This window comes from Persicobacter psychrovividus, from assembly GCF_036492425.1.
In the GTDB taxonomy this organism is placed as follows: domain Bacteria; phylum Bacteroidota; class Bacteroidia; order Cytophagales; family Cyclobacteriaceae; genus Persicobacter; species Persicobacter psychrovividus.
Genome location: NZ_AP025292.1, coordinates 3,169,732 through 3,216,249 on the forward strand (window position 1 = coordinate 3,169,732; position 46,518 = coordinate 3,216,249).

A 46,518-nucleotide genomic window follows, 5' to 3' on the forward strand; every position below is an offset into this window, starting at 1 on the left:
CTATGGATTTATTCTCGGAGCAAGAATTAAGAACATGAACAAAGAAGTCAAAGACCAAATATTAAACTTGACTTTGGGTAATGGAGAGTCTGCTGAAATAGCTCAACCTGATGGATTAAGGCTGATTATTACATATTCTGACAAAAGAGCCAAAAAGGATGGTAAAAACAGACAAAAAGGGCTTGATAAACTCAAGAAGAATATTGCATCAGGTAAGCTTACAAAGTCCAATATCAATAACAGAGGCTATAACAAATATTTAAAACTTGATGGCGAGGTAAAGGTGCAGTTAGATGAAGAGAAGTTCAAGGAAGATGGTAAATGGGATGGCCTAAAAGGCTATTTAACGAACGTAGAGGGTAATTCTGATGAAATCATTGCCAATTATGGAGAACTATGGAAAATTGAAAAAGCTTTTCGTATCTCGAAGACAGACTTAAAAATTAGACCTATATTCCATCGGATTCAAAAAAGAATTGAGAGTCATATCTGCATTTCCTTTGTTGCATATAAGGTACATAAAGAGTTGGAGAGACAGCTCAATATTAAAGAGGCAGGGCTAAGTCCTGAACAGGCAATCAAAATTGCTCGAAGCATTTATGAAATTCAAGTTCCACTGTCAGATGGCAGCAAAATAAACAAAGTACTTTTGTTGCAACCAGAGCAGGTAAAATTAGCGGAATTATTCAATTTTTGACTTGGGTGTCCCGATGGCGAAAACAGGAAAAAAGTGACGGATGAGCCGTGATCGATGGTCTGAAGTATAAAACCTGCCCATCGTCCATCACTGCTCATCAATCACTCATAATAAATATAGAGGCACTAACAGCCTCTTTTATGATGCCTTAATACGCTTGTTTTTCTTTGGCATCTTTTCCAACAGCTTTACCAAAACTCTTCCCGAGTGCCTTCACACTTTGAGGGTTCTCTATAGAAGTTCGGCAATTATAGATACGGTCCCTCGAAGCGACATCATAAATATCTCCCTGCAAACGCACCACACGTTTAACAGAAACCGTAAACGGACGGGATTTATCGAAAGATTCTGAAATGCTCTTTTCACGGACCTGTGTGCTACCGTCTACTCCGTAATACTGATGTCCGTAAAAGCCCATGGAGTGATCTTCGAGCAAGCTCGGGGTATTGCTTTGAGCCACCTGTGACTGCACTGTATCCACAGAAAAATCTACCAATTGCACCACCAATAAAGAGGTAACCCCATTGTCCTGTAATATTTTCAGGTTATCTGCCACCGTTCCCGTCGTGTCCTTAATCAGCTCCCGCGCCGAAATTGCCTTAAACTTTGAGGGCAAACCCTTTGCTACCGAGTTTTCAAAAAGATATTCTATAGCAGGATCGCGATCACCCATATATACAATGGCCATCTTTTGCTTTCCCTCCAGTCCTTCATCAGTAAGTTTATCAGATTGCGTAACAAGTGTTTTCGTACACGCACTGAACAGTATTGCCATGAGCAATAGAGCGTAATTCATTTTCATAATAAGGTATTTTTAGGTTGATTATTCTTATTGCTGATTTTGACCATTAACCGATCAAAGGAGCCCTTCTTTTTTAAGGTTTTTCCCAATCGCTTTGCCAAAACTGCTGCCCGTGGCCAGTGTTGGGTGCTTTTGAGATGTTTTCGAAAGGCAATTGTACATCAAGCGGCGCGTAGCCAAATCGTATAATTCCGCACGAAGTACCACTGCATCTTCCATTGTCTTGGTCGTGGATTCATCCAAATGCTGCCGACCACGGATACTGCCACCATCTTCATCATTGCTCAGGATCATATCCTGCGGTTTTTTAACCAGCTTCACCAACAGTACGGTCGTCATTCCTTTAGACTGCAACGACTTCACGTGCTCATCAACAGTAGCGTGGGGATCCACCAAAACTTTACGCATCGAAATGGCATTAAGATGCCCAGGCAAAGCGCGGGCAATCCGTTCCTCAAATGAAACCACCCAGTCCAGCGATTGCTCCCCATCATAAACCACAACCATTTGTGGTGATTTCAGGGAGGACTTAACAGGTGTTTTTGTTTCAATAATCACTGTTGGGGCACAAGCTGAAAAGCAAAGAAGTAAACAGCTGAAAAGAACAGTGGAAAGATGCTTTTTCATAGGGAAGTGTAGGCTGATTAGGGTTAATGTTTTTTTGATCCTTCAACGGTTGATCCGACACACTCGTATTCAGAAAAGACACCGCAGAAATTTAGCTTAAATATAGTACATGCGCTGATCAACGTAATACAATTTAAACATTTATTGATTTATACGAATTTTTCTTCCCTTCGCCCATGAAATTTGCCACTAAAACGATTCACGGCGGTCAAAAACCTGACCCAAGCACTGGCGCAATCATGCCCCCGATCTATCAGACCTCCACTTATGTGCAATCAGCACCAGGGGAACATCAGGGCTATGAATACTCCAGAAGTCAGAACCCCACAAGAGATGCCCTTCAGAAAAACCTGGCGGCCCTGGAAAATGGCCAGCATGGATTGTGCTTCGCCTCAGGCCTTGCCGCCATAGATGCCGTCATTAAACTCCTGCAACCTGGCGATGAGGTCATCTCTTCCGACGACCTTTATGGCGGCAGTTATCGCCTCTTCAAAAAAATCTTTGAACCGCTCGGGATCAAGTTTCATTTTGTAGCCATGCAGAACATCAGCAAGGTGGAAGAAATGATCAACCCGAATACCAAAATGATCTGGGTGGAAACCCCCACCAACCCGATGATGAACATTATTGACCTGAAGGTTATGGGGCAATTGGCGCGAAAAAATGGCCTTCTGATGGCCGTAGACAATACCTTTGCCACTCCTTTCCTCCAGCAACCATTGAAGTACCATGCCGATATTGTCGTGCACTCTGCCACCAAATATCTCGGTGGCCATTCCGATGTAATTATGGGGGCAGTGGTTGTTAATGATGATGATCTTGCGGAAAGGCTCGCATTTATTCAAAATGCCTGCGGTGCGGTGCCGGGCCCTCAGGATTGTTTTTTGGTCCTCAGGGGCATTAAAACCCTGGCACTCCGGATGGAACGGCACTGCGACAATGGCAAACAGGTTGCGCAGTTTTTGAAACAGCACCCCAGGGTGGATAAGGTTTACTGGCCAGGGTTTCAGGAACACCCCAACCATGCCGTGGCCAATGCCCAGATGCGGGATTATGGCGGGATGATCTCCTTCAGCCTGAAAGACAACACCCAAGAGGCCGCCACCAAAGTGTTACAGCAATTCCGGTTCTTTGCCCTTGCGGAGTCGCTGGGAGGGGTGGAATCGCTCGCTGGGCACCCCGCCTCCATGACCCACGCCTCCATCCCTGAGGAGCAACGGGAGAAGGTAGGGATTGTCAATAGCCTGATCCGGCTAAGCGTTGGAATTGAGGACATTGAAGATTTACTGGATGACCTGGACAGTGCATTGAAATAACGATCACTCAAACAACCCCTATTATAATCGGCTGTTGCATAACACTATTGACCCGACCCGTAAATACCTTCTGATTTTTTATTGCCCACAGATTATCGTTCAGTATTCAGGTATTAGAGCACTATTTTGATGGAAGACGACCAGGTAATCATTGACTATTCTTCATTTTTCCCATGGAGTGCATGCCTGGTCTGTTACTAAAAATTCTTTCAATCCTCATTTGGGAATTTCCTGATAAGAATAAAGAAAGAAAAGCTGGTCATCAATGAAGAAGTGCCTATTAAGCAACAGCCTTTTGTATTCCTGTCCATTTGTAAAGGCCTAATATTATCGGTAAATTGCCACTGAACGACCATTTTAAGTCCTTTTTCAATCACAATGCAGGAGATCAAAGACACCCTTAAAAAACACGGGCTACGCTACACTGACTGTCGCCGGGATATGCTCAAACTGTTCAAAAGCAGCTCGGAGGCTTTGTCGCACCCGGAAATTGAGGCGATGCTCTCTGACAACTATGATCGGGTAACCCTGTATCGTACCCTCAGCACTTTCGAGGAGTCGGGGCTTATTCATCGGGTTATTGATGATGGCGGCGCGGCGCGTTATGCCACTTGTTCTGATGGCTGCGGAAAGCAACAGCACCACCACAATCATGTGCACTTTAAATGTACCTCCTGCGGAAAGGTACGATGTTTGGAAGAAACAGAAGTACCGGACATTAAGCTTGCCCCCAACTATTCCATTGAGGAAATCAGTCTGTTGGTGATGGGTAAATGCCCACAATGCCAGTAATTTGCCGGTATTATTTTCTATAGCAAAGCATTCAACAGCGATAATTCAATGACGAACCGTGTGGGAGATCCGCTAACGCAAGCGCATACCGTATTAAAAAATTATTTTGGTTACGAAAGCTTCCGCCCTTTACAGCAGGAGGTCATCACAAATGTGCTCAAGCAACAGGACAGCATGGTACTGATGCCCACTGGTGGCGGAAAATCGATGTGCTTTCAGGTTCCTGCGATTGTAATGGAAGGCACCTGTATTGTCATCTCTCCATTGATCGCCCTGATGGAAGATCAGGTGGAAGGGCTTAAACGTAACGGGGTGGCAGCAGCCTGTTTGCATCGTGGGGTTGGTTTTCAGGAGCAAAAAATCATTGAAGATCAGGCGCGTTCGGGGCAATTGCACTTGCTTTACGTTTCCCCTGAGAAGTTACTTTCCCAGCAGTTTTTTGATTTCCTGAAGCATGTAAAAATCAATCTGTTTGCAATCGATGAAGCACACTGTATTTCTTTTTGGGGGCATGATTTCCGACCAGAATACAGCAAGTTGTATGTACTCAAACACGTCTTCCCTGAGGTGCCTATTATTGCCCTTACCGCTACGGCCGACAAGCTCACCCGTCGGGATATTCTTCACCAGTTACGCATAAAGGAGGCCAAAACCTTCATTTCTTCCTTCGATCGCCCCAATATTTTTCTTCAGGTGGTGCCTGCTGAAAACAGAAAAAAGCAGCTGCTTTCCTTTCTTTCAAAGCGCCCGAATCAGGCGGGGATTATCTACTGCCTCAGTCGAAAATCAACAGAAGACCTGGCTTACAAGCTACGTAAAGAGGGAATTATTGCGCGCCCGTACCATGCTGAAATTCCGCATGCCGAGCGACAAAAAACACAGGCCGATTTCCTCCGCGATAAAATTCAGGTGGTGGTGGCTACCATTGCGTTTGGGATGGGCATCGATAAATCCAATGTACGGTGGGTGGTACATTACAACCTCCCGAAGAATATTGAAAGCTATTATCAAGAGATTGGTCGTGGCGGAAGAGATGGCCTGAATGCACACGCATTGCTCTTTTATACTTATGCCGATGTAATCCGGCAGCAGCAAATGTTACTTAACCTGCCTGAAGACCGACGACAGTTGCAGGAAGCGAAGCTCGACCGTTTGAAACATTTTACTGAAGCGCATATTTGCCGCAGGAAAGTACTGCTGAATTATTTTGGTGAAGAGCTGCAGCAGAATTGTGGGCAGTGCGACGTTTGTAAAACGCCTCCAAAAACGGTGGATGGTACTGTTACGGCACAGAAGATCCTCTCGGCAGTGTATCGTTGTCAGCAAATGGCATCGGCACAGGATATCGTCGATATTCTGCGGGGGAACAATAATACTACCATTCAGCAGCAAGGGTGGCATCAGCTTAAAACTTTTGGAATAGGGCAGGAAATCCCTTTTGCGCACTGGCACAGCTATGTTCACCAGTTAATGAATATGGGTTACCTTGATATTGCCTATGAGGCTAATTTTCAGCTTCGGCTGACCCCAAAAAGTGAGCAGGTGCTTTTTCAGCAGGAAAAAGTAGCCCTCCAGCACCGTGTGGCTCAAAAAGTTCAGGAAAGCAGCCCGAAACCCGCCACCAATGCAGTGGTCAATCAGCAGTTGTTCGATGCCCTTCGCCTGCTGCGTAAGCAGATTGCCACACAAAACGATTTGCCTCCATATTTGGTATTTTCTGACAAGACTTTACTGGATATGGCAAAAGAGATGCCTCAGGATGAAGATCAGCTTTTGCAGATCAGTGGAGTGGGAGAGCGTAAACTCGCACAATATGGGCAGGCATTTCTGAAGCAGATTCACTCGTTCGGGCAGGGTGGCAAATCCAAGACGACCAACACTAAAATCCTCACCTGGGAGTCTTTCCAGAAAGGCTTGCAGCCTGAAGAGATTGCGCTGGCGCGTGGGCTGAATGTGGTAACGATCTACTCTCACCTCGCAGACCTTTACGCGATTGGTTATGACATTCCCCTGGAAAAATATGTAGGTGACCAGGAGCTGGAGATGGCCAAAAAAGCATTTCAGGAGCGGTCTTTTGGGGCTTCTATCCGTGAAATTTTTGACCACCTTAATGGGGCACTCGATTTCCACAAAATTCGACTGGCCAAAGCCATTCTGCAAAAACAGCCCGTGGTTTCCTGATCATTTTCAGAAAGGGGATACTGCCGCACTACTTGTGCCTTGGTCTCCTTTTTGCAGATCAACAACAAAGCCATTAGCTTTGTGCCTTTAAATCAGATAACAAGACTAAGAAAATATATCAAGCATGAAAAAGCTTTCTATGGAAGAGTTGGGGCGCCCAACTGTTGAGGAATTCAAATCGGCAGAAAAAAGCCCGATCGTAATTGTTCTGGATAATGTCCGAAGCCTGAACAACGTAGGCTCTGCCTTTCGTACTTCTGATGCTTTCGCCATTGAAAAGCTCTACCTCTGTGGTATTACGGGGCAACCTCCACACCGCGACATCAATAAAACAGCACTCGGAGCGACGGAGTCTGTCGCCTGGGCACACGTGCCAGAAACCCTGCCGCTGGTTAAACAATTACAGGCTGATGGCTACACAGTATTGGCGGTTGAGCAAGTTGATGAAAGCATCAAATTGCAGAACTTCGAAGCCGAAGAAGGAAAGAAATATGCTTTGGTTTACGGTAACGAGGTCTTTGGTGTGGACGAGGAAGTGGTGGAAGCTGTGGACGGCGTTTTGGAAATCCCTCAGTTTGGCACCAAACACTCACTGAATATTTCGGTAAGTATGGGCATCACGATTTGGGATGTATTCAAAAAAGTGATGTTGAAATAAATTTGCACAGACGTTATGCTTAATGTCTTCCAAGCTATCGGGGGCCGTTGCATAACCGTAAATTAATTTTGCCCCACAAAATTTTATTTGGTCACTGTAGGGGGCTGACCTGTGTGTCTGCCCGAATCATCATAAATTTTGGTGGGTTGGATACACACATAGGTGCATCCGCAATGTCATTAAGTTAAGGATTTTGGGCTGACTCAGGTGTAAATTTGAAATGCATGTAAAGGCATAATTCATTATGTCTCACGTAACCATTTGAATTAATCCAAGAGAAATCAGCGTTGTGTTAGACGTTAAAAATAACGTCTCTACGGGGTAAGGTGCTTAACTTAATGACATTAGGTGCATCCGTACAGCTCCAAATTATCGCGAGACTCTGTCTCGTGATAGTAGGTCATAAAAACGATCATGAGACAGAGTCTCGCGCTCGCTCTTATGGTTCATTCTTGAATTATACAAACATAAAATAAAACGGCGACCTTCTTGCTTGAAGGCCGCCGTTTTTGGTTGATGTAAGGTTTGATTTCTTAGAAGTTGATCTGTGCCTGAAGGCGAATCAACTGTCCTTTTTGGTGGTTGTTTCTGTTCTCTGAATCCAAATAAGTACGATCAGCGAAAGCATACAAGGCTACCAATTCGAAAGCTGGATTTGGCTGCCACTCGAAGCCAAATTCCAATTCTTGCATATCGTAAGCACGCGCATCGGTTTCGAATTTCTTACCCCCTTTGTATTGTGTGTAGCGGGCGAATGGCAAAATCAATTGTTTACCTGCCTCTACACGGTAAGACATCTGTGCGTAACCACCGTGCAATGTTTTTTCTTTGATCGTGTTGGTTGCAGGATCATACTCAGGACCTACCCCCACGTTATATTCTGTTTGAAAACCGAAAGGCATCGCATACCAGATAAATGATGCTGCCACACGGCTATCGTCCCACTCAACACCATTGGCTGAGATCATTTCTTTGTTACCGTTCTCACCAGTCACCTCGGCCATGACACCCTCAGTAACTTTTGTAGTCACATATTTACCGCTATATCCTTGCAAACCTACCTCGAAAAGCTGTCCGTTTTTCAATTCAAATGGATAAGTCGCACGGGCAACGATGTGTTTGTTTGAGTTCTGATCCGCATTGTTGGCCGTCTGTCCCTGGAAAGCACCCAAAGCCAACATACCATAGTTACCAGAACCTTTCAATTGCTGATTTTTCAATTTGCTGAAACGCTTCTGAACGACTGCCGGTGTATAGTAGAATACTGCCATCAAATCACGCTCGTTTTTCAATGCCGAGTTGATCGCATCATTACGATCCAATGAAAGACGGTTCTGAGAAGACTGCATATTTTCGAAACCATAAGGCACTTTTGACTGCCCCAAACGCAATCTGAAACGACGGTCTTTAGTGAACATCAAATCGAAGTAAGCATCTTTCAAATTGGCAGTGTTGCTGTCTCCACCCGCAAAATCCGGCTGAATATAGAAGTAAACACGCTCATGGATATAACCCGAAAACTTGATACGGATACGACGGAATGACATTCCTTTCATCCCTCCATAAGTACCATCACACTGCTCACACTCCATATCAGGGTTGGTCTTGTAAAGATCATTGTAACGCATCTGCGCATAACCTGATACCTTAATTTTATTCGTCCAGCTTGCTGCCTGGCTGGTATTGATCAATGATTGTAAGCCTGTTGCTGACTCCGCCTCCTCTTCTTCGTGATCCCATGGAGCATCGAAGTAAAACGTTTTGTCTTTATGTCCCAAAACTATCTGAGTTCCTTTCTCCTCTGACTTCTTTTCTTTGTCAAGTCCTTCTGCCAAACCTAAGGATGCGAAGTATGAGAATATAAAGCAAAATGCGAATAACCTTTTCATCGTAATTATTGAGTCGTTTCTATTTCTTTGTGATGCAAAGTAAACGACCAAAAAAGAATTTAAGGTGTCTTTAATTTTACCCTAAAATCAATTAAACGACCAGCTTCTTAATCTTTAGGTAACAATACTCCAAAAAGAGACAATATATAGATAAACAAAAAATCAAAACCCACTAACAAACAATCAGTTGCCGAGGTAAAACTATGTTAACATATCTTGTTTTACCTCAATGTTTCTAAGAAAAATAATCGCAAAAAAAACCGTTTTAAAGCATGGCTACATTAAAAATTAACTGACATGAATATTTATTCATTATAAAACACAAAAAAACCTCCACCATAACGGCAGAGGTTTCATGCTTACTTCTTAAAATAAGATATTATCAGGCTTATTTCGCAGCCAAAACTTCTTTTACTTTTGCTTCCAACTCTTCACCGCGCAATCCACGAGCAACGATTTTTCCCTCACGGTCCACTAAAACCGTTTCAGGGATAAAGTTCACATTGTACAGCTGAGCAGCTTCGTTTCGCCATCCTTTCAAATCAGAAACTTGATGCCAAGTCAAGCCATCTTTAGCAATTGCTTTCTCCCAGCTTTCTTGCTTACTATCTAAAGAAACCCCAACAACTTCAAAGCCTTTTTGGTGTAACTCCTTGTACATCTTAATAACATGTGGGTTCTCCTGACGACATGGACCACACCATGAAGCCCAAAAATCTATCAAAAATACTTTACTCTTAAGAGATGCCGTAGAAAAATCTTTTCCTTCAGGTGTTTTCATCGTAAAGTCAACTACGGCTTGCCCCTCCGCTGTTTTAACCATACTATTGTAACGTTTCTCTAAGCGTGCATAGGAATCTGACGCTTTCGCTATTCCTGTCAATTGATCCAAACCTGCTCTCAACTCATCAGTACTTATAGTGTATGACAGACCTGCCAATACTTCAACAGAGACCAAAGCAGAAGGGTGCTGTTTGAGGAATTCAATATCATAAGTCTTGCCTTCATTGTTAACCGCCTCAAAATTCTTGTCGTTTTCATCCAATTTAGCCTGCTGTTCAGCAGTCGGCTTACCATTTTTTATTTCGGATTGAATCAAACGATACTCATCCCTCAACTCCATAGACCGACTGATAAACTCTTTGGTGCCCTTTTCATAAACCACACTCATAGATTGTTCAGAACCCTCAGAACCTTCAACGATGGTCTTTGCAAAATCAGCCATATTAAAGGTGCCTGTCAATTTATCTCCCTTTCTATAGTAAACTACCACATAAGGTTTATCTGATCCAAAATTCCCATCAGTTGGTGCCTGCACATAGTACATGCCATCTTTAGGAGTCGCATTCAAGCTGAAAGTTCCATCTTTCGCAACTGCAGTTGCTGCGATACGCTCATAGGATGAATCTTCTTTTCTGTTCAAAAGGTAAACTGAATCCACTGATGTCGCTTCTTCTCCAGTCAATTTTCCTTGAAGCAATGCTTGTTCGTTTGCGCCACTATCACATGCAGCAGCTATAATACTTAGCCCAATTACGAAAGCCCATTTTTTAATTCCCATCATTCGTTAGTTAGTGATTAATATTTTTGAGTTGGAAGGATATAAATACCATGTAGTCTTGAATGTTAATATACAATTAAATTATTGTGTGATAAGTTCTATTTAAATAAAACATCAAATTCGAAACGAAAATTTGGAGTACTGCAGAAGTGATTAAAGATTATGTGTAAGTTCATTGCCTAAACGCACAAAAAAAACCTCCACCATAACGGCAGAGGTTTCATGCTTACTTCTTAAAATAAGATATTATCAGGCTTATTTCGCAGCCATCAATTCTTTCACTTTCGCTTCGAGTTCTTCACCACGAAGGTTACGTGCGACAATTTTACCACTCGCATCCACCAATACAGTTGCAGGGATAGAGTTGATGCCGTATTTCTGTGCTACCTCATTTTTCCAGCCTTTAAGGTCAGAAACATGGTGCCAAGTCAGTTTATCCTTAGTAATGGCTTTCTCCCAGTTTTCTTTTTTGTTATCCAAAGAAACACCGACAATCTCAAAGCCTTGCTTATGGTATTCATTGTACATCTTCACAACATTTGGATTCTCCTTGCGGCAAGGTCCACACCATGACGCCCAGAAGTCGATCATAAATACCTTACCCTGAAGTGCCTCCGTAGAGAATTCTTTGCCTTCAGGAGTCTGCATTGTAAAATTCAGTACAGGCTGTCCTTCTGCAGTTGCGTTAAGGGTATTGTAGCGTTCAGTCATTCGCTGATAAACTTCTGTTTCAGTCGCCGCACCCTGTAAAAGGTCCAAACCACTTTTCAATTGTTCTGTTTTCAGTCCAGGGGCTTGTTGCGCCAAAAGATCAGCAGACACAATAGAAGTGTTGTGCTCTTTAATGAAGCTCATGGTATAATCCGAATACTGCTTATTTAAAGCTTCATAATCGGTTTCAATTTTCTTCAGCTGTGCCTCTTGTTCTGCTGTCAGTTTACCATCTTTGGCCTCAGAGCTAATACGGCGGTATTCCTCACCCATTGCACGCATTTTCGTCTGAAATTCCTCTTCACCATTTTGGAATGCGCTGTAAACCGCCTGCTCAGAACCTTCATTACCGGTAATTTTTGCATCAGCAAAAGCATCCAGGTTAATGTCGGCAGTTACCACGTCACCTTTTTTATAGAACATCATCACTGTTGGCTTGCGTGTTCCAAAAGTACCGTCTGTTGGGGCCTGAATGTAATAGGAGCCGTTGGCAAGGTTGGCTTCCTTAATGGCAAAAGCACCATCTTTCACTGCACTTGCCGCTTCGCGGATATAAGAAGATTCCCCACGCTTAAGAAGATAAACAGAATCAACATTTTCTACCTTTTCCCCAGTCAATTTACCCTGAAGTACTGTTGTGGCGTTATCAGCATTGTTACAGGCGAATGCCATCATGCCAAGCCCTAAGAAAGGGGCCCATTTTTTAATTCCCATTTTGTTCGTTAGTTATCTGTAAATATTAATTGCTGCCCAATAAAATTGATGACGAAGTTGTGTGCTTCAGCCCATAGATTGTCCTCCTTAATATGGGACATTCTGCCTAAAATAATAGCACCGCTCATCAATTCTAAAACTATTCTAATCCCGAAAAACGGGTAGAGGTATAAATTTAACAATAATTGATGTTAATCCCTTGTTGATTATAAAATTACCCTGATCAATACGCCCATACTTGGTGCAATTTTGCCCGTGAGGTTCGGGTGTTGCGGTTAAAATTCTCTACACATACCCAGTAATTGACCATGATGGCAAGCACAGGCAGCGCAGCGATCCAGCCTTTATGCAGAAAAAGTAAAAAAGCAGTGCAGCACAAGCCGAAAACCATCCAGAACCACATAAAACCAACAGTGGTAGGAAACAACCTGTATTTCACAAAGACAATACAGCCCATAGAGGTGGGGACGATCTCCCCAATTACCAGCGGACGGAAATTATCCATCAACGGGCCGCTTTCGGAAATGCGAAAACCATGATCAGAAAGTACTCCGTTAAATTCCTGTTTTTCCTGCTGTCGGTCTTGCCTCACTTTAGTGTAAAGCATAGCCGCAGCTATAGAAGCCGAAAAAGGCAGCACGATGGTTTCTTTATAGACAGGAAAGACAGGCATAAATTGAGGAGGTGGTTTTATATGACAGCAATACAGGAAATTTCGACATCGACACTTTTGGGCAGCTCAGCGACCTCCACGGTTTCACGGGCAGGGGCCATCAGGTCGAAATAGGTGCCATAAACATCGTTCACTTTAGCAAAGTCTGCCATATTCTTTACAAAGATGCTGCACTTGACCACATGCTCAAAGTTCATCCCAGCAGCAGCCAAAATCGCTTTCAGGTTTTTCATTACCTGATGCGTTTGCGCTTCAATAGAAGTGCTGATAACCTCCCCGTTTTCGGGGTTTATAGGAATTTGCCCCGAAACATACAGGGTGTTACCCGCCAAAATGGCCTGATTATAAGGCCCAATAGGAGCGGGGGCAGCTTTAGTTTCAATTACTTTTTTCATGACTAAAAAAAATCTATGCTTAATCCTGTTTAAATATTACCTTTAGGCTGTTCAAAGAAAAGGTATTCTGTCGAGTAATCACTGATTTCAAAATACACTTTCTCCTCTCCCTTATCAACCTTACCGTTCATATTCAGATCCAGGTAACCGTAACCAAAGCGGTACGGCCGATGGGTGTCGCTACTTTTGGTACCTGTTGCTGTTGACAGTTTATCGATTTTAATAAACCTGCGCACCAGTTTCCCTCCAGAGTAAACCTCCAAGACCCCATTGGTGCCTGTCCAATTCTGAATAGACCGCCCGATGCGATTCTGTGTTTCTTGCGTACAAGAGGCCATCATGGCCATTAAGCCGAGGGCTATAAAGAGTTGATAACACTTATTTCTCATAATCTATCTAAAATTAACTTTAAAAATAATGGACTTTCGTTAAGATAACACAACGAAATATACCAAAAATTCATTTACAAAATTTTATCATTAAATCATTACTTTAAATTTCACCTTTATGGAAAACTTAGCCTCTTATCAAGATCATATCATTGACTTTATCCTCACTTATGGCCCCAAACTGATCGGAGCCCTATTTATTTTAATCATCGGCCTGTGGCTGACCAGCTATCTTACCCACTTCTTCCAAAAGATGATGGACAAGAAAAAGTTTGATGAAAACCTTCAGCCTTTTCTTTCTTCCTTGTTCAATGCCATCTTAAAAGTACTCGTTGTGCTCTCTGCACTGGGAACACTGGGAATAGAAATGACCTCCTTTGTCGCCATTTTAGGGGCCGCAGGTTTAGCCATTGGCATGGCCCTCAGTGGCACCTTGCAAAATTTTGCTGGCGGTGTGATGCTGCTCATCTTCAAGCCTTTTAAAATTGGAGATTTCATTGAAGCACAAGGACATTCAGGAACTGTGAAAGCCATTCAGATCTTTGTAACCATCCTCAAAACCCCCGACAACAAAACCATTTTTGTACCCAATGGTCCGCTTTCAAACAATTCGCTGATCAATTACAGCACAGAATCAACACGACGACTCGACTGGACTTTCGGGATTGGCTACGGCGACGACCTGGCAAAAGCGATGGACTTACTCAAAGAAGTGCTCGCCGAAGAATCTCGCCTGTTACCTGCTCCTGAGCATTTTATTGCGCTAAGTGAAATGGGGGACAGCTCCGTGAATATTGTGGTACGCGCCTGGGTAAAAAGTGAAAATTACTGGCCAGTGCACTTCGATATCAACAAAAAAGTTTACGATACTTTCAACGCCAAAGGTATCTCTATCCCTTTCCCACAAATGGATGTGCACTTACACCAAAGTAAGGCATAATCAATTGCCCAAAAATATTTAGAAAAGGGCGGTTACTCCATGGGCATTGCTGTATCAGGCAATCAGCCTTTATGCCATTGCTTTTTTCTCGGAAAATAAGCCGTGAATAAATGGTATTTGTGGTCCTGGTATTAAGAATCGCACCATGTAACAGCCCTTTTTTTTGACCCTGACATTAAGAAATTCAAAAAATAGCAGGAGGATCATTCCGATATGGGACAAGAATAAAGAAAATAATGATCAGGTTTTCAACAATATAGCACAAACATCGGTATATTAAATATGAGATGACCGCTTACTCCTTGATGACTACCGCATGAAAAATATTTTACTTTTTATCTTCTTCTTTTCACTTAAATTTCTGGGACATGCACAGGGTATTATTCTTGAGATGGATGAATACAGTTTCACCGCATCTGAAGACACCCCCTTCGAAATTCCAGTAACTTTATACAACGATTTTGATTACCCCACCAAAGTATTGGTCGAGTGGCAATCAGAGATGATTGAAATGCAAGACCGTTCCGTGATCTTACACGGTGACCATGCCATTGAAACAGGAAAAATTTCCCTCGAACTTAAAGCACATGAGAAAGTCAGCGACCTGCTCATGCGCATTACCTGCAAAGGGGGGACAGAAAACAGGATTTTCACCCTGACCATTACCGATCTTTCCACCATGGAAGCCATCGAAGAAGAGATTTCCGTGGATGTCAAATCAAGTGCCCCAAACCTCATTTTTAAAGATGAGTCCCTGACTGTCGGCGGTATTTATCCCAACCCAATTGTAAATTACGCCTGGCTCACCTACGAAGTCATTACAAACACCGATGCCAAAATTGTCATCCATAATATCCTCGGCAACTTTGTCGATGAGATCAAACTCAGTCCACTGGACCGAAAAGTGAAAATTGACGCTACTAATTATAAGGAAGGCGTCTATTTTTATAGCCTGATCATCGAAGGGCAAAGTAAATCCACTCGAAAAATTGTAGTACAACGTTAAATTTCTTTCTTATTATAAAGGGTCTTTATACTTTTGAGTAAGGATAGTGTAGCATTTTTTAATTTTATTGCATTACCTTTTGTCTTATTTATTGATACTGAGTATATTTGCACCCTTATGCATAAAAACAAACTCAAATTGCTGATCGGAGTAATGATGATTCCTCTGCTGAGCAGTTGTGCAACAGAATATCGTAAGGCTCAAAAGAGTACTGATAACGAATACAAATATCAGGTAGCCATGGATTTGTACCAAAATGAAAAATGGTATAAGGCCAATAACCTTTTTGAGCAAATTATGCCTGCAATGCGCGGTACTGAAGAGGCCGAAGACATGCAGTTTAAATACGCTTATGGTTGTTACAACCAAAAGCAATATACCATGAGCTCACATTACTTTAAAAACTTTTATCAAACCTATTCAAGGAGTGATAAAGCAGAAGAAGCAATGTATATGTCGGCTTATTCTTTGAAAGAAGAATCGCCTCGGGAAGAACTTGACCAGTCAAGTACCCGCGAAGCGATATCAGCCCTGCAAGGCTTTTTGAACCGATACCCTGACAGTAAATACGCTCCTGAGGCCACAAAAATTATTGATGACCTTCAGGATAAACTGGCTTCAAAGTCTTATTTGATCGCCAAACAATATTATCAGCTTAGAAGATGGAAAGCCGCTATGGTTGCTTTCGAGAATTTCCGCAAGGATTACCCTGACTCTAAGTACAATGAAGAAATTGCTTACCTTCGCCTGGAGTCAAGTCATACTTTGGCCGATGTAAGTACTTATAATAAGAAGGAAGAACGTTATCAAACCACCGTCAAACTTTATGAAGGTTTTATTGATAAATATCCTGAAAGCACGTATTTGAAATCCGCTGAAAAGCTGTACTCAGATGCTTTAGTTCAATTGGAAAAAATAGCCAAGAATAAAAACTCATAATGAAAAAAGTTATCAAGTCTAGCATTGTAACCCGCGATCTAAATAAAATGATCGAGCCAACCGGCAACTTGTACAAATCAATTGCAGTGATTGGTAAACGTGCCCGTCAGTTGGCAGCTCGTCAGAAAGAAGAGTTGACTACAAAGTTGGCTGAGTTTGCTTCTACTGTTGACAATTTGGAAGAGGTAATGGAGAACCGTGAGCAGATCGAGATCTCTAAGTTCTACGAACGCCAACCAAAACCTACAGTAGTTGCTACAGAGGAATTCTTGGAAGGGAAATTGAATTTCCGTTACAGAGAAGACGACTAATTCTTCTGTCCATAACGACATACAAAAAGGCTGTTTCTTTAGCGAGAAACAGCCTTTTTTCATTTCCCGACTTCCCTAAGCCCTTAGGTTTAAACGGCTTACTTTTAACCCCGCCCAAAATGACGGTAAATTCTATTTGTTTTAGGTGAAAATTTCGGCTAAATTTGAACGCAAGGTGCCAGAATGCTGATATTTTCGCTGGCTTCAACTGCTTTTTTGAAGTAAAAAAATGTATTTTACCGAATATTACTTTTACTGAAAATGAAACTCTTGTAAGGCGCAGGCCTACTTTATATTTAATTATGGCAGAACAGATTACTGATCTTCAAGGAAAAAAAATATTGTTGGCTGTTACGGGCAGTATTGCTGCCTATAAAGCGGCGCATTTGGTTCGCTTATTTGTAAAACAAGGCGCGGAAGTGCAAGTTTTAATGACCGAAGCCGCCAAAGCATTTATCACCCCGCTCACGTTGGCAACTTTATCCAACAAGCCTGTCATGAGTGAATACGCCAACCTGAAAAATGGGGTGTGGAACAGCCACGTAGAGCTTGGCCTTTGGGCTGATGTTATGCTTGTCGCGCCTGCAACCGCCAAAACCATGTCGCAAATGGCCAATGGCTATGCCGACAACCTTATTGGAGCAACTTACCTTTCGGCAAGGTGCCCTGTATTGGTCGCTCCAGCGATGGACCTTGACATGTATCAGCACCCGAGTACCCTGAATAATATTAAAACACTCAAAAGCTATGGCAACCTGTTCATTGAAGCCGAACATGGCGAACTGGCCAGCGGGCTTTATGGGCAAGGGCGAATGGCAGAGCCTGAACATATCGTTGATGAAATCTGTCGTTTTTTTGCTCAGGACAAACCCCTCAAAGGGAAGCACTGCCTTGTAACGGCGGGCCCAACTTATGAGGCGATTGATCCCGTAAGGTTCATCGGTAACCATTCCTCAGGGAAAATGGGCTATGCGATTACCGAGGAATTACTCGCTCAGGGGGCACAGGTAACTTTGGTTACGGGGCCCACAGCACTTTCGCTCACACACCCGAACCTTAAAGTGGTCCCTGTAACATCGGCACAGCAAATGTTTGAGGCTGCGGATCAATGCTTTCCTTCAACTGACATTACCGTCCTTTCTGCGGCAGTAGCCGATTATCGACCAGCCATGGTAGCACCCGAGAAAATCAAAAAGCAAGGGGAAACCATGACCATCGAATGTGAAAAAACAACCGATATTGCGGCGAAGCTTGGGCAGCAGAAAACCAGTAAGCAATTTATTGTGGGCTTTGCGCTCGAAACAGAAAATGAAAACGCCAATGCGCAATCCAAGCTCGAACGTAAAAACTTCGACATGATTGTACTCAACTCCCTTAAAGATAAAGGCGCTGGCTTTGGTGGGGACACCAACAAGGTCACCTTCATCCATAAAAGTGGCCAGACTGCCGCACACGCCCTGAAGCCAAAAACGGAAGTGGCCCAAGATATTGTCAAACAAATCATCTCCTATAATGCCTAAAGCTTTATTAATTATTGGTTGCCTCTTGGGCTTTGCCCCAAGCCTTTTTGCCCAAGAATTAAATTGTCAAGTGGTGGTGAATGCGGAAAACATTCAAACGCAGGACAAAAGAATTTTTCAAGATATGGAACGGGCATTTACGCAGTTCATGAATAATACCCAATGGACGGAAGACCAGTTCAAGACGGAAGAAAAAATCCGATGTCGTGTAATGATCAACCTGAAATCCATGCCCTCCATTGGGCAGTTCAAAGGGACCGCCTCTATTCAGGCGGTGCGCCCTGTGTACGGGTCAAATTATGAAACCGTGGACTTCCTGTTTTATGCAGATCCCAACTGGTCTTTTGAGTACAACGAGTCGCAACCGATGGATTACTCCCCGACCAACTTTACCTCCAACATCGTTTCTCTGCTTTCCTTTTATGCCAACATCATTATCGGGACAGATTACGACACCTTCGAGGAGAAGGGCGGGCAGCAGTTTTTCGATGCTGCCAACCAGATTGTCAGCAATGCCCAGTCCAATAACTCTGTCGGTTGGAATCAGTTTGATGGGAACATCAACCGCTATAACCTGATCGACGATTACCTGAATGGTCAACTCGTGGCCTTGCGGGAAGGGAATTATATTTATCACCGACAGGCACTCGATCAGTTTGAAAAAGATCCTGTAGCCGCTCAAAAACTGATCGTTGGGGTACTTCAGGAACTGGAAAAAATTCATAACCTCCGTCCAAACTCTCTTGCGCTACGCACCTGGCTCGACACCAAAAATTCCGAGCTGGTCAATATCTTTTCTGAAGGAGACATGACCGCCCGCAAAGAGGCACACGACATTCTGATGAAAATAGACCCTTCAAGGGCTGAGGACTACAAGAAAATATTATCAAATTAATCTTGCTCTGCAAGAGAAGACATAGACCCTTACTTCGATGCTTTCGCATTTATTAATCAAAAATTATGCACTGATTCAGCACCTGGCCATTGAGCCCTCAAAGGCGCTGAATATCGTTACTGGTGAAACAGGAGCAGGAAAGTCCATTATGCTTGGTGCGCTCGGTTTGCTGATCGGCAAAAGAGCAGACACCAAAGTTTTGTATGATCCTGCGCAAAAATGTATCGTCGAAGGTACTTTTGATATTACCGCCTATAACCTCAAACCTTTCTTTGAGCAATATGAGCTCGATTATGCTGACCAGACCTTCTTACGCAGAGAAATTAGCCCTGCGGGGAAATCCCGGGCATTTATCAATGACACCCCTGTAACGCTCGAAATTATTCGGCAGCTTGGTGCTGTTTTGATCGATATTCACTCTCAGCACGACACCCTGCAGCTTGGTGCCAATACTTACCAACTCGAATTGCTCGATGCCTATGCCGAGAACCTTGAACTTCGCCTGACCTACCGTAAGCACTACAAGGCTTACCGGAAGGCTAAAAAGTCCTTTGAAGAATTGCGGAGCAATGCGGCCAAAATCCGTCAGGAAGCCGATTACCACCACTTTTTGTTCAATGAACTTGAAGAAATGGAACTGCAAGACGGGGAACAGGATCAGCTTGAAGGTCAGGTAGAATTGGTTGACAATGCTGAGGAGATCAAAACAAAGCTCAACGGTGTTTTGCAAATTCTGAGCAGAGGGGAAGCCAGTGTCGAAGACCAGCTCTCCACGGCCAACAACTGGCTCACGCAACTCACGGGCATCTCTACCAATTATCAAAGCTTGCGCGACCGTTTGGACAGTTGTTTTATTGAATTGCGCGACATTCAGTCGGAGCTAGAATCTGAAGAAGAGGGGGTCGATTTTGACCCACAGGAAGCTGAAATGGCGCGGGAACGCTTGAGTTCTATTTTCAGGCTGCAAAAGAAACATGGGGTGGACTCCCTGGATTCCCTGATTGAAATTCGGGAAGACCTCAGAAAGAAAGTCAGTACGGTAGAAAACCTTGACGAGGAGTTGATGATGGCCGAACAAGCCATGCAACAAGCGGAAAAACTGATGCTGATGCATGCCGACGCGTTGAGCCAAAGCCGACTTGCCGTGATCGACAGCTTTACGGAAGAAATTACAGGCTTGGTTCGTGTGCTTGGGATGGAAAACGCCAGCATGAAAATCGATCAGCAAACCGTTCAGGCCACACCTTCAGGAACCGATGAGGTCAATTTACTGTTCTCTGCCAACAAAGGAATGCCTCACCAGAACCTGCGTTCAACCGCTTCTGGCGGGGAATTCTCCCGTTTGATGTTCGCCGTAAAATATGTGATGGCAGACAAAATGGCCTTGCCGACCATCATTTTTGATGAGATCGACACAGGTATTTCTGGAGAAGTAGCCCTGAAGATGGTCAAAATGATGGAGCAGATGTCTGCGGGTCACCAACTGATGGTCATTACCCACCTGCCACAAATTGCCTCCAAAGGCGCCAAGCATTATTTTGTGTACAAAGACCATTCAGCAGAAAAAACCATCAGTAAAATGAAGGTACTCGATAAGCAGGAACGCGTCTCTGAAATTGCGAAGATGATCGGTGGCGACAAGCCTTCGGCAAGTGCAATGAAAAGCGCTCGGGAGCTCCTGAAGAAAGACTAAAAATGTTCAAAAATAAATGCAGAAGCGACCTTATGGGTCGCTTTTCGTATTTATAAACAATCCTTTTAGCTTTCCTCTTAAATACACAACATTATTCCTTTTTAATTGTATTTTTACAAAAAATTCCCCCTCACAGTTAACGTTTTGATCACCTATATGAAAAAGTATTGTCTTTTACTGTTTTTCATGTTTTTTGCTTTCGCTTCATATGCTCAGCAGGAGCAGGAAAGCATCAAATCTCCTGCTGAATTCCTGGGCTACCCCCTCGGTACCCACTTCACTTCCTATCAGCGAATCAGTGAGTATTTCAGCTATATTGCGAAATATTCAGACAATGTTCACCTTGAATATTATGGTGAATCTGAGGAACAACGTCCGCTTTTCGTCGCTTTTGTAGGCTCAAAACATAAAATTGACAGCCTTGAATATTATCGTGTAAATAACCGACGCAATGCCTTGCTGGAAAAAGGCATGACCTTACCCAACGACTCCACCGTTACGGTATGGCTCAGTTACAATGTACATGGCAATGAGGCCTCCTCTTCCGAAGTGGCCATGAAAATGGTGCACGGCTTAGTGGAAAGCATTGAACAACAAAAAGCCGAATGGTCAAAAAATACAATTGTCGTCATTGACCCTTGCCTCAACCCCGACGGTCGCGAGCATTATGTAAGTTGGTATAAATCGACTGTTGGCAGGTTTCCGAACCCAAGCCGAGATGCTGAAGAGCACCATGAGCCTTGGCCTACTGGCCGATACAATCATTATATGCACGACCTGAATCGTGACTGGGTATGGCAGACACAAAAAGAATCCAAAGAAAGGGTTAAATTGTTCCTGAGCTGGATGCCACAGCTGCACCTTGATTTCCATGAACAATACCCCGACTCACCTTATTATTTTGCACCTGCGGCGGAGCCTTTCCATGCAGGAGTTACCGACTGGCAGCGGAAATTTCAGCATACCTTCGGCGAAGCCAATGCCAAGCATTTTGATCAGCAGGGCTGGCTATATTTCACCAAAGAGTTTTTCGATTTACTCTACCCTGGCTATGGCGACACTTACCCGACCTTTAACGGGAGTATCGGCATGACGATGGAGCAAGCTGGGCATGGCATTGCTGGGCTATTGGTCGAGAGAAAAGGAGATAGTCCGCTGTCGCTGAAAGACCGTATCGCCCACCATTACCAAAGTGGGTGGACGGCCATTGAGGTCGCCTCGGCACACTCCAAAGAAATTGTCAGTGAGTTTCACCGATATTTTACCAATGGCAAGCAATCTCCGAAAGGAAAGTACAAAAGTTATGTCCTGAAAATGGGCAACAACCCGCACCGCCTCGAGAAGGTACGGGAGCTACTCGACCATCAGGATATTCAATATGGCCGTGCGCTGGTGAATAAATCGTACCGTGGTTTCAATTACCTAACAGGTAAAGATGAGAACTTTAAGCTTGATCCTACCGATATCATCATCTCGGCCTATCAGCCTAAATCCGCTTTAACCAACGCTCTTTTTGAGCCTAAAACTTACCTGTCGGATTCACTGACTTATGATATCACCGCATGGAGCATTCCTTATGCCTACAATATCCCCGCTTATGCTTCTACGGAAAAGATTTTTACATCGAATTATTTTCAGATCACCGACCGAACCGTTTATGCCAAAGATACAATCCGTAAGGCGGTCAGCTATGCTGTGCGCTGGAATTGCACCGAAGATGTAAGCCTTCTAAGTGCCCTTCTGCAGGAAGATATTCACGTGAAATTTGCCCGACGAGGCTTCAAGCAAGGCGCACTCAGCTACGATGCAGGTACGCTTTTAATCCCACGACAAGCCAACAGCCATATTCAAAATGAGTTTGACGATTTCGTTTTGTCGATTTGCGAACAGTACAATGTAAAGGCTGACCCCGTATATTCTGGCTTTGCCCAGCAGGGTGCCGATCTGGGCTCTGGCAACTTTGGTTACCTTTTCCCCAAGAAAATTGCGATCCTTCGTGGCCGCCACATCAGCCCTACAAGCTACGGCTCCCTGTGGAATTTTATGGATAAAGATGCTCAGTATCCATTCTCGGCAATTTCCACTAACCGCTTCAGCAGCGTCAGTCTTAATAAATACAATGTCCTGATTTTACCTGATGGCAGCTACCAATGGATGACCGAAGCACAAAAGGAAAAATTACACCGATGGGTGAAAAATGGCGGTAAAGTCATTGCCATTGAAGGGGCACTGAACTTGTTCAGGGATCAGGAAGGCTATCAGCTGAAAACCTATAACTCTGAAGAAAACAAAGAAAAATATGCGCCCCGAGAACCACTGCAAATGAGTTATGCAGACCGTTCCCGAAATCAGATTTCTGATGCTATTCAGGGTGCCATTTTCAGGGTAAAAATGGACAATACCCACCCGTTGGCTTATGGTTACACGAACACTTATTTCACCATAAAAAATAGTACCAAGAGAAATGCCATCCTGAACAAAGGCTGGAATGTCGGTACGATTGACGGCATGGAGAATAAAGTTGGTGGTTTTGTAGGCTACCGAGTACAACCCACCTTGTCGCAAAGCCTCATTGTTGGTGAAGAAGAAATTGGCAAAGGCTCAATCATCTATTTTGCTGATGATCCCCTGTTCAGGTCATTTTGGTACAGTGGTAAACTGATGGTCGCCAACGCAATATTTATGGTCGGGCAATAAGCCTTCCTACTTCCTCAAGGGTGCGCCACCTTTGAGGATTTTTTTTAACCAAACCGTTCGCCAAAGCGTTCTTTCGATATGAAATACCTGGCTCTTTTTTTCTGCTTTTTCATGCTTTCCTGTGAACACAAAACTCGGGAAGTAAACATTGATCGACTTGCGTTTGACACCAACGATGCCACAGTGCTGTTTTTCAAAAATGTACGACGAGCCTATTACACCATGGAAGATCGGCAAGATGCCAAGGCACATATTTTTCGATTGCAGGACTGGGAAGACCTCGATCAGCCCACACACCTGCAAACGGCCATTATTCATCAATGGACACTCGGCAAAGCTTACGTTTTCCTGGAATCCAAACATGGCATTGATGTCAGCAAGCCGTTTCAGGTCAATTGGCAGAAAGCCCAAACCAACGAACAGGGCATTTTGGAATATACGGTAGGGAATGCACAGGAACAGGCTATATTCCTGACAAAGCTATACCAGTTGCTTCAGCAGGAGGCCAGCCTGACGGTCGATATCGATCAAAAAAAGGAGCCATTGTTTGGCAGTAAGGATGGGCAAGACCTGTTCCGAAAAACCATGATCGATTATTACAGGCTGATACAAATGCTTTGAGCTGAAAGCAGGGGAGAACGGCTCGATTTCCTTCTAAATCGCTGTGTTTGGAGGCTCACTCAGGGCACCTTTCTGCCCATAAAAATATATTTTTTACTCAGTCCGTGATTTTTGAGCAGATCTTCTGTATTTTTAGCTAATTATCTGTTATTGAAAACCTCATGATTGAAACCGTTAGACTGATTTTGGGTGATCAGCTCAATGAGCACCATTCGTGGTTTGCGCAAACCGACGAAACAGTCTGTTATGTCATGATGGAAATTTTACAGGAAACCAACTACGAGCCACAACATCAGCAAAAAACGTTGGCGACCTTTGCATCGATGCGAAACTTTGCCCGCAAGATGCGCCGTCAGGGGCATAACTTCTTTTACCTGACCCTTACCGCCCCCGAAAACCGACAGTCTTTACCGGAGAATATCGCCTGGCTGATTTATCAGAACAAGGCAAAAAACTTTGAATACCTTCAGCCCGACGACAAGCGGAATGCTCGCCAGCTGAAAGATTTCGCCTATATTCTGGGGGTCAATATTCAACAGCATCAAAGTCACCATTTTTTGTTGGAAGAAGGCGACCTCAGCCAGTCTATTGAAACCACCACTGAAGATATTTACAGCTATATGGCTGTTAAATACCGTAAACTGATCGGCAATATTGAAAAAAATACTGCCGAAAATGTTCGCCTGAAACTCCCCAAGGTTGAAACTCCTGCCATAAAAAATGACCTCCGTCCCATCCTCAAAGATATTGAGCAGTTTGATATTCCCGCTTTCGGGCATGTGAATGCTAAATCTTGTCGGTGGGTATGCTCTTCGGCACAAGCGTGGCAATATGTGAACTATTATTTTCATCATTTATTGCCACAAAAAAAATCTGCCGAAGGGGCTGATGCTATTCCTTCTCAGTTGGCATGGGCGCTGAATATGAAAATGATTGAGCCGCTGGAACTATTGGAAGCCCTTTCAGATTTTACCGAAAAATACCCCTTTGCCATTACTCAGCAGGCCGTTAATGCACTGCTGAAAGCACTGCTCGGAGATCGGGAGTATAAACGTTTTCGCTTCAATCGCCAGCTTGCCACCGAAGAGGCGATCAACCCACTCGGCCATCATAAACCCTTGCCCTCCTTTTTCAAAGAAGGCAACAGCACCTCCATGCGCTGCATACAGCAAACCATCGAGGAAGTTGAAAACAAAGGGAAGACCAGCGCCAAACGCTTGCTGATGGTGCTGAAAAATTATGCACTTTTGGCGAAGGTCGAGCCTGATTTATTTGAGCAGTGGGTGCAGCATAAGCTGGTTAATGCGACGGCATGGAGCGAACAAGGCGAATTACTCGATTTTATTTATCAGCCTCAGCAACGTATTTTCAAAGGGCAGGAAATCGCATCGAATATTCACGACTGCAGCAAATGTACTTTCGATCCCACCATCAATCACGGGGAAAAAGCTTGCCCTTTCAATGGTTTATATTGGCGGTTCATTCATAAAAACAAACCTTTACTCTCCCGTAAAATTTACGGCAAAGCACTGGAAGGCTGGGAAACCATGGACTTAACAGAAAAGCACCATACCCTTGAATTTGCTCGCAACCTCTTGCAGCAATACCATGTTGCTACCGACGAAAAAAGCTCCCTGAGGAGCTTCTAAATTTAGTCATAAGTAGAGAATGATATTGGTGAAGGAATCGAACCTTCCGCACACTGAAACTATTCCGAGGCATTTCAATAGCTTTCTGTGGCTTCCCCAACACTTCCCATCGAGAAGTATCGACCAATACAACGCATTAAATTAAACACATGTCAATAATAATTGATTTTGATTAAAAAATCAACAACAAAACCCCGAATTAAATATAAATTTGATTCTTTATTACTGCCATTGTTGAAGATAAAACCCCATAGCTTGGCTCTCAAACGCCACAGAAGCCCGTTAACACCCCATTTCTACCCTGATCACTAACAAATTTTTCTGCGTCTACTGAAAATCCTGTTCAGGATATGGCTTCAAATGAAAAATTTAGCTGTAATTTTATGGCTTTAGGAATACAGAGAACACTGGAAATTACCGTGCAGACCGAGGTAAAATAACAGCCACGAGAGCCATTGTTACGAAATATCGATTTTATAACAACTGATGTTCCAAATATAAAACGAACGGTATTTTTTCAACAAAAGATCATAATTTTACACAAGTGCAATGAGCAACAATACAAATATTATCGTTACCGAAAATCATATTCAGCAAGCCTTTGACCAAATTCACGAAAGTGGAAATATGGAAAAAATCATGACGGCCTTCAGTCTTGAACAAAGAAGCCTGTTAACTTACCTTTTTCTGATGCAGGAAAAGCTGGAGTTTGAAGATGATTTCGAGCTACTATTATTACTCGGAACGAGCATTTGGTTATCCTATAAAAACGCAGTGGGAAGCATTGAGCCTGTCAGCGAAGCGCTGATCATGAACAACGCCAACGCCTATATGGCCAAACTGAAGCATGAAGGACAACACATTGCCACAGAACACTCACAGACAGAGCTTTTGGCTTTTGTCGAGCAAATGATTAAAAATCATCAGGAGGATAAACCGAATTTTGATTTGAAATCGCAGAGTATCATCATGACAACTTCACACATTTTGATTGATGCACTCGAAGAAGCATTAAAAAAATAGCAAACAAGGCGACGCCCAATACAACAACAAACAAATGGAATTAAAAGACGACGTTTATAGCATTCAGGGAATTCCTGTTCAGGAGATTGCTTCCCAATTCGGTACCCCTGTCTATGTTTATGATGCGGACAAGATTGTCTCGCAGATCAATCATCTGAAAGAGGCATTTACTGGCCTTCCGCTGAAGATAAAATATGCTGTAAAATCATTAACCAATATGTCTATTTTGAAGCTGATGCGACAAAATGGAACGGAGGTTGATGCGGTCTCTATTCAGGAAGTACAGCTTGCAATGCTTGCCGGCTACAGTGCTGAGGAAATTTTATTTACGCCCAACTCGGTATCTTTCGCTGAAATTCAGGAAGCCGTAGAGTTTGGCTGTGTGATCAATATCGATAATATTTCGATTCTTGAGCAATTCGGACATACCTATGGCAACAGCAAATCCTGCTGTATCCGACTGAATCCGCACATTATGGCTGGCGGAAACCATAAAATTTCTACTGGACATATCGATTCCAAATTTGGGATTTCGGTTTATCAGCTTCGCCATATTCTTCGTGTTGTCAAAACTTACAACATGGACATCTCTGGGCTTCACGTACACACAGGCTCGGATATCCTTGATCCAGAAGTGTTTTTGCAGGGAGCGGATATCATTTTTGAGTCGGCGATGGAGTTTCAGGATTTACGCTTCATTGATTTCGGAAGCGGGTTCAAGGTAAAATACAAAGAAAACGACAATACCACCGACCTGATCGAATTGGGGCAAAGACTTGGTGGCGCATTTAAAAAGTTCTGTGCAGAATATGGCCGTGAACTGGAAATCTGGTTTGAGCCAGGCAAATACCTGGTCAGTGAAGCGGGCTACTTTTTGGTATCCGCCAACGTCATCAAAACCACTCCTGCCACTGTTTTTGTTGGGGTAAACTCAGGAATGAACCACCTGATTCGCCCGATGATGTACGATGCCTATCATGAGATTTTCAATGTCAGCAACCCTCGGGGAACACAAAGGCTCTACTCTGTAGTAGGGTATATTTGTGAAACCGATACCTTCGGCTGGGATCGCCCAATGAGCGAAGTCCGAGAAGGGGATGTGCTGGCCATCAAAAATGCGGGCGCTTATGGCATCTCCATGGCCTCCAACTACAATTCGCGTTTCAGACCTGCCGAAGTACTTGTACATAACGGACAGGCAAAATTGATCAGAAAACGTGAAACAATGGAAGATTTACTTCGAAATCAGGTAGAAGTTGAGTTATAGGATTTTATTTTAGGTAATTAATATACTAATTTTAAGGTGACCCCACGGTCACCTTATTTATTTTAAAAATTACCAGAATGCCCGTATTTGACTTCCTCAATTTTCTCCAGACCCACGCCTTAGCATTTATCGGCATTTTGTCTGCTTTACTGATTGTCCTTATTATCCGATTACAGCAAATGGCGCAACAAATTCGCCAGACAGAAGAAGGCACCAAAGCCAAAGTAAAGGAAAAAGAGGATCGGCTGCTCAGTGAGTTTCTGCGGGAAACAGATGAAAAGCGCAAAGAAAATAACAGTCGCTGGCAGAAGAAATTCAATCAGCAAAAAATGGCGCTGGAAGAAAAAACAGCCTTATTAGAAAAACAAACAGCGCAGCTCATCAAACTGAAAAACCATATCAGTTATCTTGAAGAGCGTATTCAGGCCAACGACTAAAAAAGGCGGCTCGGCTCAACATTTTCCCCACACGCCAAGTTCTCCACTCATGCTCGAACAATGGTTTATTTGCCCCTACTGCCTGGCCGAAATATCGGTATTGGTGGATCCTTCCGTAGAAGCACAGCGCTACATTGAAGACTGCGAGGTGTGTTGTCGCCCCATTGAAATCAGTGTCAGTATTCACGAAGGTGAGGTGGAACATTTCAATGCGGAGCCTTCACAATCGGACTGGGACTGATGCGCAGGTAGATCGGCAGATGATCGCTGAAACCGCCCTCGTATGCAAAACCCCTGAACGTTCGGAAAGGGGTACCGTCATCATTCAGTAACCAGGAAGGCCGAAAAGCTTTGCCTGCTGACAGCTGCCAACCGCTATGCTGCCAACATTCACGATTGATCCAAAACTGATCAAAACAACTCCAGGCCTCCACGGCGGAACGGAAATAATGGGTAGGCTCCTCGGCCTCATCCATTAGGCAATGGAGTGCACCTTCTGTTTGCTGAACCAACAATTGCAAAGAGGCATCGGACGGTTCATCATTAAAATCGCCCATTGATAAGAATAGGTGCCCTGGCGACTGCTGACGGATGTTTTTGTAAATTTCCGACACCCTTTCTGCGTAAACCTTCCGCTTCCCAACGGTTGCCATCTCTCCCGACCATCTGGACGACCAATGATTCACCAATACATGAAGCGTATCCCCTGAAGGCAAGATCCCCTGCACCTCCAAAATCTCGCGTCCCTGCCTGCCATCATCAAACACCACCGCATGGGCACATTGATCCAATAATTTAAAAAAGCCTCGCTGATACAAAATACCAGTATCGATTCCTCGGCGATCAACAGATTCAAAGTGTGCAATCCCATAATTTCCCTGCCAAAGCAATGGCGATTTCGCCAGATCCTCCAGCATCTGCCGATGTTCAAACTCACAAAAACCCATCAGTAGGGGAAGCTCCCAGCCGCCAATATTGGCCAGTACTTTCTGAATGCGTCGCAACTTTTGCTGATAGCGGTAAGCATTCCAGCGGCGACCACTTTCTGGCAAAAAGTCTTCATCCTTTTTGTCTGCATCATCGTGCCAGTCAAAAAAATTTTCCAGATTATAAAACACGATGGTACCCGCTGAATTTTTGGTCGCAACAGGTTGTGCCTCCAAAGTGCCATAGCATAGGCACACCATACTGAAGGGCATAAAAAACCGCCTCAGTGTACGGTCAAAAAACTGCAAAATCGATATCATCTTTGGTTTTATTTTAGCTTGCCTTGACTTACGAACAGTTTATCGCTTGGAAATCAATGGAAAAATGCCATAACGTATGGTTTTTTAATTGATTACTACAGATATTGAGGCGTTAATGCCGAAGTGCCCTTTTTAACCTACAAAAGAGAGCTTGGCATTTGTTACCGTGTTCAAATCTTCTTGTCGTCTTGAAAAAATTCATTATTACTTTACTGCTCCTCCTTTTCGTGGGAGGGGGTTATTTGGTCTATCAAAATTATCAGCACCAACATCTCACCACCTGGGATTTTGTGCCTGCCTCCGCAATTGCAGTCTTTGAGTCTCAGCATATTGTTGAAGACTGGAACCTGTTTTCCCAGCAACCCCTGTGGAAGAGTCTGGAGAGTAATCCGCAGATCAACCAGTTCAATGAAACACTCACGGAACTCGATAGCCTAAGTGGAAAAAATGGAGCACTTCAAAAGATCACTCACGGCCAGAATTTTTTGGTTTCTTTCCATATTACGAGTAAAAATCACCTCAATTGGGTGATGTACTTTAAGCCAAAAGAAAAGCAAACGGGGCAGCTACTTCGATTGCTCAAGCAGTATGAAACCAACCAGGATTATCGCTATACGGTTCGAGCGTACCACCAAATAAAAATTGAGCAGCTGACCAATAAAAAAACAAGAAAGTCGATGACCTTTTTTCATCAGGACAATGTACTGATCGCCAGTCGGTCTTCTGTACTGGTAGAAGATGTTGTTCGTCACCTTACCGATGGTCAGGATAATGGATTCAAGAAATCCCAATGGGGGCTGTTTGATATTCCCAAGTTCAACAAAGATCAGGGGAACCTGTACCTGAATTTCAATACCTGTGGCCAGACCGCCAAAAACTTTGCCCATAATCAATTCTCTGCTCAAAGCGGTCAGTTACTCAATAAACTGTTCAATGGCCTGTTTTTGGATTTGTATTTTCCTGCTGATGAAATTATTGGCAACGGAACGGTGTTCATGGATTCCACAAATCACCAATTGTACCTGAACACCTTCAGGGATCAGCCTGCCTTAACCTCCAACAATATTTATGGATATATTCCCAAGCAAACGGCGGTAGCTTATCAAATTCAGGTGGGGAATATGGCACTATGGCAATCAAAAATGGCTGAATACTGGAAACAAAACAGGATTGATCCTGCCCTGAGAAACCAGATGACTTTTCGGCTGAACATGACCGTAGCCGATTGGCTCTCCTGGTCTACGGGAAATATTACCCTGCTGACATTGGATTCCAACAAGCCTGAAGCACCCAATAAGCTCGTATTATTACCTGCCAAAGACATCAAAATTGCCCAGGAAAAAATAGAATGGCTTGAAAAGCAACACGCTTCTTCTTCCGGTCAAATTACGCCTACAAGCATTATTGAAGGGCAGCCGATCTACGCTTTGAGCTGGAATAACTTCCCCGAAAGGCTATTTGGCGCCCCTTTCGAGGGATTCGATAAGGTATTCTACACTTTCTACGACAAGCTGTTGGTGATCGGAAATTCGACGATGGCTTTGCATCAGTTTATAAATGCCCAGCAGCTCGAAAATACCTGGGGGAAATCGGTTCGACACGAGCCCTTCCTCGGGCAAACCAACGAACACAGCCAGGTGAGTTTAATGATCGACTTTAAAAAAGCCTGGGGGCTGATCAAAGCGAATGCATCTGACCCGATGAAAACATTTATCGATCAGCATTATATAGACTTTATGCCGATGGATCTCAGCGCCATTCAGTTTCAGCGCCAGGAGAATAACAGCTTTACCGCCAACTGGCTCCTGAAACAAAAAATGGGGGCAACCGGCACCACAAAACCTCAGCAACTCCGTTTGCATTCCAGTTTCAAGGTATCGCACAAGCCTACCGCAAAGCCTTTGGTCGTGAAACACTGGCAGAAAAAAACGCCAGAAGTATTGCTTCTCCAGGATAGTTCGCGGGTAGAACTGATCAATCAGCAAGGGGCTTCGGTTTGGAATACCCAACTCAAAGACACCATTTGCGATGAGCAATATCAGATAGATTTTTACAACAATCAGTACTTGCAATACCTGATTCCTGCAAAAAATAAATTGTACCTCATCGACCGTAATGGCCACGAGGTGAAGGATTATCCTAAAGCTTATCCCGCAAACAGCAAAGTGGCGCATTTTTCTGTTTTTGATTATGATCAGAATAAAAAATACCGTTTCTGCTTTACCTCCACAACTGGCGATTTATACCTTACGGATAAGGACCTTCAGCCATTGAAAGGCTGGGCGCCGAAAAAACTGGGAGCAACAGAATTGGGCAAGCCGCAGTTCTTCAGGGTCGGGTCCCGCGACTGCATTCTGGTGACCAGTAAAACGGGTAAGGTGTTTCTGATGAACCGCCGCGGAGCGTTTTACAAAGGTTTTCCTCTTGATTTGGGAAGGGAGTTCGATGGGAAAATTTTCATTGACGAAGGCACCAGCCTGAGCAACACAAAAGTATCTGTGATCTCTAATGAGGGGCTACTGATTACCTTTGACCTGGAGGGAAAAATACTGAAGAAAAACCAGCTCTACAAACCGCTGAAAGAATCTCGATTTACACTGATTCCTGATCTTCAGCGCAGCGACTTCCTGATCCTCAGACACGACCTTCACCAGGTAAGTTTCCTGAATGACAATGGAAGGTTACTGTTTGAAAAGGATTATCTGAACCCCGAAGCGATGGATATTCAGTATTATAATTTTTCGAAAAACAGCCAGTTCATTGTCTATACCGATAAGACCCAGGACTTCACCTACCTGTATAATCAGAAGGGGGAATTGCTTAACGGACAGCCCATCGATAGCTCTGAGCCTATTGCGCTGATGTATTCTGCCGCTCAGCAAAAGTTCACTTTATACAATGTGTACCGAAATGAATTAAGACAGTGGGAGTTTTATAAAACCGATAATTTATAGCCAAACTTTGGCGCCTTCGGTACAGTTCTTACATATCGATATTTGTTGCCGATCCTTCAGGACTTGTTGCTTGAAGGCATCGGCTTTTTTGTTTTTCCAATTTGCCACTAAACCTTCTTCTGCTACTTTTCCGAAGGCATAATCAGCGTCTTTATCAAAACAGCAAGCCAATAATCTGCCATCCCAGGTAATTACAGGTGCATGCCACAGGCGCCAACAATGGTTCCGCATTTGGTGCTTAAGCTCGTATTTGCCCGAAGCTCCTTTTTTATACCGACTGTATTTTTCCTGCTTTGGAATCAGGGACTGATCATTTTGATAATCATAAATCTGTGCAGATTTAAAAACGATCCGATCCACTCCCAAAGATTTTGCCAATGCCTTGGCCTCTTCAATCTGATGCTCGTTGGGGCGTACCACCAAAAACTGTAGCATCACATAGGGATGGGCTTTTTTCAATTGCTTGCGCCAGTGCAAAACGCGCTTGGTGCCTGTAATCACTTTATCCAGACGGCCGCCTATCCTGTATTGCTCATAAGTATCCTGCGAGGTACCATCGATACTGATAATCAACCGATCCAGGCCCGCCTCCACAATTCCTCGGGCGTTGGTATCATCCAAATAGTGTGCATTTGTTGATGTGGCAGTGTAAATTCCTTTATCGCTGGCCTGCCGAATCATGGGCAGCAGCTGCGGATTTAAAAATGGCTCACCCTGAAAATAGAAAATCAAATAAAGTAATTGAGCATGGGTTTCTTCAAGCCATTGCTGATATTTTTCAAGACCCAACATCCCCGTGGGGCGACTGAAGCTCCGCAATCCACTCGGACATTCTGGACATCGAAGGTTACACGAGGTGGTCGGCTCTATAGCCAGGCTCAGCGGCTTCCCCCAGTGGATCACCCGCCCTGTAAAGCCCGATAAATGGTAGGATACTTTAACCAAAGCTGCATTGAACAGTTTTCTGATGGTTAACTTTTTCATCCACAGAAATTCATCTCTAAAATACAGTTTTGTCATGATCTTTTTTGAAGCAAAGTTGAGGTAATCATCATACATTATCGCTTGATTTTCCCTTCTAAATCAAATCATTGACAAAGTTGAAAGATTCAGCACTATAAACAATAAAAAAGAAAGGCAAATATGAATATTATTACATAAATTGCGTATTATAAAGGAAATCAAGCCAGTATATTACATCAATACACAACTACTGTGTGTATGATTTCTCAAGATATAAAATACCTTTAATAGTAAATTAACTATAATATGTTGTTATTTCTATAAGTGTATTGACGACCCTAAATCAACCCCGTATGCTCCAACAGGCCTTAGGAAAATTTACCCTATTTATGCTGCTGACCTTTAGCAGTATCTCTTTTAGTACCGCTCAGCAATTAATGAGTATTGATGGCAGAATCAACGATAGCGACACTGGAAAGCCTATTCCCGCTACGCTGAACTATCAAACACTGCCTTACGGAAACCAGGTTGGTATTGTGCGTGTCAATAAAAACAATGGCGAATTCACCTTCAAAGCCATTGAAGATGGTGAGTATGAGTTGACTGCCACTGCTGAGGGATATGAAAAAAGTCGTCAAATTATTACACTCAAGGGCATTGGTGCTAATGAACACCTGTTCATTGAATTTAAACTCAAAAAGCAAGGGGAGAAAGATGTTTTGCGACTGAACAATCTCACCTTCGACCAAAACAAAGCTGAAATAAAGGATTCCTCTTTTTCCGAACTCGATGAGCTCGCGCAGATGGTTCGCAATAACCCCACAATGATCATCCAACTCGAAGGGCATACCGACTTTCGTGGATCAGCCAAAGGGAATATGCGACTCTCCGAAGAAAGGGTGAAGGCCGTTAAGGATTATCTCGTGAAGCACGATGTACAATCCAACCATATCAAAATTAAAGCTTTTGGAGGCACCAAGCCCATCACACGACAGGCGAGTGAGGAAGCCAGAGCTCAGAACCGACGCGTTGAAGTCAGGATTCTAAAATTTTAACAAAAGAAATTTACCGTAATAATCACCCTAATATAATATGCGCAAGTTTTTTACTTTTCTGCTTTTTTCCCTGTTGGCATTTTCTACCAATGCACAGGACGTAAAGTGGGCTACCAAAGTGCTTGATTTTTCATCTGAACTATCCCCCTTTGAGTATTCCGCACAACAAGTCATCGGCAAACCCAACGTCCTTCCACAGGGCGGTGACAACCCTGCCGCATGGCTGCCAAAATCTCAGGATAAGATGGAAGAAATTACGGTAGGTTTCGATGATCCAATAGCCATTCGTCAAATCGCTGTGGCGGAGTCTTACAATCCTTCAGCCTTATACCAAATCTATTTAATCGATTCGGTTGGGAATTCAGAATTACTGAATACTTTCACGCCTAAAAAAATTGACCTGACGGGCCGTTTGCTTAATGTATTCTTTGACCTGACCGACTATCCTGTACATGGTATTCGATTGGTGTTCAATGGTGCGGCTGTACCTGGTTATTATGGCATTGACGCTGTCGGAGTATCGGACTCTGAAACGCCTATCAAGGTAGAGGCCAACCTTAAAGAAGGCGTAAACCCTTACCTGAAATCAACCAAACTTGATACAACAATCAACTCTGATTTTCAGGAACGACGTCCGTTGATTGCCCCTGACGGAAAAACCCTTTACTTCTCCCGTTTGAATCACCCTGACAATATCGGTGGCCAAAACGATACAGAAGACATCTGGTACTCGACCTATAATGAAAAAACTAAAAGCTGGGATAAAGCTAAAAACCTCGGTGAAGGCCTCAATAATGAAGGGGATAACTTTATCTCTTCCATCACCCCTGACGGGAAAGGCATGGTCGTCGTGCTTGGTAATGAATACAAGCGTGGTGGCAAAATGAAAGCAGGGGTCTCGATCGCTTCCAAAACTTCGGAAGGGTGGAGCAAGCCCGAAAAACTTAAAATCACCAACGCCTACATTGATGGAACCGATGGTGATTACTTTATGGGCAATAACCGAAAAACATTAATCATGGCCATCAACCGATTCGATGCCATTGGCGGGAAAGACATGTATGTTTCTTTCTTACAGGATGACGGTAAATGGACGGAGCCAATGAACTTGGGCGCTGACCTGAATACAGCAGCGAATGAGTATTCTCCTTACTTGGCCGCTGACAATGAAACCCTGTACTTCTCCTCTAAAGGATTCAGTGGTTTTGGTGGTGCCGATATTTACATCAGTCGCCGACTCGATGACACTTGGACCAACTGGACAGAACCTGAAAACTTGGGTGCTGACATCAATACCAGCGAGGATGATGAGTTCTTTACTTTGCCTCCATCTGGACAGTACGCCTTTTACTCGACTGGAAAAGATGGCGACAACACCAACATTCATCAGATTGCCATGCCAGTATTCTATCAGCCGTCGCCTGTCGTAACGGTGAAAGGATCTATCCTGGATAAAACCACCAAAGAGCCTGTAATGGCGAAAATTTCTTACAACTTGTTACCAGAAGACACTGAGGTAGGCTTTACCAATGCTGATCCGAAAACAGGAGAGTATGAAATTTCATTGCCTACCGGAGCTGCCTATACTTATAAAGTTACGGCTGATGGGTACGAAACCCGTGTCGATTCTATTGATGTGATGAAAGAAAAAGACTTCCGTGAATTCAGTAGAATTATTACCCTGACACCGCTTGAAAGTGGCGAGGAATCGTCGACGGCAATTGCTGCAAGTGGCGAGGTTGCTCCTCCAGTAAATATGGAACTTTTAAGCACCTTGATTTATTTCGACTTCAATGCCGACAATATCAAAGCTTCCTTTAAAGATGACCTTCAGTCGTTGGCTTCTTTACTGAAAGATAATTCAAGTCTGAAAATTGAAGTTCAGGGTTACTCGGATATTACAGGGCCAAAAGCCTATAACGACCGATTGGCCAAACGCCGTGCAACCTCTGTTTACAATTTCCTTCTGAAAGAAGGTGTTGATAAAGCACAGCTTGAGGTGGTAAGCTATGGGGAAGATAACCCAATAAAAACCAACGCTACTAAGGAAGGTCGCGCAGCCAACCGACGTGTAGGTTTTGCCAAATCAGAATAATTTTACCCATTAATCATACCTGAAAGCCAACGATTTTCGTTGGCTTTTTTTTTATCTTGCACCGATTAAAAAATTATTCATTTTATTTATTCCTGACTCAGCAGATTCGTAAGTAAAACGGTAACGCTTATTTTAGCTACACAAAAATTAATATGAAGCATCCCTTTAGATTATCCTTTTTCCTTTTGTGCTGTATCATTGCAATGGGGATGAGCTGTAGTAAACCCCAACCACCTGTTTTTAAAGGTATTCACGACATGGAATTTAGCCCTGCTGAAAACGACATGGTTTCCATGAATGCTCAGGTACGGCTGTACAACCCCAATAAAAATAAAATTACCCTAACGGCCCTCAACCTGATCCTTGAGCTGGACCAATCTCAAGTGGGCCAAATCGACAAGGAATATGACCTCCCAATGCCTCCTGAAGGCGAATTCGATATCCCCATTGAAGTGATGGTACCCACAAAAACCATTCAGGATAAAGTATTCAAAGGTGCTTTACTTAACTTTATGGGAGGCAAACCTATCGTAGGAAGGTTTACGGGCTACGCCAAAGTAAAAACAATGGGGGTACCGATTAAAGTTCCTATAATGATTGAGAAAGAAATAGATTTATTGAATCTTTAAAAAACAAAAGGGGCTGTTGCATCATTGAGCATTTCGTAATTCATCACCTAATTTTATTTTGGAGTTTGTTTTCATCGGGTAGAAGCCCGAACTGTTTGAAAATGTCCGCATGGTACATCAGCATCAAAAGGACTTTTTTTAACAGACGTGGTAATTCTCTCACGGAAAACAGCACATCCATAAATCGGTGTCCTGACTTAAGAAAAGAGTTGTGCGGCAGCCCCTCTTTTTATTACCTATTGAGAAAAAAAGCATGATTAGCAGGGAAGAATTGCTAAAAAATTACACCGAGGACAGCCTCATACAGCACATACAACTTTACCTCAAAGAAAATGACCGCGCGAATATTGAACTGAAAGGGCTTGTCGGAAGTACAGACGCCCTGGTTAGTGCTGCGGTAAGTCAGTTATCTGGAGCACCGCAGTTGTTTATTCTACACGATCGGGAAGAGGCTGCCTATTTTCAGAACGATCTCCAAAGCATCCTTCCTGCTTCACAGGACATCATGTTGTTTCCTGCCTCCTTCAAAAAGCCGTACCATTCCGAAAATACCGAGAATGCCAACATTTTATTGCGTGCAGAAACCCTCAATAAGATTAATGATCAGCAGGCCAAACAACCCATTATTGTAACCTACCCTGAAGCACTTACTGAAAAAGTGATCAGCAAAGAAAGCCTGGAAGATCATACCTTTCGGTGCAACATTGGCGAAGAGGTGGACGTGGCAACGCTCCGATCGCTGTTGCTTGAATTTGGCTTTGAAATTACCGATTTTGTTTACGAAGCGGGGCAGTTTGCAATCCGTGGGGGAATCATTGATGTTTTCTCCTTTGGGAATGAATTGCCTTACCGCCTGGAACTTTTTGGAGATGAAATCGACAGCATTCGGACCTTCAACCCAGAAACACAGCTTTCGGTAGACAAGGTAGCGTCCGTCAGCTTGATCCCAAATATCAAAAGTAATATTGAGGAAACAGAACAATGGATTTCCTTACTTTCCTTTTTGCCTCCCGAAACCCTGCTTTGGATCAAAGATTTTGAACTGCTCGAAAATACCCTCGATAATATTTATGCACAGGCTCAGGAAATCTATCAGGAAAAAACCGCCGCTGCAGGGGGCACCTCAATACTCACTCCTCCGGAGCAACTGTTCTTGAATTTCACGCAATTTCAAAAAGAGTTTACCAACTTTTCAGCCATTGAATTCGGCAACCGGTTCAGTCAGTTGGCAGAAAAATCATTCCCTTTTGAAATCAAGCCACAGCCACACTTCAACAAAGATTTTAACCTGCTTGTCGAAGATCTTTCCAAGCATCACGAACAACACCTCGACTGTGTGTTGGTTGCCGATGTACCCAAACAGATGGATCGGCTGATCAGCATTCTTGAAGAACTCGCTCCTGCTTTGCCCATTAAGGCTTCTCCGATTGCTTTACGTGCAGGTTTCATCGATACACACCGAAACTTGCTTTGCTATACCGATCATCAGATTTTCGAAAGGTTCCACCGATACAAGGTCAAGCAAGGGTTCTCTAAATCTAAAGCACTGACCCTCAAAGAACTTCGGAGCCTGAAAACCGGAGATTACGTAACGCATGTTGATTACGGCGTCGGGCGTTTTGCGGGTCTGGAAAAAGTAGAAGTCAAGGGCCGCTCTCAGGAATCCGTTCGATTGATCTACCGTGACAATGACATGCTTTTTGTGGGCATTCACTCCCTCCACAAAATTGCCAAATACACTGGAAAAGAAGGGACCGCCCCCCAAATGAGCAAATTGGGCTCGTCGGAATGGGAGAAGAAAAAAGCTCGGGTCAAGAAAAAGGTACAGGATATTGCCAAAGACCTGATCGCCCTATATGCCAAAAGAAAAGAAGTTGAAGGTTATGCCTTCGGCGAGGATTCTTTCATGCAGGCCGAACTCGAATCTTCCTTTATTTATGAAGACACCCCCGACCAGGCCAAAGCTACCGCCGATGTAAAAAAAGACATGGAGGCCGTTTACCCTATGGACAGGCTCGTTTGCGGTGATGTAGGCTTCGGTAAAACGGAGGTCGCGATCCGTGCCGCTTTCAAGGCTGTTGCCGATGGAAAGCAAGTCGCCGTATTGGTACCGACCACCATTTTGGCGATGCAGCACCACAAGACCTTCGTTGAGCGATTGGGTAACCTGCCCGTGCGGGTGGATTACATCAACAGGTTTCGTACCACTAAGCAGATCAAGGAAACACTTGCTGACCTTAAAGAGGGCAAGGTGGACATCCTTATCGGCACCCACCGCATCGTTAATAAAGATGTTGAATTTAAAGACATCGGCTTGCTGATTATTGACGAAGAGCAAAAATTTGGCGTGAAGGTCAAAGACAAGCTCAAACAGTTCCGTGTGAATGTTGATGTGCTGACCCTGACTGCCACACCTATTCCGAGAACTTTGCATTTCTCACTGATGGGCGCCCGGGACCTGAGTGTTATCGGAACACCTCCACCCAACCGTCAACCAGTAACCACAGAAATACATACCTTCAACGACCGCGTTATTCGTGATGCTGTAGATTTTGAATTGCGTCGTGGTGGCCAGGTATTCTTTGTTCATAATCGGGTGGGGGATATCGAGGCCATAGCGGGACTCATTCAAAGGCTTGTGCCAGACGCGCGCATCAGCATTGCTCACGGGCAAATGGAGGGGGTGAAACTCGAAAAAATCATGACCGCCTTTGTTGAAGGTGAAAAAGACGTCCTGATCTCTACCAACATCATTGAATCCGGCCTGGACATTCCCAACGCCAACACCATCATCATCAATCAAGCACACATGTTTGGCCTTTCTGACTTACACCAAATGCGGGGAAGGGTTGGCCGATCAAATAAAAAAGCGTTTTGTTTCTTACTTTCTCCGCCAACAAGTACACTAACCGCTGAGGCACGTAAGAGATTAAGCACTTTAGAAGAATTTACAGACTTAGGCGATGGGTTTAAAGTTGCTATGCGTGATTTGGATATTCGTGGTGCGGGGAACCTGCTCGGGGCCGAACAAAGTGGTTTCATCACCGATCTCGGCTTTGAGCTTTATCATAAAATTCTCGACGAGGCAGTGAATGAGCTTAAGCAAGCACCCGAATATAAAGGGCTCTTTGCCGACCAGCCCACACAGGCCCAAAAGCCCGCGAAAGAGTGCATCCTTGAAACTGATCTTGAGATCATTATTCCTGAGCAATATATTGCCAATACAGCCGAAAGACTCAATATTTACAGTCAGCTGGACAAGCTGCCTTCGGAACAACTTTCGGAATATGTAACTAACCTCACTGACCGTTTTGGACCACTTCCCGATGCCGTGGCATCATTGATCCAAGCGGTAAAACTCCGTGACCACGCACAATCATTGGGCTTTGAAAAACTGATCGTTAAAAATCATAAAATGAAAGCCTACCTCGTTGGACAGGAAAATCAGGAGTACTTCCAGTCAGAGCTCTTTGGGGCAATCTTGGCCTATGTTGGTCAGCACCCAAAACAATGTCAGATTAAAGAAATAAAAGAAAAATTATTGGTCAGCTTTGAACCTATTGAGAGCATAGAGGCTGCGTATAACACTATGAAAGCAATTTTTTGCCCCTAAAATTTAAATAACATATTAATATTATAACAGTTTCATTAATAATAAATTGATTATTGCTAACTTACGCCCCGATAGAAATATTATAAGTGGATAACTTACTTGGTTTGTTAACAAAATTCCTTATAATTATATTAGCAATCTATCATGCGAAGATCAAAAACAGGTTATGAAAAATTTTGTGTCAATCTTTAGTGGTGTGGCATGTGCAGTGGTACTCGCTTTTTTGTGTGTCAGCTGTAATACCAGCACTCAACCTACCGCTTCCAGTCCTGGAAGAATTTCCACAGCTACGGGCTTGGAATATAATGACGACGACGGTTTCAAAGTGAACGATTTCCGTGGTCAGCCAGATGGTCCAAACTTAGTCTTTATCGAAGGAGGCCGAACTGTACTGGGCTCTTTTGAGGAAGATGTAATGAACTCTCGGGACAACCTTGAGCGAACCGTTACTGTGGCTTCCTTTTATATGGATGAAACCGAGATCGCCAATATTCACTGGTTGGAATATACGCACTTTGTGAATCAGGATTCCTCTCAGGAATTTTATCGTTCTGCCTTACCGGATACTACCGTTTGGGCAAAGCGTTTAGCTTATAATGATTCTTATGTGAATCACTATTTCCGTTACCCTGGTTTCCGTTTCTTCCCTGTTGTGGGAATTAACTGGGAGCAAGCAATGGATTACTGTACTTGGAGAACGGCGATTGTCAATTACAAATTGGCAGAAGATGCTGGGGAAGACCTACCTGAAGGTGGTGGTCGTATTCCTTTGGAGTCGGGTGTTGTATTGCCTGATTACCGACTACCTACAGAAGCAGAGTGGGAATATGCCGCTCAAGCTTTGATTGGTACACAGTGGATGGATGAAAACAACACACACCGCCGTCAGTACCCTTGGGATGGTCACGCTGTTCGTAATCCTTACGGAAAACAAATGGGACAGATCTTGGCCAACTTCAAAAGAGGTCGTGGCGATTATGCAGGTATCGCGGGTAAGCTAAATGATGGCGCCATGATTACCGCTTCAATTTACGATTACCCACCGAATGATTTCGGTCTGTACAATATGGCAGGTAATGTTAACGAATGGGTATTGGATGTTTATCGTCCACTTTCTTACCAGGATATGGAAGATTTGAACCCTGTTCGTCGTGATGGATTCTTGGATGATGAGAAAAAATACGACTATGCTAATGCCAACTCTTTAATCTCTGACCATACCCGTGTATACAAGGGTGGTTCTTGGGCTGATGTTGCCTATTGGTTGAACCCTGGTACGCGCCGTTATTTAGAGCAAGATTCAGCAACTGCTACAATCGGTTTCCGTTGTGCAATGATCAGAGCTGGTTCTAACTACTAATTTCAGCAGATAAAAAAATACTTAGAGGTGCCTCGTGCACCTCTTTTTTTTGCCCTGAACTTTAAGCCATCGCCAATACGGCAACACTAATCTTAATTTCTGGATATGCTTCAATCAGCAAAATAATGATGGCCTCAAGCGTAGCTCCTGTGGTCAGCACATCATCCAGCAGTAGAACGGACTTTCCATTCAGATTCAGCTTTGGATTCACCTGAAAAACTGACCGAACATTCTTTCGGCGTTGTTCAATATTCTTTCGGGTCTGGGAAGTATTGTGCTTTACCTTTTTTACCACTTGTCCGTGAATAGGTATCGCCGTTACAGCCGAAACCCCCTGAGCAATAATTTCCGATTGATTATAGCCCCGTTGTTTTTTCTTTTTCCAATGAATGGGAACCGCTACAATATAATCCACCTTAAGTCCCCGGTCCTGAAACTGCCCTCCGAGTCGAGTACCCATCAGCCTACCTATTTCTGGGTACCCGTAATATTTCAAATGGTGAATCAGCTTTTGAACTTTGGCAGATTTTAGATAAGTATAAGCGATATCAAGAGACTGTACCTGAGGGTAGGCTCCAAAAATACGCGCACGCTCCGCCTCCAGGGGAACCATACTTTTTCCAAGGTCCATTTGGCAGTCAATACACACAAACATATTTTCATGAGGTATAAATCTGTCACAACACAGACAGTATCGAGGAAAAAAGAGCTGTATCAGTCCATTAAAGAGGTTCTTCATATCGTTTCTGCTTACCTTGAGCATTCACGAATTTAGCGCTTCCCCATAATAATATTAAGCGTATGGTGAGGGGAAACATTTCAGCAATCATCATCTTTTGCATTCTTTATATTCAATTTCTTACCTTTGCCAATCACAATCAAAATCCTATGAACGAAATAGAAAAATTCAACCAATATCGCGGCGAGATGAATGAAAAAATCTTGGGCGCAAATAATAAAATTATCAAGCGTATTTTTAATTTAGACACCAATACCTTCGCTGAAGGTGCGCTTGATGTAAAAACCAAAGAAATGATCGGCCTGGCATGCTCCATGGTGCTGCGCTGTGAAGACTGTATTAAATATCACCTTGAAACTGTTCACAAACTTGGCGTGAACAAAGAAGAGGTGTTTGAAATTTTTTCTATCGCCAACCTGATTGGTGGTACCATCGTGATCCCTGAACTGCGCCGTGCGGTAGAGTACTGGGAATTGCTTGAAAACCAAGACCAATGATAAAAAAAGACCTTGACCTTGCCCGTGCCTGGGCAAAACTCCTTTCTGAGTTGAAAAGCAGGCTTGATGTCCGCCCAAAAGACCTCAATGGAGTGCTGTTGCTTATTGGTGTACAGGAGCTTGGCAAAGGCTTTGCCCGATTTACCAAAGAAGAAAAGCAAGACCTGATGCACATTGCCATTTGTAAGGTGCTGAGCTTTTCGGACTATTACATTTTGGAAAGTATCGATCAGGATGGGTGGCCACATTGGAAAGTGAATAAACCTTTGCCACAATTTGACCTCCTTGAACAGGAAAAATTACTAAAAATGCACATCATTGAGTATTTTGAAAAAGAACTCGATTTTGACTTAAATCCTCCACAAATTTGATTAATTTCTGATGAAGATAATTTCATACAATATCAACGGTATCCGTGCTGCCATAAAGAAGGGCTTCAATGACTGGCTGGCTGACGAACTGCCTGATGTGCTTTGCCTGCAGGAGGTGAAAGCTGAACAGGAACAAGTTGATACCACACCCTGGTCAGCACTCGGATATGAGGTCTACTGGATGTCGGCACAGAAAAAAGGGTACAGTGGCGTGGCCATCCTTACAAAGGTAACCCCTAAGCATGTGGAGTATGGCTGTGGTATTGAAAAATATGACAATGAAGGCCGCGTTATTCGTGTAGATTTTGAGCACTGCTCGGTAATCAATACCTATATGCCTTCAGGTTCAAGTGGCGATCTTCGCCAGGCGTTCAAAATGGAATGGCTGGCTGACTTTCAGCAATACACTGATGAGCTCAAAAAAACGTTACCTCACCTGATTATTTGTGGGGATTACAATATCTGCCATACCTCAATAGATATTCATAACCCTGAAAAAAATAAAAAAACTTCTGGTTTCTTACCTGAAGAAAGAGAATGGGTGACTAAATTTATTGAAAGTGGTTTCGTTGATAGTTTCAGGGCTTTCCAACCTGAACCTCACCATTATTCGTGGTGGAGTTACAGAGCGGCTTCCCGAGAGAGAAACAAAGGTTGGCGAATTGATTATCTTATGGTTGCCACACCTTTGAAAGACCGAATGAAAGATGGCAAGATTCTACCAGAGGTGAAGCACTCAGATCATTGCCCTGTGTATTTAGAAATAGAATAAGAAAACTAACCCTACATCATGAATATTTGCAAGAGCATCATTTTACCGCTGTTGAGCCTTTTACTGCTGACTGCCTGTGGCATTGGGCAGGAAGGTCAAAATGACGAAATGAGCCACCACATAGAAGCGAAAGGTGGGCGAAATTACGGGGGGGTATTTCGTTTGAACGAAACCGAAAATATCAAAACCCTTTTTCCTCCTTCAATTACCGACGCCTATTCTTACCGTGTTGCAAATCCAATTTTTGAAGGGTTGTTTACTTTCGATCAAAGTGATATTTCCAATATTAAACCGCTGTTGGTTGATCACTATGAGTTGAGTGATGACCGTACCGTTTATACCTTCCACCTGAAGCAAGGGGTGTTTTTCCACGACGACCCTTGTTTTGGAGGTAAAGGCCGCGAACTCGTTGCTGAAGATGTTCGCTATTGCCTGACTCAGCTATGTACACAGAACCTGCAGAATAAAAACTTTGCCGCCTTTAAAGACATGATTCTCGGTGCCAAAGAATATTATGCCGCTTCTGCCAATGGTCAAAAACCAAACCAGCCACTCGAAGGGGTGAATGTATTGAACAAATATACCGTTCAGGTAACACTTCAAAAGCCAAATGCCCTGTTTATGGTGGCTTTGGCAAGGCCAGCCGCTTATATCTACCCACATGAAGCGGTTGAAAAATATGGCCTGGATGTACGCACTCACCCTGTGGGGACAGGCCCGTTTTTCCTGAGCAATATTGATGAAGACGTATCGGTCATTCTGAAAAAGAACCTTCATTATCATCGTAACGATCAGTTCGGTAACCCATTGCCTTTTCTCGATGCGCTCTCAATGTCTTTTATCAAAGACAAAAAAACAGAGTTACTGGAGTTTAAAAAAGGCAAACTCGATATGGTTTACCGACTGCCTACAGAATACATTATTGAGATCCTTGAAGAAGCAGCGCAAAAAGGGATGAATGTACCACAGGATTATGTTTTACAACGTGTACCTGAAATGATTTCCCAGTACCTGACTTTCAGAAATGATCAGGGTGTTTTCAAAGATATCAATGTTCGCAAAGCCATCAATTTTGCCATTGACCGCCACCGTATTTTAGATTTTGTACTTAATGGGGAAGGCTACGCACCTGCCGAGCACGGTGTAACTCCTCCAGTATTTAAAAACTACAAAATCAATAATATCAATGGTTTTACACTGAATTTGGATTCTGCACAATACTATTTGCAAAAGGCAGGTTACAATCGGAAAAACCCATTTCCAACCATTAAAATTATGCTGAATGCCGAAGGCGATCGGAATACTTTCGTGGCGCTGGAAATTCAAAAGGAGCTGAAAGATCATTTAAATATCAATCTCGAACTGCAAATTTTGCCTTTCTCCCAATTGTTGGAAAAAAGCTTCAGTGGGGATTTTAGTCTCGTTCGAACTGCCTGGTTGGCGGATTACCCGAGCCCAGAAAACTTCCTTTGGCAGTTTTATGGTGACCATGTCCCTGACAGTCCAAACGCACAGTCGGTCCCAAATATTGGCCGATTTAAAGATAAAAAATATGACGCTTTGTTCGATCAGGCCATTAATGCCAGCTCTATCGACGAAGCCAACAAATACTTTAAAAAAGCGGAGAACTACCTCATGACCCAAGCCCCGATTGTTCCCCTATGGTACGATGAAGGCTACCGACTGGTAAAAACCGAAGTCGAAAACTTCCCGAACAACCCCATGCAGTTTCGGGATTTTAGTGAAGTATATTTTAAACCACATACCGATCAACAGATTTCTGCCGTTCAGGAGCATTAATTGCTCCCTATTTTATGATT

At 43.5% G+C, this 46,518-nt stretch carries 40 protein-coding genes (1 of these 40 only partly in view); 29 read left to right on the plus strand and 11 right to left on the minus strand.

Annotation, left to right across the window (positions count from 1 at the left end):
- Positions 1–697, plus strand: the end of a protein-coding gene (locus tag AABK40_RS13665) for an IS1634 family transposase (RefSeq protein ID WP_338397304.1). Its footprint begins 812 nt before the window's first position; only the last 697 of its 1,509 coding nucleotides appear in the window; the start codon falls outside the window, past its left edge; the stop codon is at positions 695–697.
- 148 nt (positions 698–845) lie between these two features.
- Here AABK40_RS13665 and AABK40_RS13670 read toward each other — a convergent pair whose 3' ends face one another.
- The gene (locus tag AABK40_RS13670) at positions 846–1,499 is read right to left on the minus strand and encodes a hypothetical protein (RefSeq protein WP_338397305.1); all 654 of its coding nucleotides are present in this window, start codon (positions 1,497–1,499) and stop codon (positions 846–848) included.
- A 54-nt stretch (positions 1,500–1,553) separates the two neighbouring features.
- Positions 1,554–2,126 carry a hypothetical protein gene (locus AABK40_RS13675; protein ID WP_332919440.1) on the minus strand — a complete coding sequence of 191 codons (573 nt, stop codon included), beginning with the start codon at positions 2,124–2,126 and terminating at the stop codon, positions 1,554–1,556.
- A gap of 176 nt (positions 2,127–2,302) precedes the next feature.
- Between AABK40_RS13675 and AABK40_RS13680 the strand changes: the two genes are divergently transcribed.
- The 4 genes from AABK40_RS13680 (at position 2,303) to AABK40_RS13695 (ending at position 7,073) form a co-directional block, all read left to right on the plus strand.
- Positions 2,303–3,442 (plus strand): cystathionine gamma-synthase, encoded by a 1,140-nt coding sequence (locus AABK40_RS13680; RefSeq protein ID WP_338397306.1) that lies wholly within the window; start codon positions 2,303–2,305, stop codon positions 3,440–3,442.
- A gap of 378 nt (positions 3,443–3,820) precedes the next feature.
- A complete protein-coding gene (locus tag AABK40_RS13685; RefSeq protein ID WP_332919438.1) occupies positions 3,821–4,234 on the plus strand; it encodes a Fur family transcriptional regulator in 414 nt (137 codons plus the stop codon).
- A gap of 48 nt (positions 4,235–4,282) precedes the next feature.
- Complete coding sequence (gene recQ, locus AABK40_RS13690; protein WP_338397307.1) at positions 4,283–6,415, plus strand: DNA helicase RecQ; 2,133 nt, start codon at positions 4,283–4,285, stop codon at positions 6,413–6,415.
- A gap of 124 nt (positions 6,416–6,539) precedes the next feature.
- Complete coding sequence (locus AABK40_RS13695) at positions 6,540–7,073, plus strand: RNA methyltransferase (protein ID WP_338397308.1); 534 nt, start codon at positions 6,540–6,542, stop codon at positions 7,071–7,073.
- A gap of 533 nt (positions 7,074–7,606) precedes the next feature.
- On the opposite strand, the gene AABK40_RS13700 is transcribed toward AABK40_RS13695, so the two are convergent.
- From AABK40_RS13700 to AABK40_RS13725, 6 genes are all read right to left on the minus strand, one after another.
- The gene (locus tag AABK40_RS13700) at positions 7,607–8,962 is read right to left on the minus strand and encodes a porin (protein WP_338397309.1); all 1,356 of its coding nucleotides are present in this window, start codon (positions 8,960–8,962) and stop codon (positions 7,607–7,609) included.
- 388 nt (positions 8,963–9,350) lie between these two features.
- On the minus strand, positions 9,351–10,526 hold the full coding sequence (locus AABK40_RS13705; RefSeq protein WP_338397310.1) for a TlpA family protein disulfide reductase: 1,176 nt from the start codon (positions 10,524–10,526) through the stop codon (positions 9,351–9,353).
- A gap of 252 nt (positions 10,527–10,778) precedes the next feature.
- The gene (locus tag AABK40_RS13710) at positions 10,779–11,948 is read right to left on the minus strand and encodes a TlpA family protein disulfide reductase (RefSeq protein ID WP_338397311.1); all 1,170 of its coding nucleotides are present in this window, start codon (positions 11,946–11,948) and stop codon (positions 10,779–10,781) included.
- Between the two features lie 223 nt (positions 11,949–12,171).
- On the minus strand, positions 12,172–12,621 hold the full coding sequence (locus AABK40_RS13715; RefSeq protein WP_338397312.1) for a hypothetical protein: 450 nt from the start codon (positions 12,619–12,621) through the stop codon (positions 12,172–12,174).
- A 17-nt stretch (positions 12,622–12,638) separates the two neighbouring features.
- Positions 12,639–13,016, minus strand: a complete 378-nt coding sequence (locus AABK40_RS13720) for a RidA family protein (protein WP_332919431.1) — start codon at positions 13,014–13,016, stop codon at positions 12,639–12,641.
- A gap of 29 nt (positions 13,017–13,045) precedes the next feature.
- Positions 13,046–13,405 carry a hypothetical protein gene (locus AABK40_RS13725; protein WP_332919430.1) on the minus strand — a complete coding sequence of 120 codons (360 nt, stop codon included), beginning with the start codon at positions 13,403–13,405 and terminating at the stop codon, positions 13,046–13,048.
- A gap of 118 nt (positions 13,406–13,523) precedes the next feature.
- On the opposite strand from AABK40_RS13725, the gene AABK40_RS13730 reads away from it, so the two are divergent.
- From AABK40_RS13730 to AABK40_RS13795, 14 genes are all read left to right on the plus strand, one after another.
- Positions 13,524–14,345, plus strand: coding sequence for a mechanosensitive ion channel family protein (locus AABK40_RS13730; RefSeq protein ID WP_332919429.1), 822 nt, complete (start codon positions 13,524–13,526; stop codon positions 14,343–14,345).
- A 316-nt stretch (positions 14,346–14,661) separates the two neighbouring features.
- Positions 14,662–15,351, plus strand: coding sequence for a T9SS type A sorting domain-containing protein (locus AABK40_RS13735; protein ID WP_332919428.1), 690 nt, complete (start codon positions 14,662–14,664; stop codon positions 15,349–15,351).
- A gap of 117 nt (positions 15,352–15,468) precedes the next feature.
- Positions 15,469–16,290, plus strand: a complete 822-nt coding sequence (locus AABK40_RS13740; protein ID WP_332919427.1) for an outer membrane protein assembly factor BamD — start codon at positions 15,469–15,471, stop codon at positions 16,288–16,290.
- A gap of 47 nt (positions 16,291–16,337) precedes the next feature.
- The gene (locus AABK40_RS13745; RefSeq protein WP_332919426.1) at positions 16,338–16,601 is read left to right on the plus strand and encodes a DNA-directed RNA polymerase subunit omega; all 264 of its coding nucleotides are present in this window, start codon (positions 16,338–16,340) and stop codon (positions 16,599–16,601) included.
- Positions 16,602–16,903: 302 nt separating this feature from the next.
- Positions 16,904–18,121 carry a bifunctional phosphopantothenoylcysteine decarboxylase/phosphopantothenate--cysteine ligase CoaBC gene (gene coaBC, locus AABK40_RS13750; RefSeq protein WP_338397313.1) on the plus strand — a complete coding sequence of 406 codons (1,218 nt, stop codon included), beginning with the start codon at positions 16,904–16,906 and terminating at the stop codon, positions 18,119–18,121.
- Complete coding sequence (porD, locus tag AABK40_RS13755) at positions 18,114–19,016, plus strand: type IX secretion system protein PorD (RefSeq protein ID WP_332919424.1); 903 nt, start codon at positions 18,114–18,116, stop codon at positions 19,014–19,016. The genes coaBC and porD overlap by 8 nt, the downstream gene beginning before the upstream one ends.
- Positions 19,017–19,053: 37 nt before the next feature.
- Positions 19,054–20,709, plus strand: coding sequence for a DNA repair protein RecN (gene recN, locus AABK40_RS13760; RefSeq protein ID WP_332919423.1), 1,656 nt, complete (start codon positions 19,054–19,056; stop codon positions 20,707–20,709).
- A gap of 156 nt (positions 20,710–20,865) precedes the next feature.
- Positions 20,866–23,406 (plus strand): M14 family zinc carboxypeptidase, encoded by a 2,541-nt coding sequence (locus tag AABK40_RS13765; RefSeq protein WP_338397314.1) that lies wholly within the window; start codon positions 20,866–20,868, stop codon positions 23,404–23,406.
- A 78-nt stretch (positions 23,407–23,484) separates the two neighbouring features.
- Entirely contained in the window at positions 23,485–24,027 is a 543-nt protein-coding gene (locus AABK40_RS13770) for a hypothetical protein (protein WP_332919421.1), read from the plus strand.
- A gap of 161 nt (positions 24,028–24,188) precedes the next feature.
- Positions 24,189–25,676 carry a cryptochrome/photolyase family protein gene (locus tag AABK40_RS13775; RefSeq protein WP_338397315.1) on the plus strand — a complete coding sequence of 496 codons (1,488 nt, stop codon included), beginning with the start codon at positions 24,189–24,191 and terminating at the stop codon, positions 25,674–25,676.
- 549 nt (positions 25,677–26,225) lie between these two features.
- The gene (locus tag AABK40_RS13780; RefSeq protein ID WP_332919419.1) at positions 26,226–26,699 is read left to right on the plus strand and encodes a hypothetical protein; all 474 of its coding nucleotides are present in this window, start codon (positions 26,226–26,228) and stop codon (positions 26,697–26,699) included.
- A gap of 34 nt (positions 26,700–26,733) precedes the next feature.
- Positions 26,734–27,966, plus strand: coding sequence for a diaminopimelate decarboxylase (gene lysA / locus AABK40_RS13785; protein WP_332919418.1), 1,233 nt, complete (start codon positions 26,734–26,736; stop codon positions 27,964–27,966).
- A 77-nt stretch (positions 27,967–28,043) separates the two neighbouring features.
- Positions 28,044–28,403: a hypothetical protein gene (locus AABK40_RS13790; protein WP_338397316.1), complete on the plus strand. Its 360-nt coding sequence runs from the start codon at positions 28,044–28,046 to the stop codon at positions 28,401–28,403.
- A gap of 49 nt (positions 28,404–28,452) precedes the next feature.
- The gene (locus AABK40_RS13795; RefSeq protein WP_338397317.1) at positions 28,453–28,644 is read left to right on the plus strand and encodes a CPXCG motif-containing cysteine-rich protein; all 192 of its coding nucleotides are present in this window, start codon (positions 28,453–28,455) and stop codon (positions 28,642–28,644) included.
- Here the strand turns inward: AABK40_RS13795 and AABK40_RS13800 are convergent.
- The gene (locus AABK40_RS13800; RefSeq protein ID WP_338397318.1) at positions 28,610–29,650 is read right to left on the minus strand and encodes an endonuclease/exonuclease/phosphatase family protein; all 1,041 of its coding nucleotides are present in this window, start codon (positions 29,648–29,650) and stop codon (positions 28,610–28,612) included. The genes AABK40_RS13795 and AABK40_RS13800 overlap by 35 nt on opposite strands.
- 188 nt (positions 29,651–29,838) lie before the next feature.
- On the opposite strand from AABK40_RS13800, the gene AABK40_RS13805 reads away from it, so the two are divergent.
- The gene (locus tag AABK40_RS13805) at positions 29,839–32,604 is read left to right on the plus strand and encodes a hypothetical protein (protein ID WP_338397319.1); all 2,766 of its coding nucleotides are present in this window, start codon (positions 29,839–29,841) and stop codon (positions 32,602–32,604) included.
- Here AABK40_RS13805 and AABK40_RS13810 read toward each other — a convergent pair.
- Positions 32,599–33,588 carry a radical SAM/SPASM domain-containing protein gene (locus tag AABK40_RS13810; protein ID WP_338397320.1) on the minus strand — a complete coding sequence of 330 codons (990 nt, stop codon included), beginning with the start codon at positions 33,586–33,588 and terminating at the stop codon, positions 32,599–32,601. The genes AABK40_RS13805 and AABK40_RS13810 overlap by 6 nt on opposite strands.
- A 332-nt stretch (positions 33,589–33,920) precedes the next feature.
- Between AABK40_RS13810 and AABK40_RS13815 the strand changes: the two genes are divergently transcribed.
- From AABK40_RS13815 to gldJ, 5 genes are all read left to right on the plus strand, one after another.
- Positions 33,921–34,622, plus strand: a complete 702-nt coding sequence (locus AABK40_RS13815) for an OmpA family protein (protein WP_338397321.1) — start codon at positions 33,921–33,923, stop codon at positions 34,620–34,622.
- Between the two features lie 37 nt (positions 34,623–34,659).
- On the plus strand, positions 34,660–36,717 hold the full coding sequence (locus AABK40_RS13820; RefSeq protein WP_332919411.1) for an OmpA family protein: 2,058 nt from the start codon (positions 34,660–34,662) through the stop codon (positions 36,715–36,717).
- 257 nt (positions 36,718–36,974) lie between these two features.
- On the plus strand, positions 36,975–37,346 hold the full coding sequence (locus AABK40_RS13825) for a hypothetical protein (RefSeq protein WP_332919410.1): 372 nt from the start codon (positions 36,975–36,977) through the stop codon (positions 37,344–37,346).
- Between the two features lie 253 nt (positions 37,347–37,599).
- Positions 37,600–40,959: a transcription-repair coupling factor gene (gene mfd / locus AABK40_RS13830; RefSeq protein WP_338397322.1), complete on the plus strand. Its 3,360-nt coding sequence runs from the start codon at positions 37,600–37,602 to the stop codon at positions 40,957–40,959.
- A 166-nt stretch (positions 40,960–41,125) separates the two neighbouring features.
- The gene (gldJ, locus tag AABK40_RS13835) at positions 41,126–42,319 is read left to right on the plus strand and encodes a gliding motility lipoprotein GldJ (protein ID WP_332919408.1); all 1,194 of its coding nucleotides are present in this window, start codon (positions 41,126–41,128) and stop codon (positions 42,317–42,319) included.
- A gap of 61 nt (positions 42,320–42,380) precedes the next feature.
- Here the strand turns inward: gldJ and AABK40_RS13840 are convergent, their stop codons facing one another.
- Complete coding sequence (locus AABK40_RS13840) at positions 42,381–42,974, minus strand: ComF family protein (protein ID WP_332919407.1); 594 nt, start codon at positions 42,972–42,974, stop codon at positions 42,381–42,383.
- Between the two features lie 233 nt (positions 42,975–43,207).
- On the opposite strand from AABK40_RS13840, the gene AABK40_RS13845 reads away from it, so the two are divergent.
- From AABK40_RS13845 to AABK40_RS13860, 4 genes are read left to right on the plus strand one after another with little or no spacing between them, the layout of a single operon-like run.
- The gene (locus tag AABK40_RS13845) at positions 43,208–43,555 is read left to right on the plus strand and encodes a carboxymuconolactone decarboxylase family protein (protein WP_332919406.1); all 348 of its coding nucleotides are present in this window, start codon (positions 43,208–43,210) and stop codon (positions 43,553–43,555) included.
- Positions 43,552–43,926 carry a hypothetical protein gene (locus tag AABK40_RS13850; RefSeq protein ID WP_332919405.1) on the plus strand — a complete coding sequence of 125 codons (375 nt, stop codon included), beginning with the start codon at positions 43,552–43,554 and terminating at the stop codon, positions 43,924–43,926. The genes AABK40_RS13845 and AABK40_RS13850 overlap by 4 nt, the downstream gene beginning before the upstream one ends.
- Positions 43,927–43,936: 10 nt before the next feature.
- Positions 43,937–44,698 (plus strand): exodeoxyribonuclease III, encoded by a 762-nt coding sequence (locus AABK40_RS13855; RefSeq protein ID WP_332919404.1) that lies wholly within the window; start codon positions 43,937–43,939, stop codon positions 44,696–44,698.
- 18 nt (positions 44,699–44,716) lie between these two features.
- A complete protein-coding gene (locus AABK40_RS13860; RefSeq protein ID WP_338397323.1) occupies positions 44,717–46,498 on the plus strand; it encodes an ABC transporter substrate-binding protein in 1,782 nt (593 codons plus the stop codon).
- Positions 46,499–46,518 lie beyond the last annotated feature (20 nt).

Bases quoted from the DNA above. Each gene is read 5' to 3' on its own strand.
- AABK40_RS13720 (WP_332919431.1), bottom strand. From the start codon at position 13,016: ATGAAAAAAGTAATTGAAACTAAAGCTGCCCCCGCTCCTATTGGGCCT.
- AABK40_RS13730 (WP_332919429.1), top strand. From the start codon at position 13,524: ATGGAAAACTTAGCCTCTTATCAAGATCATATCATTGACTTTATCCTC.
- AABK40_RS13695 (WP_338397308.1), top strand. From the start codon at position 6,540: ATGAAAAAGCTTTCTATGGAAGAGTTGGGGCGCCCAACTGTTGAGGAA.
- lysA (WP_332919418.1), top strand. From the start codon at position 26,734: ATGGAATTAAAAGACGACGTTTATAGCATTCAGGGAATTCCTGTTCAG.
- AABK40_RS13810 (WP_338397320.1), bottom strand. From the start codon at position 33,588: ATGAAAAAGTTAACCATCAGAAAACTGTTCAATGCAGCTTTGGTTAAA.
- porD (WP_332919424.1), top strand. From the start codon at position 18,114: ATGCCTAAAGCTTTATTAATTATTGGTTGCCTCTTGGGCTTTGCCCCA.
- AABK40_RS13790 (WP_338397316.1), top strand. From the start codon at position 28,044: ATGCCCGTATTTGACTTCCTCAATTTTCTCCAGACCCACGCCTTAGCA.
- AABK40_RS13735 (WP_332919428.1), top strand. From the start codon at position 14,662: ATGAAAAATATTTTACTTTTTATCTTCTTCTTTTCACTTAAATTTCTG.
- AABK40_RS13845 (WP_332919406.1), top strand. From the start codon at position 43,208: ATGAACGAAATAGAAAAATTCAACCAATATCGCGGCGAGATGAATGAA.
- coaBC (WP_338397313.1), top strand. From the start codon at position 16,904: ATGGCAGAACAGATTACTGATCTTCAAGGAAAAAAAATATTGTTGGCT.
- AABK40_RS13700 (WP_338397309.1), bottom strand. From the start codon at position 8,962: ATGAAAAGGTTATTCGCATTTTGCTTTATATTCTCATACTTCGCATCC.
- AABK40_RS13820 (WP_332919411.1), top strand. From the start codon at position 34,660: ATGCGCAAGTTTTTTACTTTTCTGCTTTTTTCCCTGTTGGCATTTTCT.
- recN (WP_332919423.1), top strand. From the start codon at position 19,054: ATGCTTTCGCATTTATTAATCAAAAATTATGCACTGATTCAGCACCTG.
- mfd (WP_338397322.1), top strand. From the start codon at position 37,600: ATGATTAGCAGGGAAGAATTGCTAAAAAATTACACCGAGGACAGCCTC.
- AABK40_RS13680 (WP_338397306.1), top strand. From the start codon at position 2,303: ATGAAATTTGCCACTAAAACGATTCACGGCGGTCAAAAACCTGACCCA.
- gldJ (WP_332919408.1), top strand. From the start codon at position 41,126: ATGAAAAATTTTGTGTCAATCTTTAGTGGTGTGGCATGTGCAGTGGTA.
- AABK40_RS13745 (WP_332919426.1), top strand. From the start codon at position 16,338: ATGATCGAGCCAACCGGCAACTTGTACAAATCAATTGCAGTGATTGGT.
- AABK40_RS13770 (WP_332919421.1), top strand. From the start codon at position 23,485: ATGAAATACCTGGCTCTTTTTTTCTGCTTTTTCATGCTTTCCTGTGAA.
- AABK40_RS13780 (WP_332919419.1), top strand. From the start codon at position 26,226: ATGAGCAACAATACAAATATTATCGTTACCGAAAATCATATTCAGCAA.
- AABK40_RS13860 (WP_338397323.1), top strand. From the start codon at position 44,717: ATGAATATTTGCAAGAGCATCATTTTACCGCTGTTGAGCCTTTTACTG.
- AABK40_RS13670 (WP_338397305.1), bottom strand. From the start codon at position 1,499: ATGAAAATGAATTACGCTCTATTGCTCATGGCAATACTGTTCAGTGCG.
- AABK40_RS13715 (WP_338397312.1), bottom strand. From the start codon at position 12,621: ATGCCTGTCTTTCCTGTCTATAAAGAAACCATCGTGCTGCCTTTTTCG.
- AABK40_RS13800 (WP_338397318.1), bottom strand. From the start codon at position 29,650: ATGATATCGATTTTGCAGTTTTTTGACCGTACACTGAGGCGGTTTTTT.
- AABK40_RS13725 (WP_332919430.1), bottom strand. From the start codon at position 13,405: ATGAGAAATAAGTGTTATCAACTCTTTATAGCCCTCGGCTTAATGGCC.
- AABK40_RS13765 (WP_338397314.1), top strand. From the start codon at position 20,866: ATGAAAAAGTATTGTCTTTTACTGTTTTTCATGTTTTTTGCTTTCGCT.
- AABK40_RS13685 (WP_332919438.1), top strand. From the start codon at position 3,821: ATGCAGGAGATCAAAGACACCCTTAAAAAACACGGGCTACGCTACACT.
- AABK40_RS13795 (WP_338397317.1), top strand. From the start codon at position 28,453: ATGCTCGAACAATGGTTTATTTGCCCCTACTGCCTGGCCGAAATATCG.
- AABK40_RS13710 (WP_338397311.1), bottom strand. From the start codon at position 11,948: ATGGGAATTAAAAAATGGGCCCCTTTCTTAGGGCTTGGCATGATGGCA.
- AABK40_RS13825 (WP_332919410.1), top strand. From the start codon at position 36,975: ATGGAATTTAGCCCTGCTGAAAACGACATGGTTTCCATGAATGCTCAG.
- AABK40_RS13840 (WP_332919407.1), bottom strand. From the start codon at position 42,974: ATGTTTGTGTGTATTGACTGCCAAATGGACCTTGGAAAAAGTATGGTT.
- AABK40_RS13850 (WP_332919405.1), top strand. From the start codon at position 43,552: ATGATAAAAAAAGACCTTGACCTTGCCCGTGCCTGGGCAAAACTCCTT.
- AABK40_RS13675 (WP_332919440.1), bottom strand. From the start codon at position 2,126: ATGAAAAAGCATCTTTCCACTGTTCTTTTCAGCTGTTTACTTCTTTGC.
- recQ (WP_338397307.1), top strand. From the start codon at position 4,283: ATGACGAACCGTGTGGGAGATCCGCTAACGCAAGCGCATACCGTATTA.
- AABK40_RS13775 (WP_338397315.1), top strand. From the start codon at position 24,189: ATGATTGAAACCGTTAGACTGATTTTGGGTGATCAGCTCAATGAGCAC.
- AABK40_RS13815 (WP_338397321.1), top strand. From the start codon at position 33,921: ATGCTCCAACAGGCCTTAGGAAAATTTACCCTATTTATGCTGCTGACC.
- AABK40_RS13855 (WP_332919404.1), top strand. From the start codon at position 43,937: ATGAAGATAATTTCATACAATATCAACGGTATCCGTGCTGCCATAAAG.
- AABK40_RS13705 (WP_338397310.1), bottom strand. From the start codon at position 10,526: ATGATGGGAATTAAAAAATGGGCTTTCGTAATTGGGCTAAGTATTATA.
- AABK40_RS13740 (WP_332919427.1), top strand. From the start codon at position 15,469: ATGCATAAAAACAAACTCAAATTGCTGATCGGAGTAATGATGATTCCT.